This window comes from Archangium violaceum (genome assembly GCF_016887565.1).
Taxonomy (GTDB): Bacteria; Myxococcota; Myxococcia; order Myxococcales; family Myxococcaceae; genus Archangium; species Archangium violaceum_B.
Genome location: NZ_CP069396.1, coordinates 6,091,104 through 6,148,774 on the forward strand (window position 1 = coordinate 6,091,104; position 57,671 = coordinate 6,148,774).

At 69.8% G+C, this 57,671-nt stretch carries 28 protein-coding genes and 3 tRNA genes (2 of these 31 cut by a window edge); 21 read left to right on the forward strand and 10 right to left on the reverse strand.

All coding sequences use genetic code 11. From position 1 onward, the window contains the following. Together JRI60_RS54585 and JRI60_RS24645 are read right to left on the reverse strand one after the other, a co-directional pair. Positions 1 to 191: the 5' end (the start) of a type I polyketide synthase gene (locus JRI60_RS54585; RefSeq protein ID WP_204228332.1), read on the reverse strand. It extends 4,363 nt beyond the left edge of the window; the window shows 191 of its 4,554 coding nt (coding positions 1-191); the start codon lies at positions 189 to 191; the stop codon falls past the left edge of the window. 273 nt (positions 192 to 464) lie between these two features. Further along, positions 465 to 28,493: a non-ribosomal peptide synthase/polyketide synthase gene (locus tag JRI60_RS24645; RefSeq protein WP_204228333.1), complete on the reverse strand. Its 28,029-nt coding sequence runs from the start codon at positions 28,491 to 28,493 to the stop codon at positions 465 to 467. Between the two features lie 240 nt (positions 28,494 to 28,733). On the opposite strand from JRI60_RS24645, the gene JRI60_RS24650 reads away from it, so the two are divergent. Both JRI60_RS24650 and JRI60_RS24655 read left to right on the forward strand, forming a co-directional pair. Continuing rightward, on the forward strand, positions 28,734 to 30,170 hold the full coding sequence (locus JRI60_RS24650; RefSeq protein WP_204228334.1) for a hypothetical protein: 1,437 nt from the start codon (positions 28,734 to 28,736) through the stop codon (positions 30,168 to 30,170). A 4-nt stretch (positions 30,171 to 30,174) separates the two neighbouring features. Continuing rightward, complete coding sequence (locus JRI60_RS24655) at positions 30,175 to 31,536, forward strand: nucleotide disphospho-sugar-binding domain-containing protein (RefSeq protein ID WP_204228335.1); 1,362 nt, start codon at positions 30,175 to 30,177, stop codon at positions 31,534 to 31,536. Here the strand turns inward: JRI60_RS24655 and JRI60_RS24660 are convergent. Further along, the gene (locus JRI60_RS24660; protein ID WP_204228336.1) at positions 31,517 to 32,473 is read right to left on the reverse strand and encodes a fatty acid desaturase family protein; all 957 of its coding nucleotides are present in this window, start codon (positions 32,471 to 32,473) and stop codon (positions 31,517 to 31,519) included. The genes JRI60_RS24655 and JRI60_RS24660 overlap by 20 nt on opposite strands. A gap of 303 nt (positions 32,474 to 32,776) precedes the next feature. Between JRI60_RS24660 and sbnA the strand changes: the two genes are divergently transcribed. The 10 genes from sbnA to rsmI all read left to right on the forward strand — a co-directional run bounded on the left by sbnA (position 32,777) and on the right by rsmI (position 40,785). Continuing rightward, positions 32,777 to 33,742, forward strand: coding sequence for a 2,3-diaminopropionate biosynthesis protein SbnA (sbnA, locus tag JRI60_RS24665; RefSeq protein WP_204228337.1), 966 nt, complete (start codon positions 32,777 to 32,779; stop codon positions 33,740 to 33,742). 97 nt (positions 33,743 to 33,839) lie between these two features. Then, positions 33,840 to 34,994, forward strand: coding sequence for a 23S rRNA (adenine(2503)-C(2))-methyltransferase RlmN (gene rlmN / locus JRI60_RS24670; protein WP_204229084.1), 1,155 nt, complete (start codon positions 33,840 to 33,842; stop codon positions 34,992 to 34,994). Between the two features lie 87 nt (positions 34,995 to 35,081). After that, entirely contained in the window at positions 35,082 to 35,348 is a 267-nt protein-coding gene (gene rpsP / locus JRI60_RS24675) for a 30S ribosomal protein S16 (RefSeq protein WP_204228338.1), read from the forward strand. Positions 35,349 to 35,374: 26 nt separating this feature from the next. Further along, positions 35,375 to 35,653, forward strand: coding sequence for a KH domain-containing protein (locus JRI60_RS24680; protein WP_204228339.1), 279 nt, complete (start codon positions 35,375 to 35,377; stop codon positions 35,651 to 35,653). Further along, a complete protein-coding gene (gene rimM / locus JRI60_RS24685; protein WP_204228340.1) occupies positions 35,650 to 36,198 on the forward strand; it encodes a ribosome maturation factor RimM in 549 nt (182 codons plus the stop codon). The genes JRI60_RS24680 and rimM overlap by 4 nt, the downstream gene beginning before the upstream one ends. Next, complete coding sequence (gene trmD, locus JRI60_RS24690; protein ID WP_204228341.1) at positions 36,198 to 36,932, forward strand: tRNA (guanosine(37)-N1)-methyltransferase TrmD; 735 nt, start codon at positions 36,198 to 36,200, stop codon at positions 36,930 to 36,932. Before rimM ends, trmD begins: the two co-directional genes overlap by 1 nt. A 132-nt stretch (positions 36,933 to 37,064) precedes the next feature. Further along, positions 37,065 to 37,469 (forward strand): 50S ribosomal protein L19, encoded by a 405-nt coding sequence (rplS, locus tag JRI60_RS24695; protein ID WP_204228342.1) that lies wholly within the window; start codon positions 37,065 to 37,067, stop codon positions 37,467 to 37,469. 101 nt (positions 37,470 to 37,570) lie between these two features. Further along, positions 37,571 to 39,526 (forward strand): ATP-binding protein, encoded by a 1,956-nt coding sequence (locus JRI60_RS24700; protein WP_204228343.1) that lies wholly within the window; start codon positions 37,571 to 37,573, stop codon positions 39,524 to 39,526. A 37-nt stretch (positions 39,527 to 39,563) separates the two neighbouring features. Next, positions 39,564 to 39,947 carry a YraN family protein gene (locus JRI60_RS24705; protein WP_204228344.1) on the forward strand — a complete coding sequence of 128 codons (384 nt, stop codon included), beginning with the start codon at positions 39,564 to 39,566 and terminating at the stop codon, positions 39,945 to 39,947. A gap of 7 nt (positions 39,948 to 39,954) precedes the next feature. Further along, complete coding sequence (rsmI, locus tag JRI60_RS24710) at positions 39,955 to 40,785, forward strand: 16S rRNA (cytidine(1402)-2'-O)-methyltransferase (RefSeq protein ID WP_204228345.1); 831 nt, start codon at positions 39,955 to 39,957, stop codon at positions 40,783 to 40,785. A 226-nt stretch (positions 40,786 to 41,011) separates the two neighbouring features. Here rsmI and JRI60_RS24715 read toward each other — a convergent pair whose 3' ends face one another. The 5 genes from JRI60_RS24715 to JRI60_RS24735 all read right to left on the reverse strand — a co-directional run bounded on the left by JRI60_RS24715 (position 41,012) and on the right by JRI60_RS24735 (position 46,391). Next, positions 41,012 to 42,298 carry a hypothetical protein gene (locus JRI60_RS24715; RefSeq protein ID WP_204228346.1) on the reverse strand — a complete coding sequence of 429 codons (1,287 nt, stop codon included), beginning with the start codon at positions 42,296 to 42,298 and terminating at the stop codon, positions 41,012 to 41,014. Positions 42,299 to 42,417: 119 nt separating this feature from the next. Next, positions 42,418 to 43,506 carry a peptidoglycan DD-metalloendopeptidase family protein gene (locus JRI60_RS24720; RefSeq protein ID WP_204228347.1) on the reverse strand — a complete coding sequence of 363 codons (1,089 nt, stop codon included), beginning with the start codon at positions 43,504 to 43,506 and terminating at the stop codon, positions 42,418 to 42,420. Positions 43,507 to 43,583: 77 nt separating this feature from the next. Next, positions 43,584 to 45,002, reverse strand: a complete 1,419-nt coding sequence (locus tag JRI60_RS24725; RefSeq protein WP_204228348.1) for a sigma-54-dependent transcriptional regulator — start codon at positions 45,000 to 45,002, stop codon at positions 43,584 to 43,586. Between the two features lie 24 nt (positions 45,003 to 45,026). After that, on the reverse strand, positions 45,027 to 45,884 hold the full coding sequence (locus tag JRI60_RS24730) for a family 1 encapsulin nanocompartment shell protein (protein WP_204228349.1): 858 nt from the start codon (positions 45,882 to 45,884) through the stop codon (positions 45,027 to 45,029). Between the two features lie 27 nt (positions 45,885 to 45,911). Further along, complete coding sequence (locus JRI60_RS24735; RefSeq protein WP_204228350.1) at positions 45,912 to 46,391, reverse strand: ferritin; 480 nt, start codon at positions 46,389 to 46,391, stop codon at positions 45,912 to 45,914. 232 nt (positions 46,392 to 46,623) lie between these two features. Here JRI60_RS24735 and murJ point away from each other — a divergent pair, with 232 nt between their 5' ends. The 5 genes from murJ to JRI60_RS24760 all read left to right on the forward strand — a co-directional run bounded on the left by murJ (position 46,624) and on the right by JRI60_RS24760 (position 51,138). Continuing rightward, positions 46,624 to 48,198, forward strand: a complete 1,575-nt coding sequence (gene murJ / locus JRI60_RS24740; RefSeq protein ID WP_239470841.1) for a murein biosynthesis integral membrane protein MurJ — start codon at positions 46,624 to 46,626, stop codon at positions 48,196 to 48,198. A 387-nt stretch (positions 48,199 to 48,585) separates the two neighbouring features. Next, entirely contained in the window at positions 48,586 to 50,658 is a 2,073-nt protein-coding gene (locus JRI60_RS24745) for a S1 RNA-binding domain-containing protein (protein WP_204228351.1), read from the forward strand. Between the two features lie 100 nt (positions 50,659 to 50,758). Continuing rightward, positions 50,759 to 50,832, forward strand: a tRNA-Met gene (locus JRI60_RS24750). A gap of 74 nt (positions 50,833 to 50,906) precedes the next feature. Further along, positions 50,907 to 50,980 (forward strand) — tRNA-Met (locus tag JRI60_RS24755). 84 nt (positions 50,981 to 51,064) lie between these two features. Continuing rightward, positions 51,065 to 51,138, forward strand: a tRNA-Met gene (locus JRI60_RS24760). An 80-nt stretch (positions 51,139 to 51,218) separates the two neighbouring features. On the opposite strand, the gene JRI60_RS24765 is transcribed toward JRI60_RS24760, so the two are convergent. Then, positions 51,219 to 51,920, reverse strand: coding sequence for a 2OG-Fe(II) oxygenase (locus JRI60_RS24765; protein ID WP_204228352.1), 702 nt, complete (start codon positions 51,918 to 51,920; stop codon positions 51,219 to 51,221). A 98-nt stretch (positions 51,921 to 52,018) separates the two neighbouring features. Between JRI60_RS24765 and JRI60_RS24770 the strand changes: the two genes are divergently transcribed. Beyond that, entirely contained in the window at positions 52,019 to 52,912 is an 894-nt protein-coding gene (locus tag JRI60_RS24770) for an acyl-CoA desaturase (RefSeq protein ID WP_204228353.1), read from the forward strand. Positions 52,913 to 52,917: 5 nt separating this feature from the next. On the opposite strand, the gene JRI60_RS24775 is transcribed toward JRI60_RS24770, so the two are convergent. Continuing rightward, a complete protein-coding gene (locus JRI60_RS24775; protein WP_204228354.1) occupies positions 52,918 to 53,958 on the reverse strand; it encodes a DNA topoisomerase IB in 1,041 nt (346 codons plus the stop codon). A gap of 192 nt (positions 53,959 to 54,150) precedes the next feature. Here JRI60_RS24775 and JRI60_RS24780 point away from each other — a divergent pair, with 192 nt between their 5' ends. The 3 genes from JRI60_RS24780 to JRI60_RS24790 all read left to right on the forward strand — a co-directional run. Further along, positions 54,151 to 54,945, forward strand: coding sequence for a hypothetical protein (locus JRI60_RS24780; protein ID WP_204228355.1), 795 nt, complete (start codon positions 54,151 to 54,153; stop codon positions 54,943 to 54,945). Positions 54,946 to 55,053: 108 nt separating this feature from the next. Beyond that, positions 55,054 to 57,258: an SPFH domain-containing protein gene (locus JRI60_RS24785; RefSeq protein ID WP_204228356.1), complete on the forward strand. Its 2,205-nt coding sequence runs from the start codon at positions 55,054 to 55,056 to the stop codon at positions 57,256 to 57,258. 158 nt (positions 57,259 to 57,416) lie between these two features. Further along, positions 57,417 to 57,671 carry the 5' portion of a DNA repair ATPase gene (locus JRI60_RS24790; protein WP_204228357.1) on the forward strand. The gene runs 5,271 nt beyond the window's last position, so only the first 255 of its 5,526 coding nucleotides appear in the window; its start codon is at positions 57,417 to 57,419; the stop codon falls past the right edge of the window.

Below are 57,671 nucleotides of genomic sequence, written 5' to 3' on the forward strand. Positions count from 1 at the left end.
GGCCTCGAGTACAGCGAGCGATCCACCCCCGCTGCCTCCAGCTGCTCGTCGGTGAAGGTGGTGCGCGACTCCACGCCCTGGCGCAGGTTGCGCCAGAAGGCCTCCACGTCCGGGGCGCCTGGGAAGCGGCCAGCCATGCCGATGATGGCAATGGCCTCTGCCGGGTTCTCCGCGGGGGCCTGCTCACTCATCTTCACTCTCCTCCTGCGCACTGGGGGGACACGGGCGGTGCGGCGTTGCCTGTGTTGTTTTGCCGCCGAGCCTCACCGCGTTTCTGGCTCTGCTCCACGCGGCCAGGCCCCGACTTTGACGCGTGAGACGCTCGGCGAGCGAACCGACGTCAGGGTACTGGAAGCGGACTGGGAGTGCTACCTGGAACCCAGCTCGGCAAGCAGCCTGTCCTGGCGCTGGACGGACGGTGCGTGAGCTGCCGTCCAGCGCCATTCCCAGACAACGGTTTCGAGTCAATCCTCGGACTCGTCGGAGTCGTCTCTCGTGCCGGCGGAGCGCCGGGCCCGGCCACGACCCTGCGCCCTCTGCTGCCGCCGGCTCTCGCCACGCTGCTGGCTCTGCTCCACCCGATCCGGCCCCGACTGCTGGCTCGTGAGGTGCTCGGCCAACGAGCCGATCGTCGGGTACTGGAAGAGATCCGTCAGGGCCACCTGCAGGCCCAGCTCGGTGCGCAGCCGGCCCTGGAGCTGGACGATGGTGAGGGAGTTGCCGCCGAGCTCGAAGAAGCGCTCATCGCGGCCCACCCGCTCCACACCCAGCAGCTCCCGCCACATCTTCGCCAGCGAGCGTTCCAGCTCCGTGGTCGGCTCGACGAACGCGACCTGGGGCATCTCGGGAGCGGGAAGGGCCTTGCGGTCCACCTTGCCGTTGGGAGACAGGGGGAAGGACTCCATGACGACGATGGCCGAGGGCACCATGTGCTCGGGCAGCCCCTGCCGCAGTGACTGTTGCAGCAGGGCCGCGTCCAGCACCTGGTCGGGCTTGGGCAGGACGTAGCCCACCAGGCGGGACTGGCCGGGCCTGTCCTGGCGCACCACCACCACGGCCTCGCGCACGGACTCGAGCTGCAGCAGCGCCGTCTCGATTTCACCCAGCTCGATGCGGAAGCCGCGCACCTTCACCTGGGAGTCCATGCGGCCCAGGAAGTCCAGGCGGCCGTCGGGCAGACGGCGCACGCGGTCGCCGGTGCGGTACATGCGGGCACCGGGCTCGGAGCTGAAGGGGTCGGGGATGAAGCGCTCGGCGGTGAGCTCGGGGCGGGCCAGGTAGCCGCGGGCCACGCCAGCACCGCCGATGTAGAGCTCGCCCACGGCGCCCACGGGCGTCAGGCGCAGGTCTTCGCCCAACACGTGCAGGGTGGTGTTGGAGATGGGCCGGCCGATGAGGACGTTGCCGACGGAGGGGTCGTCCGGAGCCACCTCGTGGATGCAGCAGCCCACCACCGTCTCGGTGGGGCCGTACTCGTTGATGAGGCGGGTGTTGGGAGCGTACTGGCGCCAGAAGGCGATGCTCTCGGCACTCAGGGCCTCGCCGCCGATGACGAAGGAGCGGGTGCGGCCAGCGGCCTCGTGAGGCTGGAGCTGCTGGGCCAGCATGGAGAGGTGAGTGGGGGTGAGCTTGACGAGGCTGAAGTCAGCCCCGGAGCGCAGCGTGTGCACCAGGCCTTCGAGTTTCTCGTCTTCGGGCACCAGCACTACGGGCCTGCCGGCGGCCAGGGGAGCCAGGAGGCTGGTGACGGTGAGGTCGAAGGAGACGGAGGAGTGGACGGGGGAGCCGGTGCCACCTTCCACGGCGTAGGCCTGGAGGGCCCACGTCAGGTAGTTGAGGACGCCGCGGTGCTCGACGAGCACGCCCTTGGGCCGGCCGGTGGAGCCGGAGGTGTAGATGACGTAGGCCAGGTGGTCGGCCAGGACGCCGGAGTCGACACGCCCCGAAGGCAAACGGGAGAGGGCATCGGCCTGGGTGTCGAGGCAGACGGTGGCGGCGGAGTGAGAGAGACGGCCGGCCAGGGAGGAGTGAGTGACGAGGGCCTTGGCGCGGCTGTCCTCGAGCATGAAGGACAGACGCTGGGCGGGGTAGGCGGGGTCGAGAGGGACGTAGGCGGCGCCGGCCTTGAGGATGCCGAGCAGGCCGACGACCAGGTCGGCGTTGCGCTCGAGGAAGAGGCCGACGAGGGAGTCTGGGCCGACACCCAGCGAGCGCAGGTGGAAGGCGAGCTGGTTGGAACGGCGCTCGAGCTCAGCGAAGGAGAGGCGCACGTCCTGGGAGACGACGGCGAGGGCCTCGGGGTTGCGAGAGGCCTGGGCCTCCAGCAGGTGGTGGACGCACAGCTCGCGGGGGAAGTCGGCGCGAGTGTCGTTCCACTGCACCAGGAGCTGGTGGCGCTCGGAGTCGGTGAGCAGGGGCAGCTCGCCCAGGCGCTGGGCGGTGCCAGCGGCCAGGCCTTCGAGCGCGGTGCGCCAGTGCGCCAGTAGCCGAGCGATGCCGTCGGCGTCGAAGCGCTCGGCATCCCACGTCAGCCGCAGCTCGAAGGCGTCGCCAGGAGTGGCGCAGGCGGTGAGCGGATAGCTCGTCTGCTCCAGCGTGCGGGCCTCACGTACCTCGAGGCGACCGGCGCTCTGCTGGATGGAGGAGTCGATGGGGTAGTTCTCGAAGACGAGCAGGCTCTCGAAGAGAGGAATGCCGCGAGGCACCTCGCTCCAGGACTGCACCTGGACGAGGGGGCTGTGCTCGTGCTGGCGCAGCTCGAGCTGCCAGGACTGGAGTTGGCGCAGCCAGGGGAGCAGCTCGGCCTGGGGCGACAGGTGCGCGCGCACCGGCAGGGTGTTGATGAAGAGGCCCACCATGGACTCGATGCCGGAGAGGGCCGGCGGACGGCCGGAGACGGTGGTGCCGAAGACCACATCCTGCTCGCCGCTGTAGCGCCACAGGACGAGTGCCCATGCTGCCTGTGCCAGGGTGTTGAGGGTGAGCTGGTGCTGGCGAGCGAAGGCCTGCAGCGCCGCGGTGGCGGAGGTGGAGAGATGGATCGTCCTCTCCCCCACGCGAGTGACGGTGGAGCCGACATGGGCGCCCGCCACTTGAGCCGGCAGGGTGGTGGGCGTGGAGAAGCCCGTCAGGGTGCGGCGCCAGAAGGGCTCGATGGCGGCCACGTCCTGACGCTGCAACCAGGCGATGTAATCACGCCACGAGGGCGCGGGCTCCAGTTGGGCCGGACGGCCCTGGAGCGTGGCCTCGTAGAGGGCGAAGAGTTCCTTGAGGAGCACCGCGACGCTCCAGCCATCCAGCAGCAGGTGGTGGTGGCTCCAGAGGATGCGCAGGGAGGAGTCGGAGGTGCGGATGAGCACCAGCCGCATGAGCGGTGCGCGAGTGAGATCGAAGCCGCGGGCACGGTCCTCGCTCAGCAGGGTCTGGAAGCCGGACTGCTGCTGCTCGGCGGACAGGTGGCGCCAGTCGAGCTCCTGCCAGGGAGCGGTCGCCTGGGTGCGGACCACCTGGAGGGGCTGGGGCAGGCCTTCCCAGAGGAAGGAGGTGCGCAGCACGGCGTGGCGCTGGATGAGCTGCTCCCAGGCGCGATGCAGGGCCGCGAGGTCCAGCGGAGAGTGGATGGACCAGGTGAGCTGCTCGACGTAGACGCCGGAGGCCGGAGCGAGCAGGGCATGGAAGAGCATGCCTTGCTGCACGTGGGAGAGCGGGTAGAGGTCCTCGAGGTCCGAGCCCGTCTGGAGCAGGCGCTCGAGAGCGGAGTCCTCGATACGGGCCAGGGGGAAGTCGGCGGCGATGGGGCGCGAGGCCTCGGAGGCATGACGAGCGGCGATGAGGGCTCGCAGGGCCTCGAGTGACGAGAGGGCGAGCCGCTCGATGGTGGAGCGCTCGTGGAGGTTGTCACTGTAGGTCCACTGGAACTCGAGGCGGCCACCGAGCACCATGCCGCTGACCTCCAGCAGGTGGTTGCGGGGGGACTCGGCGCTCTGGGAGGCGCCCGTGGGCTCGGAGGCCGGGGCGAACGCGGTGCGCTGGGCCGCCACGGCGTCGAACTGGCCGAGGTAGTTGAAGACCACCGGAGCCTGGGGCTGCTCGCGCAACCGCCGCGAGGCCTCGTCCTCGCGCAGGTAGCGCAGCAGGCCGTAGCCGATGCCGCGCTGGGGCACCTGACGCAGGGTGCGGCGCACCGAGCGCACGGCCTCGGCGGGAGACGCGGAGGCGGGCACCTCCAGCATCACCGGATAGAGAGTGGTGAACCAGCCCACCGTGCGCGACAGGTCCACGTTCTCGAAGAGGTCCTCGCGGCCATGGCCCTCGAGGTCCACCAGCAGGCGGGACTGACCGCTCCACGGAGCCAGGGTCTGCTGGAGGGCGGTGAGCAGCACGTCGTTGATGTGGGCCCGGTAGGCGACGGGCACATCCTGGAGCAGCAGCCGGGTCTCCTCGGGGTCGAGCGACACGGTGACAGTGCGAGCCGAGGCCACGGTGTTGGAGCCCGAGGCCTTGTCGGTGGGCAGCGGCGCCACGCCCTGGCGTGTCTCGGCGAGCCAGTAGGGCAGCTCGGTGGAGAGGGACTCGGAGCGGGCGTACTCCACCACGCGCTCGGCCCAGGCCTTGAACGAGGTGGACTTGGACGGGAGGCTCACGGACTGGCCGAGGCGCAGCTGCTGCCAGGCGGTCTCGAGGTCCTCCAGGAGCACGCGCCAGGAGACGCCGTCGACCACCAGGTGGTGGGCCACGAGCAGCAGGCGCGCCGGGCGCTGGGGCCCGAGGTGGATGAGAGCGGCGCGCAGCAGCGGAGGCGTGCCCAGGTCCAGGCTGGCCTGGATGCGGGTGGCCTCAGCGTCGATGGCCGCGGACAGCTCGGAGTCAGGCGTGGCGGACAGGTCCACCTGGATGAGCGAGGGGGTGGGCCCCGGAGGCAGGTTCTCCTGCGTCCAAGCGCCGGACTCGCCGCGCACGAAGCGCATGCGCAGCGCGTCGTGGTGCTCCACGACGTGGCGCAGCGCCTGCTCCAGCAGCGAGGGCTCCATCGCCACCCGCACCTCCAGCAGCACGGCCTGGTTGTAGTGGTGCGGCGCGAGGGGCTGCTGCTCCAGCATGCGGCGCTGGATGGCGGTGAGGGGCACGGTGCCGGAGACGGGGCCCTGCTCGGCGAGCACGCCCTGGCCCTCGGTGACGGCCGTGGCCAGCTCGGCCAGGGTGGGGTGCTCGAAGAGCTGCTTGGGCGTGAGGTGCAGCCCTACCTGCCGCGCCCGCGCGACGATCTGCAGGCTGAGGATGGAGTCGCCGCCGAGGGCGAAGAAGTCGTCATGCAGGCCGACGCGCTCCACGCGCAGCACCTGCTGCCAGAGGGAGGCCAGACGCTGCTCCACGGGAGTGCGAGGAGCGACGTAGACGCCCTCGTCGGCGGAGCGCTCCGGGGCGGGCAGGGCCCGCTTGTCCACCTTGCCGTTGACGGTGAGGGGCAGTGCCTCCAGCGGCATGAGGACGGCGGGGACCATGTACGCCGGCAGCCGCTCGGAGAGGAAGCCGCGCAGCTCGGCCACCTCCACCGTGTGGCCCTCGTGGGCCACGACGTAGGCCACCAGACGCTCGGGGCCACTGTCGGCCTCGCGGCGCACCACGGCCACGGCCTGACGCACCGAGGGGTGCTGGCCCAGTACGGACTCCAGCTCGCCCAGCTCGATGCGGAAGCCGCGCAACTTCACCTGGCCGTCGGCGCGGCCCAGGTACTCCAGCTGCCCGTCGGGCATCCAGCGCACCACGTCGCCGGTGCGGTAGAGGCGGGCACCCGGTACGCCGCTGAAGGAGTCGGGGATGAAGCGCTCGGCGGTGAGGGCCGGACGCTCCAGGTAGCCGCGGGAGACACCGGAGCCACCGACGAACAGCTCACCGGGGGCACCCAGGGGCACCGGTTGCAGGCGCGTGTCCAACACGTAGGCCTGCATGTTGGCCAGAGGTCCGCCGAGCGTGGGACGCCCGTGAGCCGCACGGATGGCCTTGGCCGTGACGTCCACCGTGCACTCGGTGGGGCCGTACACGTTGAAGACATTCAGGCGGGGATGCGTGGAGAGCGTGTCCCAGAGGGCGGAGTCCACGGCCTCGCCGCCCACCAGCACGCGCACCGGGCTCGTGTCACCCAGGCCCTCGTCCACCAGCAGCCGCAGGAGGGAAGGCGTGCAGTCGAGCACGTCCACCTGCTGCTGGCGCACGTAGCGCACCATCTCCGTCACGTCTTCGCGAGCCGACTCGGGCACCACGCACAGGGCGTGGCCGTCGGCCAGCTGGATGAGTTGCTTGACGGAGGCGTCGAAGGACACCGGGGCGTTGACGCTCACCCGCAGGGGCGTGTGCACACCGGCGTAGACGGTGCGACGCAGGGCGCCCAGCAGGTTCATCACCGAGGCGTGCTGCACCATGACGCCCTTGGGCAGACCGGTGGAGCCCGAGGTGTAGATGACGTAGGCGAGGTTGCCCGGGACGGTGAGGTGAGGCGGGTTGGACTCCTCGGCCGGCGAGGAGGGCGCGGCGAGGAGCTCGTCGACGAAGAGTGCGGGGACGGAGGAGCCGAGCCGGTCCGCGAACGACTGACGCGTGAGGACCCAGCGGGAGCGGCTGTCCTCGAGCATGTAGGCCAGTCGCTGGGTGGGGTAGGCGGGATCGAGCGGGACGTAGGCGCCGCCAGCCTTGAGGATGGCGAGCACGCCGACGACCATGTCCAGGGAGCGGCCGAGGCACAGGCCGACGCGCACCTCCGGGCCGACGCCGCGCGAGCGCAGCGCATGGGCCAGGCGGTTGGCGCGGCGGTTGAGCTCGGAGAAGGAGAGCTGGCCGTCGCTGGCGAGTACCGCGAGGGCGTCGGGCGTGAGGGCGGCCTGGGCCTCGATGCGCTCGTGCAGGCAGTGCTCGCGCGGGAGGTCGACCTGGGTGGCGTTCCACTCCACCAGCAGCCGGTGGCGCTCCTCGCCCGAGAGCAGGGCGAGGCTGCCCAGGTTGCGGGTGGTGCTGGCGGCGAGTCCCTCGAAGGCCGCGCGGAAGTGGCCGAGCACCTGTGCGGCCAGAGCCTCGTCGTAGCGCTCGACGTCATACGCCAGGCGCAGCACCAGCCCCGCCGAGGCGGCCGGCATCACCGCCATGGAGAGCGCGTAGTTGGTCTGCTCGAACATGTGCGCCTCGCGCACGTCGAGCTGGCTGGCTCCCTGTTGGACGGAGGTGTCCACCGGGTAGTTGTCGAAGACGAGCAGGCTCTCGAAGAGAGGAATGCCACGAGGCACTTCGCTCCAGGACTGCACCTGGGCCAGGGGGCTGTGCTCGTGCTGACGCAGCTCGAGCTGCCATTGCTGGAGCCGCTGCAGCCAGGGCACCACGGCGGCCTCGGGCTTCACCTCCACGCGCACGGGCAGGGTGTTGATGAAGAGGCCCACCATGGTCTCGATACCGGAGAGCGCCGGCGGACGGCCGGAGACGGTGGTGCCGAAGACGACATCCTGCTCGCCGCTGTAGCGCGAGAGGACGAGTGCCCAGGCGGCCTGTGCCAGGGTGTTGAGGGTGAGCTGGTGCTGGCGAGCGAAGGCCTGCAGCGCCGTGGTGGCGGACGCGGAGAGCTGAATCGTCTTCTCTCCCACGCGCGAGACGGTGGCGCCCACGCGCGTCCCGGCCACCTGCGCGGGCAGGGGCGTGGGAGCGGAGAAGCCCGTCAGGGTGCGGCGCCAGAAGGGCTCGATGGCGGCCACGTCCTGACGCTGCAACCAGGCGATGTAGTCGCGCCAGGCGGGAGCCGGCTCCAGGCGGGCCGGGTGGCCCTGGAGCGTGGCCTCGTAGAAGCCGAAGAGCTCCTTGAGGAGCACCGCGACGCTCCAGCCATCCAGCAGCAGGTGGTGGTGGGTCCAGACGATGCGGAAGGAGGCGTCGGAGGTACGGATGAGCACCAGCCGCGTGAGCGGAGCCTGGGTGAAGTCGAAGCCGCGGGAGCGGTCCTCACTCAGCAGGGACTCGAAGCGGGTCTGCTGCTGCTCGGCGGGCAGGTGACGCCAGTCCAGCTCCTGCCAGGGGGTGGCCACGCGCGAGCGGACCACCTGGAGCGGCCGGGCTAGGCCTTCCCAGAGGAAGGAGGTGCGCAGCACGGCGTGGCGCTGGATGAGCTGCTCCCACGCGCGGCGCAGGGCACCCAGGTCCAGCGGAGAGTGGATGGACCAGGTGAGCTGCTCGACGTAGACGCCCGAGGACGGAGCGAGCAGGGCATGGAAGAGCATGCCTTGCTGCACGTGGGAGAGCGGATAGAGATCCTCGAGGTCCGAGTCCGTCTGAAGCAGGCGCTCGAGAGCGGAGTCCTCGAGGCGGGCCAGGGGGAAGTCGGCGGCGATGGGGCGCGAGGCCTCGGGGACGTTACGAGCGGCGATGAGGGCGCGCAGGGCCTCCAGGTGACGGCGGGCGAGCGTCTCCACGGTGGAGCGCTCGTGGAGGTTGTCGCTGTAGAGCCACTGGAACTCGAGGCGGCCCCCGAGCACCATGCTCTCCACTTCCAACTGGTGGGGCCGGTGGCTGCGCGGGTCGCGTGCGGGGCCGGTGGACTCCGAGGCGGGAGCGAAGGCGGAGTCCGCCGGAGCCACCGCGTCGAACTGGCCGAGGTAGTTGAAGGCCACCGGGGCCTGGGGCCGCGTGCGCAGCTTTCGCGAGGTCTCATCCCCGCGCAGGTAGCGCAGCAGGCCGTAGCCGATGCCGCGCTGGGGCACCTGACGCAGGGTGCGGCGCACCGAGCGCACGGCCTCGGCGGGCGAGGCGGAAGCGGGCACCTCCAACATCACCGGGTAGAGCGAGGTGAACCAGCCCACCGTGCGCGACAGGTCCACGCCGTCGAAGAGATCCTCGCGGCCGTGGCCTTCCAGGTCCACCAGCAGGCGCGGCTGGCCCGTCCACGGCGCGAGCGCCTGGACGAGCGTGGCCAGCAGCACGTCATTGATGTGCGCGCGGTAGCTCGCGGGGACCTGCTGCAGGAGCAGCCGGGTCTCCTCGGCGTCGAGCGACACGGTGACGGTGCGCGCCGAGCCGGAGGTGTTCTCCCCCGTGGCCTTGTCCTGAGGCAGGACGGTGGCCCGCATGGGCTGGTCCAGCCACCAGGAGGACTCCTGGGCGAAGGACTCGGAGCGGGCGTACTCGACCAGACGCTCGGCCCAGGCCTTGAACGAGGTGGACTTGGGAGGCAGGCCCACCGGCTGGCCACGGCGCAACTGGGCGTAGGTGGTCGCGAGGTCTTCCAGCAGCACGCGCCAGGAGACGCCGTCCACCACCAGGTGGTGCACCACGACCAGCAGGCGTGCCGGACGCTGGGCGCCGAGGTCGAAGAGGGCGGCGCGCAGCAGGGGCGGCGTGCTCAGGTCGAGGCGGGTCTGGACTCGGGTGGCCTCGGCCTCCAGGGCCGCGGGCAGCTCGGCGTCGGAGGTGGAGGAGAGATCCACGCGCACGAGCGAGGCCGTGGGGCCGAGTGGCAGATTCTCTTGTAGCCACGCGCCGGACTCGCCACGCACGAGGCTCATGCGCAGCGCGTCGTGGTGGTCCACGACCAGTTGGAGCGCCTTCTCGAGCAGGGCGGCATCCACGGCCTCGCGGGCCTGGAGCATCACGGCCTGATTGAAGTGACCGGGACGCGGCAGCTCCAGCTCCGTCATCCAGTGCTGGATGGGAGTGAGGGGCACGGGACCGGAGACGGGGCCCTGCTCGGCGATCACGCCCTGACCCTCGGAGATGGCGGAAGCCAGCTCGGCCAGGGTGGGGTGCTCGAAGAGCTGCTTGGGCGTGATGTGCAGGCCGGCCTGTCGAGCGCGCGCGACGATCTGCAGGCTGAGGATGGAGTCTCCGCCCAGGGCGAAGAAGTCATCGTGCAGGCCCACGCGCTCCACGCGCAGCACCTGCTGCCAGAGGGCGGCGAGCCGCTGCTCCACGGGCGAGCGAGGCGCGACGTAGGTGTCCTCGTTGACCGTGTGCTCCGGAGCGGGGAGGGCCTTGCGGTCCACCTTGCCGTTGGGAGACAGGGGGAAGGACTCCATGACGACGATGGCCGAGGGCACCATGTGCTCGGGCAGCCCCTGCCGCAGCGCCGAGCGCAGCGAGGTGGCCTCCAGCGTCTGGCCCGGCTTGGGCAGGACGTAGCCCACCAGGCGGGACTGGCCGGGCCTGTCCTGGCGCACCACCACCACGGCCTCGCGCACGGACTCGAGCTGCAGCAGCGCCGTCTCGATTTCACCCAGCTCGATGCGGAAGCCGCGCACCTTCACCTGGGAGTCCATGCGGCCCAGGAAGTCCAGGCGGCCGTCGGGCAGACGGCGCACGCGGTCGCCGGTGCGGTACATGCGGGCACCGGGCTCGGAGCTGAAGGGGTCGGGGATGAAGCGCTCGGCGGTGAGCTCGGGGCGGGCCAGGTAGCCGCGGGCCACGCCAGCACCGCCGATGTAGAGCTCGCCCACGGCGCCCACGGGCGTCAGGCGCAGGTCTTCGCCCAACACGTGCAGGGTGGTGTTGGAGATGGGCCGGCCGATGAGGACGTTGCCGACGGAGGGGTCGTCCGGAGCCACCTCGTGGATGCAGCAGCCCACCACCGTCTCGGTGGGGCCGTACTCGTTGATGAGGCGGGTGTTGGGAGCGTACTGGCGCCAGAAGGCGATGCTCTCGGCACTCAGGGCCTCGCCGCCGATGACGAAGGAGCGGGTGCGGCCAGCGGCCTCGTGAGGCTGGAGCTGCTGGGCCAGCATGGAGAGGTGAGTGGGGGTGAGCTTGACGAGGCTGAAGTCAGCCCCGGAGCGCAGCGTGTGCACCAGGCCTTCGAGTTTCTCGTCTTCGGGCACCAGCACTACGGGCCTGCCGGCGGCCAGGGGAGCCAGGAGGCTGGTGACGGTGAGGTCGAAGGAGACGGAGGAGTGGACGGGGGAGCCGGTGCCACCTTCCACGGCGTAGGCCTGGAGGGCCCACGTCAGGTAGTTGAGGACGCCGCGGTGCTCGACGAGCACGCCCTTGGGCCGGCCGGTGGAGCCGGAGGTGTAGATGACGTAGGCCAGGTGGTCGGCCAGGACGCCGGAGTCGACACGCCCCGAAGGCAAACGGGAGAGGGCATCGGCCTGGGTGTCGAGGCAGACGGTGGCGGCGGAGTGAGAGAGACGGCCGGCCAGGGAGGAGTGAGTGACGAGGGCCTTGGCGCGGCTGTCCTCGAGCATGAAGGACAGACGCTGGGCGGGGTAGGCGGGGTCGAGAGGGACGTAGGCGGCGCCGGCCTTGAGGATGCCGAGCAGGCCGACGACCAGGTCGGCGTTGCGCTCGAGGAAGAGGCCGACGAGGGAGTCTGGGCCGACACCCAGCGAGCGCAGGTGGAAGGCGAGCTGGTTGGAGCGGCGCTCCAACTCGCCAAACGACAGACGCACGTCCTGGGAGACGACGGCGAGGGCCTCGGGGTTGCGAGAGGCCTGGGCCTCCAGCAGGTGGTGGACGCACAGCTCGCGGGGGAAGTCGGCGCGAGTGTCATTCCACTGCACCAGGAGCTGGTGACGCTCGGAGTCGGTGAGCAGGGGCAGCTCGCCCAGGCGCTGAGCGGTGCCAGAAGCCAGACCCTCCAGGGCGGTACGCCAGTGCCCCAGCAGCCGCGCGATGCCATCCGTGTCGAAGCGCTCGGTGTCGAAGGTGAGCCGCAGGCGCAGCCCGTCACCGGGTAGCAGGGTGGCGGTGAGCGGGTAGTTCGTCTGCTCGAGCATGCGCACGTCGCGCACTTCGAGCCGGTTGGATCCCTGCTGGACGGAGGAGTCGATCGGGTAGTTCTCGAAGACGATCAGACTCTCGAAGAGGGGCGAGCCGCGGGACACCTCGCTCCAGGACTGCACCTGGACGAGGGGGCTGTGCTCGTGCTGGCGCAGCTCGAGCTGCCAGGCCTGGAGTCGCTGCAACCAGGGCACCACGGCGGCGTCGGGACGCACCTGCACGCGCACCGGCAGCGAGTTGATGAAGAGGCCCACCATGGACTCGATGCCGGGGAGGGCCGGCGGACGGCCGGAGACGGTGGTGCCGAAGACGACGTCCTGCTCGCCGCTGTAGCGCCACAGGACGAGCGCCCAGGCGGCCTGGGACAGCGTGCTGAGGGTGAGCTGATGCTGGCGGGCGAAGGCCTGCAGCGCCGCGGTGGTGGAGGCGGACAGCGACAGCTCGCTCTCGCGCACCTGGTGCACGGCCGCGCCGATGCGCTTGGGCGCGAGGTCGGCCGGGAGCGGCGTGGGCGTGGAGAATCCCGCCAGGGTGCTACGCCAGAAGGACTCCGAGCTCGACGCGTCCTGGCGCCGCAGCCAGGCGATGTACTCGCTGTAGGCGGGGCTGGGCTCCAGGTGCGGCGGCTGGCCGACGCGGGTGGCCTCGTAGAGCGAGAACAGCTCCTTGAGGAGGATGGCCACGGCCCAGCCATCCAGCAGCAGGTGGTGGAAGGTCCAGAGGAACCGGCAGGCGTTCTCCCCGAGCTGGATGCAGGTGAGCCGCATGAGCGGCGCGCGGGTGAGCTCGAAGCCGCGGGTGCGATCCTCGCGCAGCAGCGCCTCGAGCTGGGCTTCCTGCTGCTCGGCCGTCAGGTGGCGCCAGTCCAGCTCCTGCCAGGGCAGCTCCACGCGCGGGCGGACCAGTTGCAGGGGCTGCGGCAGGCCCTCCCAGAAGAAGGCGGTGCGGAGGATGGGGTGGCGCTGCACGGCCTGCTCCCAGGCGCGGCGCATGGCGCCCAGGTCCAGCGGCGAGTGGATGGACCAGGTGAGCTGTTCCACGTAGACGCCCGAGCTGGGGGCGAGCACCGCGTGGAAGAGCAGACCCTGCTGCAGCGGGGACAGCGGGTAGAGGTCCTCGATGGCCGGCTCGAGCCGCATCAAGGATTCGAGGGTGTCCTCATCGATGCGCGCCAGGGGGAAGTCGGCGGCGATGGGGCGCGAGGCCTCGGGCGCGGAGCGGCCGGCGATGAGGGCGCGCAGCACGTCGCGCGTGGTGGTGGCGAGCCGCTCGATGGTGGCGTGCTCGTGGAGGTTGTCGCTGTAGGTCCACTTCAGCTCCAGGCGGCCCTCGAGCACGAGCCCGTCGATCTCCAGGACATAGGAGCGCGGACCCTGCTCGCTCTGGGTGGCGCCAGGGGACTCGCGGGCCGGGCCGAAGGGAGCGCTCTCGGAGGCCACGGCGTCGAACTGGCCGAAGTAGTTGAAGCGGACGGGAGCCTGGGGCAGGGCGCGCAGGCTCCGCGAGGTCTCATCCCCGCGCAGGTAGCGCAGCAGGCCGTAGCCCACGCCGCGCTGGGGCACCTGGCGCAGCGTGCGGCGCACCGCGCGCACGGCCTCGGCGGCCGAGGCCTTCACAGGCGCCTCCAGCAGCACCGGGTAGAGCGCGGTGAACCAGCCCACCGTGCGCGACAGGTCCACGCCGTCGACGAGCTCCTCCTCGCGGCCATGGCCCTCGAGGTCCACCAGCACGCGGGACTGACCGCTCCACGGCGCCAGGGTCTGTTGCAGGGCCGCCAGCAGCACGTCGTTGATGTGAGCGCGGTAGGCCGCGGGCACCTGCTGCAGGAGCAGCCGGGTCTCCTCGGCGTCGAGCGACACGGAGACGGTCCGCGCCGAGGCCACGGTGTTGGGACCCGAGGCCTTGTCGGTGGGCAGCGGAGCCAGGCCCTGGCGGCTCTCCGCGAGCCAGTAGGGCCGCTCGGCGGAGAGGGCCTCGGAGCGGGAGTACTCGACCAGGCGCTCGGCCCAGGCCTTGAACGAGGTGGACTTGGGAGGCAGGCCCACCGGCTGGCCACGGCGCAACTGGGTGTAGGCGGTGTCCAGGTCCTCCAGGAGCACGCGCCAGGAGACGCCATCCATCACCAGGTGGTGGACGGCGAGCAGCAGCCGTGCCGGGCGCTGGGCGCCGAGGTCGAAGAGAGCAGCGCGCAGAAGGGGCGGCGTGCCCAGGTCGATGCTGGCCTGGACGCGGGTGGCCTCGGCCTCCAGGGCCGCGGGCAGCTCAGCGTCGGAGGTGGAGGAGAGGTCCACGCGCACGAGCGACACGGTGGGGCCGAGTGCCAGGTTCTCCTGCAGCCACGCGCCGGACTCGCCGCGCACGAAGCTCATGCGCAGCGCGTCGTGATGGTCCACCACGTGCTGGAGGGCCTTCTCGAGCATGGAGGCATCCACGGCCTCGCGGGCCTGGAGCAGCACGGCCTGGTTGAAGTGACCGGGACGCGGCAGCTCCAGCTCCATCAGCCAGTGCTGGATGGGCGTGAGGGGCACGGGGCCAGAGACGGGGCCCTGCTCGGCGAGTACACCCTGGCTCTCTGAGACGGCGGAGGCCAGCTCGGCCAGCGTCTGGTGCTGGAAGAGGTGCTTGGGCGTGAGGTGCAGCCCCGCGCGGCGCGCCCTCGCGACGATCTGCAGGCTGAGGATGGAGTCGCCACCCAGGTCGAAGAACCCGTCGTGCAGGCCGACGCGCTCCACGCGCAGCACCTGCTGCCAGATGGCGGCGAGCCGCTGCTCCACGGACGTACGAGGCGCGACGTAGGTGTCCTGCTCGGCCGTGCGCTCCGGGGCGGGGAGGGCCTTGCGGTCCACCTTGCCGACGGGAGTGAGGGGCATGGCCTCGAGCACCAGGAGGGCCGAGGGCACCATGTACTCGGGGAGACGCTCGCGGACGAAGCGACGCACGTCCTCGGTATCGACGGTCTGGCCCGGCTTGGGGACGCCGTAGGCCACCAGGCGCTTGTGGCCCGGGGAGTCCTCGCGAGCCAGCACCACGGCCTGCTTGAGGGCGGGGTGCTGCACGAGCACGGATTCGATCTCACCCAGCTCGATGCGGAAGCCGCGCACCTTGACCTGATGGTCGATGCGGCCGAGGTACTCGATGTTGCCGTCGGCCAGCCAGCGCACCAGGTCGCCGGTGCGGTAGAGGCGAGCGCCGGGCTGGGAGGAGAAGGGGTCTGGGAGGAAGACCTCGGCGGTACGAGAGGGGTCGCGCAGGTAGCCGCGGCCGACGCCGAGACCGCCGATGCACAGCTCACCAGCAACGCCGACGGGGACGGGCTGCAACGAGGCGTCGAGGACGTAGACGCGCAGGTTGTCCAGGGGCTTGCCGATGGGAACGTTGACGGAAGAGGGAGGCTGACGAAGCACGCAGAGGGTGACGTCGTCGGAGCACTCGGTGGGGCCGTAGGCGTTGATCAGCGGGACGGAGGGGTAGGACTCCAGCCAGTGGCGGCACACCTCGGGCGGCAGGGCCTCTCCGGTGGGCACCATCCAGCGCAGGGAGGAGAGCGCCGGCCTCTGGGCACCGAGCGAGTCACCCTCTTCCAGCAGCACGCGGATGAGCGAGGGCACGAGCTGGACGATGGAGAGCTTCTCGTCCTGGATGGCGCGTAGCAGGCGGGCACCACTCTGCACCAGCTCGGTGGAGAGCACGTGCACGCGGCCGCCGACGAGGGCGGCGGTCACCATCTGCCAGATGGAGATGTCGAAGGACTGGGAGGCGGTCTGGGCCACCGTGTCGCGCTCGGTGATGCCCATGGCGCGGATGAAGGCCCAGGAGTGGTTGAGCATGCCCTTGTGCTCGAGCATGGCGCCCTTGGGCAGGCCGGTGGAGCCGGAGGTGAAGAGCACATAGGCCATGTGCTCGGGGCCGGTGCGGCGGGGCGGATTGGCGTCGGGGCCGGTGGAGGCGAGCACCTGCTCGAGCACGAGCACGCGGGGGCGCTGCTCGGCGGGGAGCTTGTCCAGTGCCGCGGCCAGGGCGGGCCGCATGGCCTCTGCGACCAGGACGTGGCCAGCGCGGCTCTGCTGGAGCACCTGGGCCATGCGCTGGGGAGGATGGTGCACGTCCAGGGGCATGTAGGCGCCACCGGACTTGAAGGTGCCGAAGAGGGCGGAGAGGAAGTCCAGGCCACGCTCGGCGAGCAGGGCCACCACACCCTCCAAGGCAACGCCCTCGGAGATGAGCCGATGGGCGACGCGGTTGGAGCGCTGGTTCAGCTCACGGTAGGTGAGGGACTGGCCCTCGCACGAGGCGGCGATGGCGTCTGGGCGGCGCTCGGCCTGGGCCTCGAAGAGCTCGTGGACGCAGGCGTGAAGGGGAGAGTCGGGCGTGAGGGTGGAGTTCCAATCCACCAGCAACTGCTGGCGCTCCTGGGCCGTGAGCAGCGGCAACGTGCCGAGCGTGTGCTCGGGGTGGGCGACGACGGCCTCCAGGAGGAGGCGGTAGTGCTCGGCCAGACGGGAGGCGGTGGAGGAGTCGAAGAGGTCGGTGTTGTACTCGAGCCAGCCGTTGAGCCCGTGCGCCTCTTCCATGAGGGAGAGGGTGAGGTCGAACTGGGAGGTGCGGCTGTCGACCTGCATCTGTTGCAGAACCAGCCCGGGCAGCGACACGGTGGGCAGGGGGTCCTGCTGCAGGACGAACATGACCTGGAAGAGGGGCGAGTGGCTGAGGCTGCGAGCCGGCTTGAGCTCCTCGACGAGCTTCTCGAAGGGGACGTCCTGGTGGGCGTAGGCGCCAAGGGCCACCTCGCGCACGCGGGCCAGCAGCTCGCGGAAGGAGAGCTGGGGCGAGAGCTGGGTGCGCATGACCAGGGTGTTGACGAAGAAGCCGATGAGGCCTTCGAGCTCCGGGCGATTGCGGCCGGCGATGGGGGTGCCGACGGTGAGGTCGAGCTGGCCGGAGTAGCGGCTGAGCAGCAGCTGGAAGGTGGCCAGCAGCACCATGAAGGGCGTGACGCCCTCGCGGCGGCAGAGCTCGTGGACCGCGCGGGTCAGCTCGGGAGACAGCGGCACGGCCTGCAGGGCGCCGCGGTAGGTCTGCTCGGGGGGACGGGGCCTGTCGGTGGGAAGCTCGAGCAGCTCCGGGGCGCCGGTGAGCTGCTGGCGCCAGTAGTCGAGCTGCGACTGGAGCACCTGGCCCTGGAGCCACTGGCGCTGCCAGGCGGCGAAGTCCGCGTACTGCACCGCCAGCTCCGGCAGGGGCGAGGGCTTGCCCTGGCGGAAGGACTCGTAGAGCGCGGCGATGTCACGCAGCAGCACGCCCAACGACCAGCCGTCGGAGACGGTGTGATGCATGGTGGGCAGCAGCACGTGCTCGGTGTCGCTCAGCCGGACCACCAGGCAGCGGAAGAGGGAGTCCCGCTCCAGGTCGAAGATGCGGCGGGATTCCTCGGTGGCCAGCCGCAGCACCTGCTGCTCGCGTTGCTCGGCGGGCAGGTGGCTCAGGTCCACGTGGCTCAGGGTGGCCAGGGGGCGGTCCGCGGCCAGCACCGGCTGGGGAGCGCCCTGCTCATCGGTGCGGAAGGTGATGCGCAGCACCTCGTGCCGGCGCTGGAGCGCCTCCATGGCACTCTCGAGGGACCGCATGTCCAGCTGTCCCGACAGCCGCAGGGCGGCGGGGACGTTGTAGAAGGGGTTGTCGGGCTCGAGCTGGTGGAGGAACCACAGGCGCTCCTGTCCGAAGGAGAGCGGGAGCACCTCGCCCTTGCGCGGCAGCGGGATGAGCGGAGAGGACTTCGGGCTGGACTCACCGCGGACGGCCTCCACGCGGGCGGCCAGCTTGGCCACGGTGGCGGCCTCGAACATGGTGCGCAGGGGCAGTTCCACCTGCAGGGCCCCGCGCAGGCGCGCGAGCACCTGGGTGGCCATGAGGGAGTGTCCGCCCAGCTCGAAGAAGTCGTCGTGGATGCCCACGCGCTCGACACCCAGCAGGCCGCTCCACAGTTGCGCGAGCAGCTCCTCCACGGGCGTGCGAGGCGCGACGTAGGCCACCTCCAGCTTGGGGCGGGCCGCGTCGGGCTCGGGCAGGGCCTTCCTGTCCACCTTGCCGTTGGGGGTGAGGGGCAGGGCGGGCAGCACCATGAAGGCCGAGGGCACCATGTACTCGGGCAGCCGCTGCTGCACGAGGGCGCGCAGCTCGGCCACCTCCACCTGCTGCTCGGGCCTGGCGACGACGTAGGCCACCAGCCGCTTGTCGCCGGAGCCGTCCTCGCGAGCCACCACCACACCGGCCTGCACCGAGGGGTGCTGGCCGAGCGCCGCTTCGATTTCCCCCAGCTCGATGCGGAAGCCGCGCACCTTCACCTGGTGATCCATGCGGCCGAGGAACTCGACGGTGCCATCGGCGCGCCAGCGGGCCAGGTCGCCGGTGCGGTACATGCGGGCGCCAGGCTCGGGCCAGAAGGGGTCGGGGATGAAGCGCTCGGCGCTCAGCTCGGGGCGCTCGAGGTAGCCGCGCACCACGCCGGTGCCGCCGATGAAGAGCTCGCCGGCGACGCCCACGGGCTGGGGCTGCAGCCAGGAGTCGAGGACGTAGAGGGCGGTGTTGGCGATGGGCGTGCCGATGGGCACCGGACCGGGCTGGGGGCCCACCTTATGGGTGGAGGACCAGATGGTGGTCTCGGTGGGGCCGTACATGTTCATCAGCCCGTCGGGCACGGCCTGACGCAGCTGCGAGGCGAGGGCCTCGGGCAGGGCCTCACCGCCCACCATGAGCCGCTGGAGGGTGGAGAGGGCCTCCAGGCCCTGGGGGTCGAGCGCGAGGGCGCGAGCGAAGGACGGCGTGCACTGCAGGTGGGTGATGGACTGCTGGCGCAGCTGAGCGGGGACGCTCAGGGAGGTGCCGGAGGAGTGGCGGGAGCGGGCGTAATCGTGCTCGCTGCGCTGGCGGACGGCGTCGAGGAAAGGGAGGCTGTCCAGGACGGTGTCGGTGGCGATGCCGAAGTCGATGAGGCAGCCCACCTCGTCGACGCCCACCTGGCGCAGGTGCTCCACCTTCTCGCGCACGGCGCGAGGAGAGCCGAACAGGCCGCTGGTCTCGAAGTAGCGCTCGAAGGCGCGGGCCGAGAGCATGTCGAGGTCGGCGGCGCTCAGGGCGGAGACATCGAGGCCGAGGCTCTGGCCCAGGCCGCGCATGAGGTCGGCGGAGCTGCGCAGGTAGTTGCGGAAGGGGACCTCGACGATGCCGCGCACACGGCTCTCATCCTCGTGGATGAAGGTGTGGAGCATGAGGGTGACATGACCCTCGCCGGGGTGGCCGGCCTGGCGCCACGCCTCTCGATAGAGGGCGATCTTGCGCTCGAGCTCGGGCATGGTCTGGCCGAGCAGGTGGGTGAGGAGGAAGGCGCCTGCGCGGCCGGCGGCCTTGAAGGTCTCGGGGTTGCCGGCGGCGGTGAGCCAGACGGGTAGCTCGGGCTGGATGGGAGGAGGGCGCAGGCGAACCTGGACGGGCTGGCCCTGGCCACCGGGGAAGGTGAGGGTCTCTCCGCGCCAGAGGCGGCGGACGGAGTCCATGCCCTCCATGAGCAGCTCGCGGCGGCGCTCGAAGCGCTCGGGGGCGAAGACGAAGTCGTCGGCGTGCCAGCCGGAGGCGAAGGAGAGGCCGACGCGGCCGCGGGAGATGTTGTCGACGAGGGCCCACTCCTCGGCGACGCGGACGGGGTGGTGGAGGGGAAGGACGACGCTGCCGGCGCGCAGCTGGACGCGCTGGGTGATGGCGGCGATGGCGGCGCTGACGACGGAGGGGTTGGGGTAGAGGCCGCCGAAGGCGTGGAAGTGGCGCTCGGGAGTCCAGACGGCCTGGAAGCCGTGGGTGTCGGCGAAGCGGGCACCCTCCATGAGCAGGCGGTAGCGGTCGCCCTGCTGCTCGGAGTCGTCGGCGAAGTAGAAGAGGCTGAAGGCCAGGGGCCGCGAGCGCCCGCTGCCGCTGGAGGCCGTGGAAGCGCTGGCGGTGGTGGACCCGGTGGAAGCGGAGAGGGCGGCGGAGACGGACTCACGCTCGCCGCGCAGCACCACGCGGAAGCCACGGCAGAGCGTCCACATCAACTCCAGGACGGAGATGTCGAAGGAGATGCTGGTGACGGCGAGCCAGGAGCCGGGCGCGGTGCCCAGGCGCTCGTCCATGCCGGTGAAGAAGTTGGCGACGGTGCGGTGAGGCACCATGACGCCCTTGGGCCGGCCCGTGGAGCCGGAGGTGTAGATGGTGTAGGCGACGTTGTCCGGGTGGGCGCCGCTGGGAGGAGGAGCCTCGGCGTGGGCGGCGGAGGGCGTGAGCTCCTCGATGAAGACGGAGCGGACACCCTGGGAGGGCACACTGCCGGTCAGGTGGCGCTGGGTGAGGAGCACGCGGGCGCGCGAGTCCTCGAGCATGTAGGCCAGACGGTCGTGGGGATAGGACGGGTCGAGGGGGACGTAGGCGCCGCCAGCCTGGAGCACGCCGAGCAGGGCCACGACCATGTCGACGGAGCGCTCGGCGCAGACGCCTACGCGCGAATCAGGGCCAACGCCCAGCGAGCGCAAGTGCCAGGCGAGCTGGCGCGAGCGAGCGGCGAGCTCGCGGTAGGTGAGGGACTCATTCTCGAAGGAGAGGGCGACGGCGTCCGGGGTGCGCTGGACCTGGGCCTCGAAGAGCTCGTGGACGCAAGCCTGCGCGTAGTCGCGGCGGGTGTCGTTCCACTCGACGAGGAGCTGGCGGCGCTCCTCGGGGGTGAGCAGGGGGAGGGCGAAGGCGTGCTGCTCGGGGTGGACGGTGGCGGCCTGGAGCAGGGTGCGGTAGTGGCCCGCGAGGCGCGCGATGGTGGAGGCGTCGAAGAGGTCGGTGTTGTACTCGAGCCAACCGGACAGGCCGCGCTCGTCCTCGACCAGGGACAGGGTGAGGTCGAACTGGGAGCCCTGGGTATCGGCCTCCAGGGAGCGCAGGGAGAGCCCCGGCAGGGACACGCTGGGGAGCGGATCCTGCCGGAGGATGAACATGACCTGGAAGAGGGGCGAGTAGCTGAGGCTGCGGGTGGGCTGCAGCTCCTCGACGAGCTTCTCGAAGGGGACGTCCTGGTGGGCGTAGGCGCCGAGGGAGACCTGGCGCACCTGGGCCAGCAGCTCGCGGAAGGAGATCTGGGGCGAGAGCTGGGTGCGGATGACGAGGTTGTTGAGGAAGAAGCCGATGAGGCCATCGACCTCGGGGCGGGTGCGGCCGGCGATGGGAGTGCCGATGCACAGGTCGAGCTGCCCGGAGTGGCGGGCGAGCAGGAGCTGGAAGGAAGCCAGCAGCACCATGAAGGGCGTGACGCCCTCGGCGCGAGCCAGCGAGTGGACGGCGCGGGCGAGCTCCGGCCCGAGCACGAGGGAGTGCTGGGCGCCGCGGTAGGTCTGCTCGGGGGGACGAGGCCTGTCGGTGGGCAGCTCGAGCAGGGCGGGGGCGCCGGAGAGCTGCTGGCGCCAGTAGTCGAGCTGGGACTGGAGGGCCTCACCCTGGAGCCACTGGCGCTGCCAGGCGGCGAAGTCCGCGTACTGGACCGGCAGCTCGGGAAGGGGCGAGGGCTTGCCCTGGGCGTAGGCCGCGTAGAGGGAGGCCACCTCGCGCACGAGCACGCCCAGCGACCAACCGTCGGAGACGGTGTGGTGCATGGTGAAGAGGAGCACGTGCTCGGAGTCGGACAGGCGCAGCAGGCTGGAGCGGACCAGCGGGCCCTTCTCCAGGGCGAAGGGGCTGCGGGCCGCCTCGGAAGCGAGCTGGAGGGCCCGCTGCTCACGCTCGGCGGGGGGCAGGGCGCTCAGGTCGACGTGGGAGAGAGGCACCACGTCGGAGGAGACGAGGGGACGGGGAGTGCCCTGGGCGTCGGTGCGGAAGATGGTCCGCAGGACGGAGTGACGGTGCTGGACCTCCAGGAGGCTGCGCTCCAGGGCCTGGACATGGAGCTGGCCGCTCAACCGCAGGGCGGCGGGGATGTTGTGGAAGGCGGTGTCGGGCTCGAGCTGGTGGAGGAACCACAGCCGCTCCTGGCCGAAGGAGAGCACCGTCTGGGCCTCTGGCGGCAGGGGCACCAGCGGCGGCTGCGAGGAAGGCGGCGCGAGCGGAGTGGCCTGCTCGGGCTGGGGCTCGGGAAGGAGCGACAGCACCTGGGCCAGGAGCTGAGAGACGCTGGGTCCCTGCACCAGGGCGGTGAGGGGGATGCTGAGCCCCAGGTGCGACTGCACCCGGTTGCGCAGCTCGATGGACATGATGGAGTCGAAGCCCAGGCTGCTCAGGGGCTGCTCCGGAGGGAGGGCCTGGGGGGTCATGCCCAACACGGTGGCGGCCTGTGCGTGCAGCCAGTCCTCCAGGTGGGCGCGGCGGGCGGTGGGCTCCAGCGGCAGCTCGACCCGGGACGGGGAGGCTGGCGAAGCGGCGGCACCAGGGGAGAGGGGACGGGAGAGTCTGGAGAGGAAGGGCTGCTCGCCGCGAGTCTCGAGCAGGGCGCGCAGCAGGGGCCAGTCCACGTCCATGACGGCGGCCTGGGGAAGGCCGGAGGAGAGGAGGGGGACGAGGGCGGAGAAGGCGCGCTCGGGGGACATGCCGCGCATACCGCGCTGAGCGAGACGGGCACCCTGGTTGCCCCGGGCGGCCATGCCGGCCTCGGCGAAGGCGCCGTAGTCGAGGCTCAGAGCGGGCAGGCCGCGGGAGCGGCGAGCATGGGCCAGGGCATCCAGGAAGGAGTTGGCGGCCGAGTAGTGGCCCTGGCCGGGAGTGCCGAGGAGGGAAGAGGAGGAGGAGAAGAAGACGAAGAGCTCGAGGCTCTCACCCAACAGGCGGTGCAGAAGCCAGGCGCCGAGGGCCTTGGGGCGCAGGACGGACTGAAGCGAGGAGCCCTGCAGGTGCAGAAGGGGCTCGTCCTCGGAGCCGAGGACACCGGCGGCGTGCACGACGCCGACGAGGGAGGGGTGCTCCTCGTCGCGGTACTGCTGGAGCCAGGAGGAGAGGGAGGCCTCATCGGCCACGTCGACGGAGGCCAGCTGCACAGTGGCGCCGAGGGACTCCAGCTCCCGCACGGCACGCACCTGGAGGGCCTGGGAGGAGTCAGCGGGAAGCTGCTTCCACTGGGAGCGAGGAGGAAGGGCCGAGCGGCCCATGAGGACGAGACGGCGGGCGCCATGGGAGACGAGCCAGCGCGCCACGCGCAGGCCCAGGCCGCCGAGGCCGCCGGTGACGAGGTAGGCGCCGCCAGCGCGCAGCTCGAGCGTGGACGAAGCGGCGGCCAGCTCGGGACGGGGCAGGAGGCGGGCCACCAGGAGCTGACCGCGGCGCGAGGCGACCTGGTCCTCGCGACCGCCGAGGGCGAGAGCGGAGACGAGCTGAGAGGCGGACTCGCGAGCGGGCACACCGGGCTCGAGGTCGACCATGCCGCCCCAGCGCTCGGGAAGCTCGGAGGCGAGGGTACGGCTGAGGCCCCAGAGGGTGGACTGGGCCAGGGCGGCCTCGTGCACGGAAGCGCCAGCGGCCTGGGCGCCGCGAGTCACCAGCCAGAGGCGGCCAATGCCCTCGACGCGAGAGAGGGACTGGAGCAGGTGAACCACGGACTCGCCGCACAGGGAGAGGGCGGCGCGCAGCTCGTCCGGGGAGGACTGGGGAGTCACCAGTGCATCCAGACTCCCGAGCCAGGCGACGTGGAGGGGCGCATCCCCGAGAGGAGCACGGGCCTGGTGCACCAGACGCGCCACGGCCTCGGAGTCACCCGGGGTGAGGGAGGAGCGGGAGGCGAGGGTGACGTGAGCGCCCCGGGAGCGCAGCTGCTCGGCGAGCGCCTCGCCCACGCCCTGGGCGTCGGCCAGCACCAGCCATCCTCCGGGAGGGAGCCCGGAGGGTGTTCGCGCAGCGGGTTCCCACCCCATTTCGAACAACCATTCGGCCGGAGGCCCCTCCAGAGATGCGGGTCGAAGTGAGGTGGCCGGGCGGGCCACGTCCACCCAACAGCGCTCGCGCTGCCAGGGATAGGTAGGCAGGGACTCGATGGGAGCGCCTTCCGGATGGAGTGCGCTCCACTGCACCTCCAGGCCCTGGCAGTAGAGCGCTCCCAGCGAGGCGAGCAGCACGCCGTGGTCGTCTTCCTTGCGCCGGAGCGAGGGCAGCACGAGGCCCTCGCGGCCGCGGGCGCGCAGCACCTGCTGGATGTCCACCGCGAGCACCGGATGCGGGCCCACCTCGAGGAAGAGCGTGTGGCCGTTGTCGGCCAGGTGCTCGATCGCGGGGGCGAAGAGCACCGGCATGCGCATCTGTCCGGCCCAGTAGTGGCCGCCCAGCTCCAGGCCCGTCAGAGGCCGGCCGAGCGCCGTGGACACCATCGTCACCGAGGTGCGCTCGGGCTGGAGCTCCTCCAGCTCATAGGCCAGCTCGGGCTGGAGCTCCTCCAGCTGAGGGCTGTGGAAGGCGTAGTCCACGGGCAGCAGCCGCGTGGGCACCTGGCGCCGGGCGAGCTCCTCCAGCACCTCCTGAAGGGCGGCGGTCTCACCGGAGATCACCGAGGACGAGGGGCCGTTGTGAGCGGCGAGCGACAGCCGGTCCTCGTAGCCCCTGAGCAGCGGGGAGACCTGCTGTGGAGGCAGCTCCACCAGCGCCATCTTCCCCAGGCCGGTGGCGCTCTGCATGAGGAGGCCGCGGTGGTACACGAGGTGGATGGCCTGGGGGAGCGTGAGGGCTCCAGCCACGTGGGCCGCGGCGACCTCGCCGATGCTGTGACCGACGACGGCATCCGGCTCCACACCCAGCGAGCGCCACAGCGCGACCAGTCCCACCTGCAGGGCGAAGAGGGCCGGTTGGGCGTACTCGGTCTGCGTCAGGAGCGAGGCGTCCTCGTCCGCGTTCAGCACGTCCAGCAGGGACCAGCCGGCGAGGGGCAGCAGCAGCTCGTCACACTGCTCCACCACCTGGCGGAAGACGGGCTCATGGGCGAGCAGTCCGCGGCCCATGGCCCACCACTGAGGGCCCTGGCCACTGAAGACGAAGGCCACCTTGGGCCGCGAGCCGGCGTGGCCGGAGTGCACGCCGGGCCGGGCCTGGCCCTCGAGGAAGGTGCGCAGGCCATCCGCCAGCTCCTCGGCGGTGCTCGCCCGCACGGTCAGACGGTGCGCGTGGTGGCTGCGGTGCAGGGCGGCCCCGGCGAAGATCTCCTCCAGCCGCTCGGGCTCCGCGCCCTCGCGCTCCACGGCCTCCAGGTAGCGCGCGGCCAGCGCCTTCAACGCGTCGGGGTTGCGTGCCGACACGGGCAGCAGCTTCGCCCGGCCCGTGCCACGACCGCCTCCGCCACCACCCGGACCGCCACGCCGCGAGCCGCTGAACTTGGGAGCGCTTGCAAGCACCACGTGCGCGTTGGTGCCGCCGAAGCCGAAGGAGCTCACCCCGGCCACGGCGATGCCCATCTGCGCCTCGGGCCACGGCTCGAGCGAGCCGTGCACCACGCGCAGCGGCAGCTCGGAGAAGGGGATGTGCGGGTTGGGCGAGCGGTAGTGCAGCGTGGGCGGGAGGGCGCCGCGTTGCAGGCTCAGCGCCGTCTTGATGATGCCGCCGATGCCCGCCGCCGCCTCCATGTGGCCGACGTTGCTCTTCAGCGAGCCGATCGCGCACTTGCTGCCCGGCGCGCGCCCCTCGGTGAGCACCGTGCCCAGCGCCATGGCTTCAATCGGGTCACCCAGCGACGTACCGGTGCCGTGGGCCTCGGTGTAGCTCACCTGGGCGGGGAGCACGCCCGCGTCGCGGTAGGCCTCGCGCAGCACGGCCTCCTGCGCCTGACGGTTGGGAGCGGTGAGCCCGTTGGAGCGTCCGTCCTGGTTGACGGCGCTGCCGCGGATGACGGCGTAGATGCGGTTGCCATCCGCCTTCGCCTGGGAGAGCGGCTTGAGGACGATCAGGCCCACGCCCTCGCTGCGCACGTAGCCGTTGGCGCTCGCGTCGAAGGGCTTGCAGCGCCCATCCGGGGCCATGAAGCCGGCCTTGCTGAAGTTGACGGTGAGCTCCGGCGACAGCAGCACGTTGGCGCCCGCCACCAGCGCGAGGGTGGACTCACCCGAGCGCAGGCTGCGGCAGGCCAGGTGCAGGGCCACCAGCGAGGAGGAGCACGCGGTGTCCACCGCGAGGCTCGGGCCCTTCAGATCCAACAGGTACGAGAGCCGGTTGGCGGCGATGCTCAGGGCGTTGCCGGTGCCCGCGTACGCATCCGCCAGCTCCGTCTGGGCCAGCTGCTTGACGCCGTAATCGCTGTGCGAGATGCCCACGAAGACGCCGGTGGGCGTGCGCGCCAGCTTCTCGGGCACGAGCCCCGCGTCCTCCAGGGCCTCCCAGGCGACCTCCAGCAGCAGCCGCTGCTGCGGGTCCATGCGCGCCGCCTCGCGGGGGGAGATGCCGAAGAAGGTCCGGTCGAAGCGATCCAGCCCGTCGAGGAAGCCGCCCCAGCGCGTGTTCATCTTCCCGGGCGCGGTGGGATCCGGATCGTAGTACGCGTTCACGTCCCAGCGGTCGCCAGGCACCTCGCGGATGGCATCCACGCCCTCGGACAGCAGCTTCCAGAAGGCATCGAGTCCCTCGGCGCCGGGGAAGCGGCAGCCCATGCCCACGATGGCGATGGGCTCGGCCTGGGAGGGCTGCTCCCGGGGTGCCGTCGCCGTTGCCTGGGACTGTGGCTGTCCCTCGGCCAGGTGGCGCGCGAGGGCCTCGATGTTGGGGTGTTCCCAGACGAGGGTGGCGGACAGCTTGCGGCCCAGCTTCGACTCCAGATCGCCGACCAGCCGCACGCTGGCCACCGAGTCCAACCCGTAGTGGACGAAGGGCTGGCGCGCGTCGATGTTCGCGGCCGGCTGGCCCACGGCCTCGGCCATCAACTCCACCAGCAGGGCCTGGATCTGGCGCTCGGTGGCGGAGGCGGGGGCGGTGCGCGCCGCGGGGGCCTCGGGGGCACGCGGCGCGGGAGTCGCGACGGGAGCCGGGGCGGGCTTGGGGGCGGGGGCCTCGGCGGGAGCGCGCCAGGCGTGCACCACCTCCAGGCTGTTGTCGAGCCAGGCCATCTTGCTCGCCCGGCGCTGGATCTTCCCGCTGGTCGTCTTTTGGATGCTACCGGTGGCGATCAGGGCGATCGCGTACACCTGCACGTCGTGCCGCAGGGCGACCTCGCGGCGGATGGCGGCCACCGTCTCCTCGGGCTCGAAGGACTGGCGCGCATCCACCTCCTGCACGACGACCAGACGCTCCTCGCCCTCGGCCTCCACGGAGAAGCACGCGGTGCATCCGGGCCGCAGCGCCGGGTGGCTGCGCTCCACCGTCAGCTCCAGGTCCTGCGGGTAGTGGTTGCGTCCGCGCAGGATGATCAGGTCCTTGATGCGGCTGGCGAGGAACAGCTCCCCATCGACCATGAAGCCCAGGTCTCCGGTGCGCAGGAAGGGGCCCTCGCCGGTGTCGGCCAGTCGGGCGTGGAGGGTGCGCTCGGACTCCTCGGGCCGGTTCCAGTAGCCGCGGGCCACGTTGGGGCCCTTCACCCAGACCTCGCCAATGCGGTTGGGAGGGCAGGGCACGCACGTGTCCGGATCGACGATGAGCACCTTCTGTCCGGTGGGCACCAGGCCCGAGCTCACCAGCTCCACGGCGCCCGGCTTGCCCAGGTCGGCCGGCAGCACCTCCAGCCGCTCCAGGCGGGTGGCATCCACCGTGCGGCGGACGGGCAGCTTGCCCTTGCGGTCACCGGTGACCAGCAGCGTGGCCTCCGCGAGGCCGTAGCAGCCGTAGAGTCCCTCCGGCTTGAAGCCCGAGACGGCGAAGGCCTGGGTGAAGCGGTCCAGCGTCTCCGCGCGGATGTGCTCGGCACCGCTGAAGGCCACCGACCAGCAGCTCAGGTCGAGCGCCTCGCGCTGTTCGGGCGTCGTCTTCCTCACGCACAGGTCGAAGGCGAAGTTGGGCGCTCCGCTCAGCGTGGCGCGGTAGCGGCTGATCGCCTCCAGCCACTGCACGGGCTGCTTGAGGAAGGTCATGGGCGCCATCAGCACCGTGGCCTCCTCGCAGGCGGCGTTCAGCGGCGAGAGGATGCCGCCGATGAGCCCCATGTCATGGTAGGGCGGCAGCCAGAAGGCGCAGCGCGTCTTCGGGGTCTGCTCCATGCGCTCCTTGATGTGCTGCAGGTTGCTCATCAAGTTGCCGTGGCTGAGCATCACCCCCTTGGGCGTCCCGGTGGAGCCCGAGGTGTACTGGAGGAATGCCAGCGCGTCGCCCGTCAGGCCCGGATCCTTCCAGGTCCGCTCCACACCGGCCTCGAGCTCGTCGGTGGCCACCCACTTCAGGGCCTTCAGCTCCGGGGCCTGTTCGCACAGTCCCTCGGCCATGCCGGCGATGAACGAGGTGGTGAGCACCACCGAGGCCCGCGAGTCGCGGATGATGGCCATCAGCCGCGGCAGGGTGCGCTCCATGCGCGAGGGATCCGGCGGGTAGGCGGGCACCGCCACCGCGCCTCCGTAGAGGCACCCGAAGAAGCCGGCGATGTACTCCAACCCCGGCGGGTAGAGCAGCACCACGCGCTCCCCGGCCGCGCCCACTCCCTGCAGCATCGCGCCGATCGCCCGTGAGCGACGATCCAGCTCACCGTACGTCCACTGCGTCTCCTCTCCCGCTTCCAGGAAGATGTAGGCGCCCCGATTCTCCGCCTCTCTCGTCCGGTGTTGGAGCAGTTCGATCAACGTACCCGGCTGCTTCGCGTCCATACCGGTCGACATGCGCTCTCCTCGGGTGTGGCGGCGGGGCGCGGCTTCCCCTCGCGCCTTTTTCGTAGGTGTTGTATTTGTACTGGATTACAGTTCTCTAATTGAAGGAATCAGTCAATAAGTGAACTGCAACCATGTTGCGAAGGTCCGATGCTACAGGTCGGGACCGACCTGAAACCATCGGTGCCGTCCCCGCGGCCGGTGCCCGGTTGCCCGTCTGCCCGTAGCCATCTCCCCGAGGAGGCCAGAGACGTGACGAAACGTGCGACACTGCTGATGGAGGCGGAGCCCTACAGCAGCGCCTCGGGGTTCCTCAACGCGCAGCTCGCCGAGGAGCTGTCACAATCCGGTTACACCTGTGACGGCTTCTACCGGCAGCATCCCGTGCCGGGAAATGGGCTCATCCCCCTGGCCACCGCGGATCGCATCCGCCGCCTGCGCGCGCGGCCCCCGGCGGATCTCGCCGTCTACTGTGACCGGGGTCTGGCCATGCATCCGCCCGGAAGGGAGCTGGCGAGCAGGACGCTCGTCCTGTTCCACGGTCTCATGGGCTCACCCGCCAGCTGGCTCGGCACTCCGGCCATCGACCGGTACTGTGTCCTCTCAGGCTACATGGAGGAGGTGCTCACCTCGCTGCTGGCGATGCCGGACTGGAGCCGGCGCCGCTGTCTGGAGCCCAGGGCCTTCCACGCCGTGTCGCGGCTCACACCGGCGCTGCCGTGTGTCGAGCATCCCGATGGAGACCCTCGGATGAAGGGCGGGGAGCTGCCCGAGCACCTGCGGCGCCTGCTCGAGGGGGAGGACGTGATCGGTCATGCGCTCCAGCCGTTCAAGGCGGACTGGCAGGCCGTCACCGCCATCCTGCTCAACCTCAACGGGATGGCGCTGGAGCATGGCCTGGGGCGGCGCTTCCGGCTGGCCATCGTGGAGGAGGACTTCGCGCAGGTGGCGCAGGCCTTCGCCAGCAAGTCGCCCGAGTCCGAGGCGGCCCAGGCGGGCCTGGACGCGATGGGCCTCACGCTGGAGGACGTGCTGGTGCCCGTGGGGCACCTGAGCCAGGCGGCGCTCTTCCAGCTCTTCCGGGCGGCGCGCTTCGGCCTGGCCTACAACGTCTTTCCCGAGCCCTTCGGGTTCTACGTGCTCGAGTCGGTGTTCAACGGGTGTCCTGTCTACACCAACGGCATCGGCAACAACCGGCATGCCCTGCCGCCCGGGCACGGTCTGCATGTGCGGGAGGGAGTCGGCATGGCCTTCGGGGATGTCGGCGCCTACGCGGAGGTGGCCGCGCACATCTTCGAGGACGTGCGGGCCCCCCAGGCCAATGCCGCCGCGTGTCTGCGCGGACGGGAGCACATCCTCCGCACCTTCACCCGTGAGGCTTTCTCCCGCGACGTGGAGGCCTGCCTGCGGCGGCTCGAGGGTCCCGAGCCCGAGCCTCTCGCCTTCGAGACGCTGGAGGTGCAACCGAGCCCCCTGGTGCGCGGCATGGACGAGGAGGGTCACGTCGTCTCGGATTTCGCGCATGTGACGCTGGAGCCCGAGGAGATGCGGCTGCTGGGGGAGGTGCGCGGTCATCGGGCGGGTGAGGTCCTCGCCCGGTCCATTCCACAGAGCGAGCTGGAGCTGCTCCAGGGACTCTTCTCCAAGGGCGTGGTGGCGCTGCGCCCCGCCGCGAAGCCACTGCGCTAGAACCATGGCCACCATCGTCGTCTCGCCGATCGACCAACAGGGGCACGTCAACCCGTCGCTGAGGATCGCCAAGGGCCTGCGTGAGCGGGGTCATCGGGTGGTCTACTGCGGGCTGGCGGACCTGGAAGACTTCATCAAGGCCGAGGGCTTCGAGTTCGTGCCAGTGCTCGCGGACCTGTGCCCCAAGGGCTTCCAGGCGCGAGTGCTCGAGCAGGTGAAGGAGCTGAGCGGGCTGCGGCTCTACCAGTTCTCCCGGGAGATGGATCGCCAGGAGGAGCGGATGCTGGCGGCGATGCAGGCGGGGGCGCTCGATGAGCCCTTCACGCGGCTGAAGCCGGACCTGCTCCTGTGCGACGTGATGCACCCGGAGCCGCCGCTGGTGGCGTATGGGCACAAGGTTCCGTGCGTGTTGCTGAACACGACGCTGCCCATGCGGCGCGAGGAGGGACTGCCTCCGCTGAGCTCGCCGCTGGTGCCGGATGGGCAGCTGAAGACGAAGCTGCTCATCGAGGCGGCCTGGGTGCGCAACACCTATCGCATGCGGCTGCGCCGGCTGTTCCGTACCCGGCAGGTGCGCCACCTGCTGCGGCTCGCGCGGCGCTACGGCTTTCCCCCCGAGCAGCTCGACTTCTCGGGCAGCACCGTGAGTGCCTGGGCTCCGGAGCTGGTGCTCTGCCCGCGCGAGTTCGCCGAGCTGGGGACGTCGGCGGGTGTCCCGCGCGGGCAATACCTCTATACCGGCCCCTCGGTGGATCTGGAGCGGCAGGAGGTGGACTTCCCCTGGGAGCGCCTGCGCGAGGATCGCCCCCTGGTGCTGGTCTACCTGGGGACGCTGGCCTTCCAGACGGACCTGGATGCGCGGCTCTTCCGCCATGTGCTTGAGGTGGCGGCGCGCAAGCCGGACTGGCAGTTCGTGCTCTCGTTGGGCCGCAAGCTCGAGGTGGGGGCCTTCGACGGGGTCGTCCCCAACGTCATCGCCGTGCGGCACGCGCCGCAGATGGCGATGCTGCGCCGGGCCACGGCGATGATCACCCATGGCGGCTTCAACAGCGTCAAGGAGTGCATCTCCATGGGCGTGCCCATGGTCGTCATCCCCATGGTGTACGACCAGCCGGGCATCTCCGCGCGCGTGGTGCACCATGGCGTGGGTGTCCGCGCCATGCCGTTCCAGACGACCACCGAGTCGCTGCTGGCCCAGCTGGACGAGGTCACCACGAATCCCCGTTACCGGAGCAACGTCCAGGCGTTCCGTGATCGCTTCCGGCAGGCGGAGGAGCTGACGCCTGCCGCGGACGTCATCGAGCGCTTCCTGGAGCGGGGGGCTCCGGCCGCTGCCCGTCCCGTTCCTACGGGGCGCTCGGCCTGACCGGCTCTCCGGTCTTCTCCCGGAGGAGCTTCAGGAGGCCGCGCGCCTGCGGCACGTTCTCCTGGTACACAGGGTGCTGGCTCAGCAGCCGCTGTAGCTGGGGTAGCTGGAACGCCGGTACGCTCGGGTAGAGATGATGCGCGGCGTGGTAGGCATTGCTCTGGGGCAGGACGAAGAGCCGCTCGAACAGGTTGAGCCGGATGTCCCAGCTCCGGGTGAGCAGCGCGGGGTGGCCTGGAATCTCGATGGAGTGCTCGGCCAGCATGCGCAGGAAGCTGATGAAGAAGAGCCAGGTGAAGGCCGGCACCAGCCAGTACAGCAGCAGCAGCCGGACCGGATAGAAGCCCGCCACCGTCAGCCCCACCAATCCGGCGAACAGACCCACCAGCCCCACGCGCAGCAACGGCTTGCCGTCGCTCATCTGCTTGAAGAACTTGAAGGCGTCGTAGCCGCAGAGCGAGGCGAGCATGTCCAGCACCAGGCTGCGGCGGCTCACCGGGAAGTGCCGGTAGAACCAGTGGTCGTTGTCCGCCTCGCTCAGCAGCTGCTGGTGATGCACGTTGTGGATGGCCCGGTAGCTGTACATCGACTGGAAGATGGGCTTGGCCAGCACGTTGTCGCCCACCCAGTCGTTGAGCTTCCGGTTGCGGTAGAGCCGGAAGTGGGACGCGTCGTGCATCAGCAGCCCGAGCGCCTGCTGCCGGGCGCCGATGAACATCACGGCCACCACGTACAGCAGCGGGTTCCACCACCGCTCGCTCACCCAGATCGCGGCGGCGGCGCCTCCGTACTGCAGGGCGATCAGCCAGGTGCTGACCACCGGCTTCACCTCGGACAGCCTGCGCAGCGTCTCGATGCCGATCAGCTGGGGGACGCGGCCCACTTCTCGCCCCGTGCCCGTGGGCCACACTTCCGGTGCGACCTCCAGCTCGGACATCTCGGGCGCGCTCTCTTTTGCTTGCTCTTGAGCAGCCATCTTCTCGGCTCGGGTGGGCTGGGTCAGTCCAGGAGTGTAGGGTATCAACCAGTGTAGAATTCAAGCAAGCATCGAAAAAACGGACCGCTGTGTGACTCCCGGTGTGTCTCCTTTTGGACCCACAGTCTCCCACAATCACCTCGATTGTCACTAAGTCAGGAATGGCAGTTTTTCACGCGATGTGTGGACTTTCGATGAAAACAAAACTACTGTTGATCAGTACAGGAAAAGTGCAGTGAAGCCATCTTGGCGAGGTCGCTAGTCATGCCTTCTCAGAATCCCTCCCTGCCCGAACGCCTCCACCAGCTCCAGCGAAGCCTGCGGGAAACGCCCGTGGTGGAGTTGAACGAGGAGGGGATCCGGCTGTTCGCCAAGCTTGAGTACAACAACCCTTTTGGTAGCCTGAAGGATCGCCCCGCGTTCTGGCTGCTGAAGACGGCGGTGGAGCGCGGCGAGGTGACGCAGGACACGACGCTCGTCGAGTCGTCCTCGGGGAACTTCGCCAACGCCATGGCGAGCTACTGCCGGTTGCTGGGGCTGAAGTTCATCCCGGTGATCGATCCGAACATCGCCGGGGCGAACGAGGCGTACCTGCGGCGGATGTGCGAGACGGTCGTGAAGGTGGAGCAGCGGGACGAGACGGGCGGCTTCCTGAAGACGCGGTTGAGGAAGGTGCAGGAGCTGCTCTGCTCGTCGCCGGTCTCGTACTGGCCGAACCAGTATGGCAACCCGCTGGTGGCCGAGGCGCACTACCGCTTCACGGGCGAGGAGATCTGCCGGGCCTTCAAGCAGGTGGACTACGTCTTCGTGGGAGTGAGCACGGGCGGGACGATCGCCGGTGTGTCGACGCGGGTGAAGGAGCAGTTCCCCAACGCGAAGGTGATCGCCGTGGACGCGGAGGGCTCGGTCATCTTCGGAGGGGCGCCGAAGAAGCGCTACATCCCCGGGATTGGCGCGAGCGTGAGGGCGGAGCTGGTGGATCGCGCCCTCATCGACGACGTGGTGATGGTGCCGGAGATCGACACGGTGCGGGCGTGCCGCGAGCTGCTGTTCCGGCACGGTCTGCTGGTGGGCGGTTCCTCGGGCTCGTGCTACGCGGCGGTGAAGCGCTACCTGCCGACGATGCGGGCGGTGTCTCCGCCCAACGTCGTCTTCCTGTGCGCGGACAAGGGCGGGGCCTACCTGGACACGGTCTTCAATGACCAGTGGTGCTCGCGGCTCGAGCAGTAGACTGTCTCCCAGCGGGGGAGGGGACGAGTGCTCCTTTGACTCCACGTCCCAGGTTGTGGGAAGGGACGCCCACACATCCCCCGTTGGAACCATGACGATGCTGCCCGAGTCCACCCCCCTCCCCGCCGATACCGCCCCCGTGCCCGCGCCGGCCCCCGCGCCCGCGAAGCTCGTGGAGGTCTCCAGCCTCACGCTGGAGGGCCTCACCCGCTTCCTCACCGAGGAGCTGGGCGAGCGCTCCTTCCGCGCCGGGCAGGTGTACCGGTGGCTCCACCAGCGCGGCGCCACCTCCTTCGACGAGATGACGGACCTCTCCAAGGGCCTGCGCGAGAAGCTCAAGGCCCGGGCGGAGATCGTCCCCCTGGTGAAGGACGCCGAGCAGCGCTCGGTGGATGGCACCATCAAGTACCGTTGGAAGACCCGGGACGACCGCTACATCGAGTCCGTCTACATGCCCTCGGAGGATCGCAAGACGCTCTGCGTGTCCACGCAGGTGGGCTGCGCCATGGCGTGCAGCTTCTGCATGACGGGCACGCTGGGCCTCAAGCGCAACCTCACCCCGGGTGAAATCGTCGCCCAGGTGCACGCGGTCAACCGCGAGGTGCGCAAGCTGGAGAAGCTGGAGACGCTGCGCCCGCTCTCCAACCTGGTCTTCATGGGCATGGGCGAGCCCCTGCACAACTTCGAGAACCTGAAGACGGCGCTCTCCATCCTCCAGTCCGAGGACGGGCCCAACTTCAGCCACCGCCACATCACCGTCTCCACGGTGGGCCTGGTGCCGATGATCGAGCGCTTCGGCCAGGAGACGGACGTGAAGCTGGCCATCTCGCTCAACGCGAGCACCGACGAGCAGCGCTCCAAGACGATGCCCGTCAACCGCAAGTGGAACATCGCGGCGCTGCTGGACGCCTGCCGCAAGTTCCCCCTGCGTCAGGGCCGGCGCATCACCTTCGAGTACGTCCTGTTGCAGGGCTTCAACGACAGCGACGAGGATGCCTACCGGCTCATCGAGCTGCTCAAGGACATCCCCGCCAAGGTGAACCTCATTCCGTATAACGAGAACCCGGGGCTCGGGTTCAAGACCACCATGGACGAGCGGGCCGAGCGCTTCCGGGAGATCCTCTGTGAAGGCCATGTGGCGGCCTTCATCCGGCAGAACCGGGGCCGGGACATCGCCGGTGCGTGTGGCCAGCTGGCCAACCGGGGTGGTGAAAACGCGTCGGAAACGACGCAAAACCCCGAGCTTCCTTGACAATCCGCTCGGGGGGGCGTTAAGAGCGCCCCCCTCCAAGCTGATCACCTTCGTCTTCACCTTCAGTTTTCACCTGGAGCATCAGAAATGGCCGTTGTTCTCCGTCTTGCCCGCGCGGGCGCCAAGAAGAAGCCGTACTACCACGTGGTGGCCACCGACTCCCGGAACCCCCGGGATGGCAAGTTCATCGAGGCCGTGGGCGCCTACGACCCCAACCACAACCCGGCCAAGGTGGAGTTCGACGCTGACCGCCTGGATTACTGGCTGAAGTCCGGCGCGACGCCCTCCGAGACGGTGTTCGAGCTCATCAAGCGCCACAAGCGCGCCGCCGCCGCCGCCACGCCCAAGGCCTAGTTCCCTCGCAGGGCTGAGCGGACAGCGTGGAGCAGCTCATCATCTATCTCGCGCGGGCCCTGGTCGATCGACCCGACCAGGTCAGCCTGCGTGCATCCGAGGCGGAAGGGGCCCGGCTCTTCGAGCTGAAGGTCGCCCCCGAGGATGTGGGCAAGGTCATCGGCCGTGATGGGCGCACCGTTGGCGCCCTCCGGACGTTGCTCGGTGCCGCGGCCCAGAAGCAGGGCCAGAAGGTCCGCCTGGAGATCCAGGATGACCGGCGCCAGCAGACTCCCGCGTCCGCCGCCTCTCCTGAAGGCCAGTGACGCTCAAACCCCATCTCGAGCTGGGCTATGTGGCCCGCGCCCATGGTCTTCGGGGAGAGGTGGCCGTGCGCACCTTCGACCCGGAGTCCGAGACGCTCGATTTCGTCGAGCGGGTGCTCGTGCGTCCGCGCACCGGCCCCGAGCGCGTGCTGCGCATCGAGTCCGTCCGTCCCACCCCCAAGGAGATGCTCGTCGTCTTCGAGGAGGTGGAGGGGCGCAAGGACGCCGAGGCGCTGGTGGGCGCCACCGTGCTCGCGTTCCGGGAGGATCTCGAGCCCCCCGCCGAGGACGAGTACTTCCAGGGTGACCTGGTGGGACTGACCGCCGTGGACGAGGCGGGCAACGTGCTCGGCCGGGTGGAGGAGCTGTGGAGCACCGGCGAGGTGCCCAACCTCGTCATCCGCGCGGAGGGCAAGGAAGAGCTGGTGGTGCCCTTCGCCGACGACTTCGTCTCCACGGTGGACGTCCCGGGTGGGCGGCTCGTGGTGAAGCCCCCGGAGTACCTGGAGGTCGGCGGGGGCGAGGATGAAGGGGGAGCGGACTGATGTACCCCGTGGAGGTGCTGACCCTCTTCCCGGACAGCGTGTCCGGCTACCTGGGCGCGAGCATCCTCGGCAAGGCCCAGGAGAAGGGGTTGCTCGGCGTCACGGTCACCTACGTGCGTGACTTCGCCGAGGGCAAGCACCGCGTCACCGACGACACGCCCTACGGGGGCGGGGCCGGCATGGTGATGAAGCCCGAGCCGCTGGTGGCCGCCATCGAGGCCGCCCGGGCCCGTGCTCCGGCTGGGTCCAAGGTGCTGCTGATGAGCCCGCGGGGCCCCGTGTTCACCCAGGCCAGGGCGCGCGAGCTGGCGAAGGAGCCCGGACTGATCCTCGTGTGCGGCCGGTACGAGGGCGTGGACGAGCGCGTCATGCCCTACCTGGACGGGGAGGTGTCCCTGGGGGACTTCATCCTCACCGGGGGCGAGGTGGCGGCCCTGGCGGTGGTGGACGCGGTGGCGCGGCTGCTGCCGGGGGTGCTGGGCAACGAGACGTCCAGTGTCACCGAGAGCTTCGAGGAGGGGCTGCTGGAGCACCCCCACTACACCCGGCCGCCCGTCTTCCGTGGCGTCGAGGTGCCCGCCGTGCTTCAGTCGGGAGACCATGCGCGCATCGCCCGATGGCGGCGCTGGAAGGCCCTGCAGCTGACCCGGGAGCGGCGTCCGGACCTGTACGCCCGGCTGGAGCTCGGCAAGGCGGACATGAAGCTGCTGGCGAAGAAAGAGGAGGAGCTGTAGCCCCTCCGATGGTTTCTGGGCCTATGGTCGGTGTTCTGCGGGCTTGTCCGACCCCCGGCTCTCTGGTAGTACGGCCCGCTCTCAAGTTACGTACCCCGAGTCCGAGCATCAGGGGATTACTGGAGTCAAGTCATGCGTCGCAGCGCTATCGAGTACGTGGAGGCCAAGAATCTCCGCCAGGACGTTACCCCGTTCCGCACGGGTGACTCCGTTCGCGTCCACTGGAAGATCAAGGAAGGCGACAAGGAGCGCGTGCAGGCCTTCGAGGGTGTCGTCATCCGCAAGACGAAGGGCAACAACCGCGCCACCTTCACCGTGCGCAAGGTGTCCTTCGGCGTCGGCGTGGAGCGCATCTTCCCGGTGCACAGCCCGCGCTACGAGAAGATCGAGGTCCTGAGCCGCGGCAACGTGAACCGCAACCGCCTCTTCTACCTCCGTGCCCTCAAGGGCAAGGCCTCCCGCGTGGAGACCCAGGAGGACGCGGAGATGCGTCGCGCCACCTCGTCGGGCAAGGCCGCCGAGCAGGCGAGGGCCTGAGCCGGTTCCCGCGCCTCGCGGCCCGGTTTCTCGAAAAGGGAGTGTCCTCTTACGAGGGCACTCCCTTTTTTCATGCCCGTGCGCGCTAGAATGGGGGGCGCATGAACTTCGTCGAGGTCGCCGTCCAGAACGTCCGGGGTTTCTCTCCCACGGGCCGTTTCGCCTTCAAGTCCGGGTATCTGGTGCTCAAGCCGCCCACGGAATCGAGCCCGCTGGCCGGACTCGCGCTCGCGCTGCTGTACGCGGACGGGAGGGGTGGAGACGCCGCTCTCGCCGCCTCGCCGCAGAAGCCGGGCAAGGCCGCGCTCACCTTCGTGGGGCAGGACAACGTCACCTACCGCGTGCTGCGCGAGCTGGGGGGTGGTGGCTCTCTGCACCGGCTCAATCCCACGACGAAGCAGCCGGAGCTGGTGACGCAGGACACCACCGACGCGAACCAGTTCCTCCGCGGCCAGGCGGGGCTCCCGCCGCGCACTTCGTTCGAGCAGCTCTACTGCCTCCAGGCGGCGCAGCTGCCCTCGCGTCGGCCTCGGGGCGCGGGCCGCGCGGCCTCCACGTCGGGTCTGCGCGCGATGTCGACCCCGGGCATGCCCGCCCTGCGCACGCAGTCGTCCCCGAGCCTGCCGGGCCTCCACGCGCCTTCTTCTCCGGGCATGCCCGCGGTGATGCCCGCCTCGGACCTCCCCGCCGCCGAGGCGAAGCTGAAGGAGCTCGAGAGGGAGTACGTCTTCTGCAAGGAGGTGGACAACCTCCAGTTCGAGGTGGACGGGCTCAACTCGCAGGTGTTCGATCTCGAGTCGAAGCTGCGGAGCACGGACGGGCTGAAGGAGAAGCTGCGCCAGGTGGAGGCGGCCTGGGCCGCCGAGCCCACGCCCGAATCACTGGGGCTGCCCCAGGACATCGTGGCCCGCGCGGAGCGCTACCCGAAGCTCATCGCGCGGAAGGACGATGCGATCGCGCGCCTCGAGTCCGAGCGTGAGGCGGCCGAGGAGGAGTCGCGGCGTCTGCCGGACGTGGAGCCGCTCACCCGCAACCGCAACTTCTGGATCGCCGTGGCGGCGGGCGTGGCGTGCTTCATCGCGGGCCTCGTGCTGCCGGCCCAGGCCCGGTACGTGGGGCTGCTGGACATCCCCGCCTTCGGCTTCGCCGCGGTGCTGGCCCTGCGCTACGTGGACGAGCTGCAGTACACCGACAAGGTGCGCCGCAAGGGCGAGATGTTCGTCGTGCGCGAGAAGAAGATCCTCGAGGAGTTCGAGGCCGAGGCGGCGGCGGTGCGCAAGGCGATGGAGGTGTTCGACGTGGACACGCCGGCGGACATTCCGCCCCGGCTCCAGCGGCGCGAGGAGCTCGGCGCCGAGGTGGCCCAGCTGCGCGCGCAGCTCGTGTCCATGGAGAAGCACCCGGAGTTCGTCGAGGCCGCCCACCAGCTGCCGGTGCTGCGCCAGCAGATCGAGCTGCTCAACGCGCAGGTCTCGGAGAAGGGCTCGTTCGTCCGGGACGTGCGCGAGGTGGAGCGCGAGATGGCGCGGCTCAAGGAGTCCATCGCGCTCGCGCGCAATCCGCAGATGCTGATGGGCGGGCTGATGCCGGGCATGGAGATGACGGGCCTGGAGCCGCTGGAGGATCCGGCGCCCATGCTGATCAGCCTGACGGCGGACGTGCTGGCCACGGACATGCACGCGGTGATGGGGATGCTCCGGGAGCGGTGCGTGCAGTACTTTGGCGCGCTCACGGATCGCCGCTACGTGGGCGTGGAGTGGGACAAGGACGGGAGGACGGTGGTGGTAGGCGCCTCGGGCCGGCGGATGCCGCTGGGCGAGCTGCCTCCGCGCGAGGTGGATCTGTTCTTCCTGAGCCTGCGGCTGACGGTGGTGGAGAAGGTGAGCGCCCGGGTGAAGCTGCCGTTGCTGGTGGAGGACGCGCTGATTGGAGTGGACGAGGCGAAGCTGCCGCTGCTGGGGCGGATGCTCAAGCACCTGGGGACGATGACGCAGGTGCTGCACGTGACGGCGCACCCGGGCTTCACGCAGTTGGCGGACGGGACGATCAATCTGTAGCGCGAGGGCCCCGAGAGAAGGGGCCCGGGAGGGGTGGATGGGAAGGGGAGGGGCGGAGGTGGATCGGAAGGGGTACGGGGACGAGGGCGAGGAGGTGGCGGTGCGCTTCCTGGAGGGGCAGGGCTACCGCGTGAGGGCGCGCAACTACGCGTGCCGGCACGGGGAGCTGGATGTGGTGGCCGAGCGAGGAGAGACCGTGTGCTTCGTGGAAGTGCGGATGCGCTCCACGGCGGTGTGGGGAGATCCGTCGCACACGGTGTCGTTCGCGAAGCAGCGCAGGGTGGTGAAGGCGGCGCTGCACTACCTGCAGACGCAGAGGCTGCGGGAGAAGATGATCCGCTTCGACGTCATCTCGGTGGTGGGACGCGGCGAGCGCGCGACGGTGGAGCACCTGCCGGGCGCCTTCGACGCGGGCATGTGAGGCACGGATGGCAGGGACGCTCTATCTGGTGGCCACGCCCATCGGGAACCTGGGGGACATCTCCGCGCGCGCGCTGGAGACGTTGCGGCAGGTGTCCTTCGTGGCGTGCGAGGACACGCGGCACTCGCGCGTGCTGTTGGATCACTTCGGAATCTCCGTGGACACGGTGAGCCTGCCGGCCTTCGCCGAGGGCCAGCGGGCCGGACGCATCCTGGATCGGCTCGAGGCGGGGGAGGACTGCGCGCTGGTGACGGACGCGGGCAGCCCGGCGATCAGCGATCCCGGGGAGAAGCTGGTGGCGGAGGCGCTGGAGCGAGGGGTGAAGGTGGTGCCGGTGCCTGGGCCGGCGGCGCTGATCGCGGCGCTGAGCGCCTCGGGGCTGCCGACGGGGCGCTTCCACTTCCTGGGCTTCCTGCCGCGCAAGGGGCCCGAGCGCCAGAGCATGCTGGAAGAGGTGGCGCCGCTCTCGGCGACGCTGGCCCTGTACGAGTCCCCGAGGAGGCTGGCGGAGACGCTGGTGGACCTGAAGGACGCGCTGGGGGAGCGGCGGGTGGTGGTGGCGCGGGAGCTGACGAAGGTGCACGAGGAGTTCGTGCGAGGGACGCTCTCGGAGCTGGCGGAGCGCTACGCGACGGAGGAGCCGCGGGGCGAGGTGGTGGTGCTGGTGGAGGGGCGCACGGGAGAGCACCGCTGGTCCGAGGAGGAGTTGCGGCGTGCGCTGGAGGAGGGGTTGGGACGAGGGGAGAAGCTCAAGGGACTGAGCACCGAGCTGGCGAAGCGAGCCGGATGGTCGGGACAGGACGTGTACCGGCTGGGGCTCGGGTTGAAGAAGCGCTGAAAACCCTCACCCTAGCCCTCTCCCAGAGGGAGAGGGGACATGCACGGTGAGGAACCAGGTTGGACCCTCTCCCTCTGGGAGAGGGACGGGGTGAGGGTATATCGGTTCCCGGGTTGCCAATCTCCCCGCGCCATCTACCCCGAGTCTCCGTGCTCACGGAGAGGAACCCGGGGGACGGCTACCCTCACCCTGACCCTCTCCCGAAGGGAGAGGGAAAGGAGGGCCCCTAGAAACTGAAGGTAGCGCTCAGCTCCAGCCGGAAGTCCTTGCTCTCGGTGGCGTAGAAGCGCCGCGAGACGAAGTCCGTGCGGAAGTCGAAGTTGGGATTGATCTCCGCCGGGTTGCCCGTGAGGTCCACGGACCCGTTACCATCCACATCCTTGCCGATCTTCTCGTCGGTCAGCACGTGGTCGGTGTTGTACAGGAGCATGCCGGAGCCGCGGAGGGTCAGCACGTCGTTGACCTGGGCCTTCAGTGCGAGCTGTCCGCCCATCTGCATGTAATCACCGGTGTAGAGCAGCTTGCGCAGCGCACCACTCAGCTCGTTGTAGTAGCGGCCCTCGGACACGTAGTTGGTGATGGCGCGCAGGTCCAGCCACACCTTGCGGTTGGGCTGGTTGTAGACGTGGAACTCGGAGCCGAAGGTCACGCCGCCGGTGTGGGGGGCCTGGATGCCGGTCGCCTTGCGATCCCACCCGTTGATGCCGCAGTTCTGCGGGCGGCCGAGGTTCTGCGGGCTCAACTCCTTCTGGTCGCAGTTGGAGTAGAAGCCGGGGCCGCGCACGGGCACGGTGTAGTGCATCTTGAAGTACGGGTCGGCGATGCCGATCCGCCGGGAGAGCGCGGTGTACATCGTGTACTTGTGCACGCGGTCGCCGATGTTGCGCGCGTTGTCCACCTCGGTATCCGTCGGAATGCTGGGATCCAGCTTCGCGGCGGTGGGGGCTTCGTAGTCGAGCCCCACGACCCACGTGGGCTTGGTGTCGTCGTTGCGCTGGTTGAAGATGGCCCAGGCCAGACCGAAGCGCATGTTGCCCACGCCGCCGCGCAACGTCTCCAGGGGGACGTTGAAGAGCGGCTGAGCGCTCGGGAGCGTGCAGGGCCCACCATCCGGCGCGCAGTTGTTGCCGATGGTGTTGTTGAGGATGGTGGAGTTGGACTCGTCGGTGCCGACGATGAAGTCCCACTTCTCCGTGCGCTGGAAGACGATGGGCACGCCGAACGACAGCTCGACATCCCGGGAGATGCCGATGGCCAGGTCGAAGTTCAGGCGCGGGTCGACGCCCCTGTACCAGAGCTCGTTGGCGTACTCACGCGTCCCACCGGCCTCGGTGGGGAGCGACTCGCGGACGATCTTCGTACGCCGTTGGGTGAGCTCGACGCCCACGTCGATGAACATCCCGAACGGATCATCGTCCTCGAAGGAGGAAGCGACGCGGGTGATATCCGCTGCGGTGGCGACGAACGGCGCACCCAGCGTCAGCGCGGCGACAACGGCGCGAAGCCTGGACATCCGACCTCCGGAACCACTCCCCGGGCGCCCAGCCCATGCCGCCTAACCCCCGGGAAATGTTGAGAAATTGTCCGGGGACGCTAGCCGTCGCACGCAGGGGTGTCAAGAAACGGATGGCTTCAGCCGCCGGCTACCGTGGTGCCGAGCAGCCCATCCAGCCGGCGAATCTCGACCTCGAGGGTGGGACGCTGGGCGGCCGGCAGCGAGCGCCGGTAGGTGCGATGGGTCTCGTAGGGATCCAACACGCGATCCTCGCCGACCTCGAGCTGGTAGTGCAGGTGGGGCGCGAAGGAGCGGCCGCTGTTGCCGCTGCGGCCCAGCATGGCGCCCGTGGCGAAGCGGTCGCCCACCTTCACCGAGCGGGGCAGCTCGTCCATGTGCAGGAAGATGGCGCGGCGGCGCTTGCCGCCCGTCTCCTCGAGCTCGAGGCAGTTGCCGTTGAAGCGGAAGCTCCAGTTCTTGCGGCGGATGACGCCGGCGAAGGGGGCCTTCACGGGAGTGCCCACGGGCGTCTTGAAGTCCACGCCCTTGTGGCGGCGGCCATCGCGCAGCAGCGACGTCACCTGCTCGTAGTCGTCCAGGGGCGAGTTCTCCAGGCGCAGCTCCAGCTCCTCGCCGCTGGGCAGGTAGTAGCGGGGGTTCTTGTCGCTCTCGGCCTGGAAGCGGTAGGTGCGGTGCGTCTGGCCCGTCTTGTTGCTGGTGAAGCGCACCGCGTGCACGAGGGGCTCCTCGTTGGGGCGCGTCTCATAGAGGATGTCGAGGGTGTCACCGCGGCGCAGGTCGCCCGGCACATCCACCCACCACACCAGCGTGCGCGTCACCACCTGGGCGAGCGCGGGACCGATCTCGGGGCCGGCGGCGACGACCATGGCCGTCTCCAGCGGGCCGTCGATGCGGACGGAGGCATGGGCGAGCCCGGTGGCCTTGGCCGAATCCGGGACCATGGGGGCCGGAGCCGTCGCGGCGGCGGCCGCCGGAGCGGGGTTGGGCGAGGCGGGATGGGGCGCGGCGCCGGTGTCCCCGGAGCCCATGGCCACGGGCGGGGTGACGGGCTGCTCGTTCGCGGCGGGCGGCTTCTCCGAGGTGAGTCGCTGCTTCCACCACCAGACGCCTCCGGCGCTCAGGCCGAGCAGCAAGGAGACGACCATCACCGGCCCCACGGGGCTCTTTTTCGGCTGGGGTCCGAGGGTGGGAAGAGGCGGCCGCATTCAGGCTCCCAAGAGAGGAAAGGGGTTTGCGCCGGGACCGAACCGACGGTTTCGCGGCGATATTTCGCCTACGTGCTTCAGTCGTCGATGCCTTCGTCCCGCCCGTCCTGGGCGGTGGTGTCTCGCAGGCCGAATTCCTTCATCTTCGTCTGGAGGGACTTGCGGCTGATCTGCAGCAGCTTGGCGGCTCGCGTGACGTTGCCGCCCGTTTCCTCCAGGGCCTTGGTGATGAGGTCCTTCTCCAGCTCGGCCGCCTTCATGCGGACGATGTCCTTGAGCCCACCCTCGCCGGGCGGGGACTCGAGTGGAGCGGCCGAGGGAGCGGGCGCTGGGGTGCTGGAGCCCTGGCGGATGGGATCCGGAAGATCCTTCGCGGTGATGTGCGGCCCGTCGGCGAAGAGGAGTACGCGCTCGATGAGGTTCTCCAGCTCGCGGATGTTGCCGGGCCAGTTGTAGGCCCGCAGCAGCGCCATCGCGTCGTCGTCGATGGCCTCGATCTTCTTGTTGAGCTTGCGGTTGTACTTCTCCACGAAGTGCCCCGCGAGCATGGGGATGTCGCCGCGGCGCTCGCGCAGGGGCGGGAGCATGATGGGCACCACCGCCAGGCGGTAGTACAGATCCTTGCGGAAGCGCCCGGCCTCGATCTCCGCCTGCAGATCGCGATTGGTGGCCGCGATGAGCCGCACGTCCACGCGCGTCGTCTTGATGCCGCCCACGCGCTCGAACTCACCCTCCTGGAGGGCACGCAGCAGCTTCACCTGCATCTCGACGGGAATCTCTCCAATCTCGTCGAGGAAGAGGGTGCCACCGTCGGCCAGCTCGAAGCGGCCGGGCTTGGAGGTGACGGCGCCGGTGAAGGCGCCGCGCTCGTAGCCGAAGAGCTCGGACTCGAGGAGGTTGTGGGGGATGGCGGCGCAGTTGATCTTGATGAACGGCTTGTCGCGGCGGCTGGAGGCGCCGTGGAGGGCGGAGGCGATGAGCTCCTTGCCGGTGCCGCTCTCGCCGGTGATGAGGACGGTGGAGGGGGTGTCCGCCACCTTGTCGATGATCTTGAAGACGTCCTGGAGCTGGGTGGACTCGCCGATGATGGCGGCGCGGGCCTTGGCGTCGGCGCGAACGGAGCGCTGGGCGATGTCGTGCGCCTTGGAGGCTTTGGCGATGGCGGCGGAGAGCTCGGCCTGGTCGAAGGGCTTGGTGACGTAGTCGAAGGCGCCGGCCTTGATGGCCTCGACGGCGGAGTCGACGGTGCCGTGAGCGGTGATGATGATGACGGGGACGTCGGGGTTGGCGGCGTTGACGGCGCGCAGCACCTCCATGCCGCCGGCCTTGGGCATGACGAGGTCGGTGACGACGATGTCCGCGCCGTTCTTGTGGAACTCGGCGAGACCCTGCTCGCCATCGGCGGCGACCGTGACGTCGAAGCCGTCACGGCGCAGCATGGCGGCGAGCACCTTGCGCAGGTTCGCCTCGTCGTCGATGACCAGAACTTTCGCCATGGGGGCTGGCGGGAGAGCGCCGGACTAACCGCGGACCGGTGAGGACTCGAGGGTGCAGATGGAGTCGGGGTGCTTGATGCGCAGGATGAGCGACTCGAGGACGCGGAAGGGGTGGTTCATGCGGGAGGCGCCCAGGTAGGCGGCGACCATGTCCATGGCGACGGCGAGGTCCATGTTCTCGCGGCCGGTGGAGACGACGACGCCCGAGTCACCGCGCAGGCGGTTGGACTGGAAGACGCCGTCGGCGGCGAGCTGACGGATGGTCTCGATCTCCAGCACGCCCGTCTTCTCGAAGATGCGGTGCAGCAGGGAGAAGAGGCGGGGCGAGAGGACGACGGCATAGGGGCCGTAGTGACCGGACTCGTTGAGCTTGCGGGTGGCCTCGACGATGGCGAGGTAGCCGGCGCCGGGGGTGGTCCAGTCCCCGAGCGGCACGGTGAGGCGGCCGGCGGCGTTCATCAGCCCCTCGTGGCCGAGCTTGGGGTCACCGTAGAAGATGAGCTCGTCTTCCTGCTGGGCGCACAGGGCGGCGGCGCCGGCGGCGGCGGACACGTCCAGGGGCATGTTGTGGAGGCGGGCGGCCTCGATGTCGCGCCAGTGCAGCAGGAAGTCCTTGTAGATGATGGGGATCGTCTTGAACTTGCGCGCGTCGGTGAAGACGGAGGCCGTCTCCTGCTCGCCGACGATGTCCACGGCACCGGGGCTGACGCCGGTGTACTCGTCATGGGGGACGGTCTGCACACCGGCGCCCAGCGGACCGTAGATGTCCAGGATGCGACGACCGACGAGGGAGCGCCGGGCGACCTGGATGACGGTCTCGTTGAGGCGAGCCCACTCGTCCTCGCGCAGCGGGTTCTCGGCATGTCCAAGGAAGTCAGGCATGGGGAAGCTCCAGGGGGAGGTACGTGCTCAGCGGCTGCGCCGCAGCGAGCCGACGGTCAGGGGTTGGGTGCCCGGGCTGGGCGGCGGGGCCGGCACGCCGTAGACGACGCGCTGGGGAGGAAGCAGGGAAGGAGGCGGCTCGGGTGCGGCGCCGCGCCCGTTGCGGGGCGGGGGAGCCGCGGGAGCCGGTGCGGTGGGAGCCGCCGGAGCGGGAGCCTGGGAGGGCTGGGAAGGCTGGCCCTGGATGGCGCCCTGGAAGTGGCCCTCGACGACGGGCTTGGTGAAGTGGGCCTCCTGACCGGCGTCGAGGAGGCGAAGCATGTGGACGGCCTCGGCGACGTGCTCCTTCTCCTCGGCGGCGAGGTGCATGAAGAAGTCGCGGATCTCCGGACTGGAGGAAGCACGAGCGAAAGCCTCGTACTCGTTGATGGTCTCCAGTTCGCGCGCCAACACACGGCGGACGAGCGCGACATCGGTCGAGAGGTCGTTGTCTGGGGGACCGGCCATGGGAGCGCTGACCATTGCGGCCAGCAGGGGGGACCGTCAAGGGAAACCAGTGGGGGAGGAGTTCACGCTTCAAGCAGGTGAACGCTCCGCATAGAGTGCGAGCCCCTTGACCGTTTCGTCCGCACGTTCCGAGTCTCCCCCCGCCTCCGAGAAGCCTCCCGCGCCTCCGCGCGCTCCCGCGAAGAGTGGAGGTGCGCTGTTCGTGGCGGCGGGCATCCTGGCCTCGCGGTTGATGGGGCTGGTGCGCGAGCGTGTCCTGGCGCACTACCTGGGCAATTCGGGGATGGCCGCCGTGTTCAAGGCGGCGCTGCGCATCCCCAACTTCCTGCAGAACCTCTTTGGAGAGGGGGTGCTGTCGGGCTCGTTCATCCCGGTGTACGCGGGGCTGCTGGGGAAGGGGGACTCGAAGGAAGCGGATCGGGTGGCGGGGGCGGTGTTCGGGCTGCTCGCGCTGGCCACGGGTGTGCTGGTGGCGGTGGGAATGTTGGCCACGCCGCTGTTCGTGGACACGGTGGCCCCGGGCTTCGAGGGCGAGGCGCGCGCGATGGCCATCCGGCTGGTGCGCATCCTCTTCCCGGGCACGGGGATGCTGGTGCTGTCCGCGTGGTGCCTGGGGGTGCTCAACAGTCACCGGAAGTTCTTCCTGTCGTACCTGGCGCCGGTGGTGTGGAACCTGGCGATCATCGCGGCGCTGCTGGTGGCGGGAGGACGGGGGCTGGGCGAGGAGCGGCTGGTGGTGGTGCTCTCCTACGCGGTGGTGGTGGGCAGCGTCCTGCAGTTCCTGGTGCAGGTGCCCTCGGTGCTGAAGCTGCTGGGACACTTCCGGCCCAGCCTGTCGATGGCCAACGAGTCCGTACGCCAGGTGCTGCGCAGCTTCGGGACGGTGGTGCTCGGGCGCGGGGTGGTGCAGATCAGCGCCTACATCGATACGTCCTACGCGTCGCTCATCGCGGCGCGGGCGCTGTCGACCCTGACGTACGCGCAGACGATCTACCTCATCCCGGTGAGCCTCTTCGGCATGTCGATCTCCGCGGCGGAGCTGCCGGAGATGTCGCGCGCGGCGGGGACGGGGGAGGAGGTGGCGGCCAAGCTGCGAGCGCGCATCGAGGCGGGCTCGCGCCGCATCGCCTTCTTCGTGGTGCCGTCGTCGGCGGCGTTGCTGTTCATCGGGGACGTGGTGGCGGGGGCGCTGCTGCAGACGGGCAAGTTCACCGGCGGGGACACGCGCTACGTCTGGTACGTGCTGATGGGGGCGTCGGTGGGCCTGGTGGCGGCGGCGCTGGGACGCCTGTACGCCTCGACCTTCTACGCGCTGAAGGACACACGCACGCCACTCCGCTTCGCGGCACTGCGGGTATGCCTGGACGCGGCGCTGGCCTGGTTCCTGGCGTTCAAGGTACCAGGGCTGCTCGGCCTGCCGGCGCACATGGGAACGGCCTTCTTCCCGCTCTCGGGTGGGCTGATGGCCTGGTTCGAGTCGACGATGCTGAGGCGGATGCTCGCCCGGCAGCTGGGGCCGGTGAAGCTGCCGCGAGGGATGGGGAAGCTATGGGGGGCGGCGGTCGCGGCGGGGCTGACGGGGCTGGGCATCAAGGTGGGGCTGGCGAGGGTGCTGGGGCCGATGCCGGGGGTGGCGCAGGAGTGGGGAGGACACTTCCTCTCCGCGCCGGCGCTGCACCCGATCCTCCTCTTCGGGGCGGTGGTCCTGCCCTTCGGGGCGATCTACTTCGGGCTGACATGGGCGCTGGGGGTGCCCGAGTCGAAATCGGTCCTCCAGAGGGTCCTGGGCCGGAGGCTCATCCGTTAAGAACCTCAAGGGTAACGTCGGCCGCTCCCTCCCTCTCCCGCCGGGAGAGGGTCGGGGTGAGGGTATCCCGCCCCCCGGGGTCTGCTCCGTGGCAAGCCCCCTCTCCCTCTGGGAGAGGGCGGGGGTGAGGGTCTTCCTTCCGCGAAGAACGTTGCCACTGTGAACGAGGGGCCGAACCCAGGGGAGCAGGCGGGCAGACCCGCCTTCGCCCAGGGGGGATGGCCTGTCCGACGGGTCGCGTTATGGAGGGTTCCGGGCGCATTGGGCGGAAAGATGACGACATGCGTCTTCCGTACAAGCACGGCGCATGTGTAGAGTGCGCCGCCTTTTTCCCCAGCCGGGGGCATGGTGTCCCAGCGCTGGATTTCGTTCAGGAAGGTCCTGGCAGTGAGCGACGAGAAGAACGGTTCCGTGGGTTCTGGCGGCGGCGGCGGGGCGGGAGGCTTCGGTCCCAAGAAGCCGAAGGCCACTTTTGGCGACGTGATGCTGGGCATCCCGGCGGGCCGTGGCGGCGAGCGCGAGGAGCGCGGTGGCCGTGATCGGGACCGCCGCTCGGATCGCCCGCGAGGAGAAGGAGAGCGAGAGGCCCGTCCGGCGAAGCCGGAGGGTGAGGCGGGAGGACAGCCCCGTGCGGCTTCCGGCGAGGGAGCACCGCGCGGCGAGCGCCGTGAGCGCGGTGGAGACCGCGGCGGCCGGGGTGGCGAGCGCGGGGGTGGAGGCAGAGGCGGCGAGCGCCGGCCGCAGGGCCCGATGGTGGTGGTGAAGCGTGCCTCGGGCGCGGTGGAGACGCGGGGTCCGGTGACGCCGGCTCCGGCGGCGACCGCTCCGGCCGAGCCGGCGGCGACGACCGAGGCCCCGGTGGCCGCGGCGGAGTCCGCTCCGGTCGCGTCGGCGGCTCCGGCGCCGAAGGCTCCGGTGGCTCCGACGCCGAGCAGCGCGCTCTACGAGGAGGTCCCCGAGTCGGAGTCCTTCGCGGAGATGTTCGCGGCGCAGCAGAAGGACGGCGGCATGCCGGCCCGGCGCTCGGTGCGAATCGGCGAGAAGGTGACGGGCACGATCTTCCAGCTCGGCGCGGACACGGCCTTCGTGACGCTGTCCAACGCCAAGAGCGAGGCGATGATCGAGCTGCGCGAGCTCAAGGACGACGAGGGTGTGCTGCGCTACGGCGTGGGAGACACCATCGAGGCGCACGTCATCGAGGCGGGCGCTCGGGGCATCCTGCTGAGCCGCGCGCTGGCCAAGGGCAGCGCCAACATGGCGATGCTGGCCGAGGCCCGCGCCTCCGGCATGCCGGTGGAGGGCATGGTCCTCTCGGTGAACAAGGGTGGCGTCGAGGTGGCGATCGGCGACGTGCGCGCCTTCTGCCCGATCAGCCAGCTGGACATCCGCTTCGTGGAGAAGCCGGACCAGTTCATCGGCGAGAAGCTCACGTTCCGCGTGACCGAGGTGAGGGATCGCAACGTGGTGCTCTCGCGCCGCTCGCTGCTCGAGGACGAGCAGAAGAAGCTGGCGGCCAAGACGCGCGAGTCGCTGGCCGAGGGCAAGGTGGTCAAGGGCAAGGTCACGGGTGTGCGTGACTTCGGCGCCTTCGTGGACCTGGGCGGAGTGGAGGGGATGATCCCCGTCTCCGAGATGTCCTACATGCGCGTGGCCCACCCGAGCGACGTGGTGAAGCAGGGCGACGAGGTGGAGGTGGAGATCCTCCGCATGGAGCCCGCGCAGCCGAACTCGCCGGACAAGGCGAAGCAGAAGGAGCGCATCACGCTCTCGATGCGCGCGCGCCAGGAGGACCCCTTCAAGACGGCGCTCGCGGAGATCAAGGAGGGCGACCGGCTGCAGGGCAAGGTGGTGCGGCTGCAGCCCTTCGGCGCCTTCGTGGAGCTGCGTCCGGGCGTGGACGGCCTGGTGCACATCTCCGCGCTGTCCGAGCGCCGCATCGCGCACCCGCGCGACGTGGTGCAGGTGGGCGAGACCGTCTGGGTGCAGGTGGAGAAGATCGACGCGAACGACAAGCGCATCGGTCTGCGGCGGATCACCGAGGAGGAGGCGCAGCGCCCCGCCGAGGAGCGTCCGGTCGCCGCCGCCGAGGAGAAGAAGCCGGCCGAGCCCGCGGCGCCTCGCCCGAAGGTGGGCCAGGTGGTGGTGGGCAAGGTGGACCGCATCGAGCCCTACGGCGTGTTCCTCGTGTTCCCGGGCGGCAAGGGTCTCATCCCCGCGGCCGAGACGGGCACGGAGCGCGGCACGGATCTGCGCAAGAAGTTCTCGCTGGGCCAGGAGCTGAAGGTGGCTCTGGTGGACATCGACGCGTCCGGGAAGATCCGCCTCTCCATCACCGCCGCCGAGCGGGCCGAGGAGCGCGCGGAGGTCGAGGCGTGGACGAAGAGCCAGCAGCCAGTCGGTGGTGGCAAGAAGGGACTGGGCACCCTGGCGGATCTGTTCAAGCAGAAGCTGGGCAAGTAGTGCGCGCACGGGAGGCGCGGGAATGAAGAACGCGCCTCCCGGCGTTCGATGAAAACAGTTGACGCTCTGGGGGGAGGGCGGTACTAACCCCCCACATCGCCGCGGGGTGGAGCAGCCTGGTAGCTCGTCGGGCTCATAACCCGAAGGTCGCAGGTTCAAATCCTGCCCCCGCAACTCGACAGGCCAGAGACCCTGCCGGAAATGATAGACAGGGTCTCTGGTGTTTGACATAGAGCAGCAAACGGTATCGCGGGGTGGAGCAGCCTGGTAGCTCGTCGGGCTCATAACCCGAAGGTCGCAGGTTCAAATCCTGCCCCCGCAACTCGTGGATGAGGCCCCGCTGGTGGAGAGCCAGCGGGGCTTTATCGTTGCAAGGCTGATTGTGTGTGGGTTGTAGGAACGGTATCGCGGGGTGGAGCAGCCTGGTAGCTCGTCGGGCTCATAACCCGAAGGTCGCAGGTTCAAATCCTGCCCCCGCAACTCTGTGGATGAAGCCCCGCTGACGCTGAGTCAGCGGGGCTTCGTCGTTTCCGGGCTCGCGGAGTTCAACACCGTGCCCGCTATGTGCCGCGCTCGCGGTGCTCCTCCAGGTATGCCGCGAAGCCCGCCTTGGACTGGATGCGGAACTCGGGCAATCGCGCGAGCGCCTCGGGCTCGAACGCGTACTGTTCGCATACGAGGCTCGCTCGTAAGGCGCCTTCTCCGCCTCCCGTGAAGGGCTGTACCTCGTGCGTCAGGTCCCCCCGGAAGTGCACCAGCAATCCTGGCTTCGGACGTACCTCACCCAGCGGCTCGTTACCGCGCGAGAGCACCAGTGCTCCTCCCTTCGCGCCCTCGGGCACGTTCAGGTAGAGCACGCTCACGTGTTCGGGCGTCGCTCCCGGCACTCCGCTCGGCCCCTGCAGCGTCGCGTCGATGTGCCGGCCCACCCCCTGCCCGGGCTCCACCAGCAGCAGGTTCAGGTAGAAGGCGTTCGGCCTCCGCCGCTCCTTCCTCGGACCGAAGAGCCGCTCCCGCCAGGGCAGCAGTCCCCGCCAGCTCGCTGGGTCCACCACCAGCTCCAGGTAGTCCCGGATGAACGGGAAGCGCTCCTCCAGCTTCACCCGCCCGGTCTCCGTGAAGATGAACGCGAAGCCCCGGCTGCCCTGGAACGTCCCCATCAGCGGGCTCCTCGCCACGAAACGTGACGAGAGCAGGGCCTCCCGCAGGGACTCCAGGCTCGTTCCCGGCAGGGCATTGCGATGGGTGACGTACTCGCGCACGTGCCGGAGCTTAGCGGGTTCTGGCCGCGGCTCCCGTGCTCGCGTCACCCCCGCAACCGCCGCCTCCTCTTTCGGTATTCGAGGAGGGAGGTGGCCATATGTCTGGTGGAGCGTTGGATTCGCAGGGGAGGCGCCCGGGAGACGGGCAGGTGCGGTGGGATGTGGGCAAGTCGCTCTGGTTCACCCTCATGAGCCTGGGGGCGCTGGTGGGGGCGGTGCCGACCTTCACGCCGTCGGCGTTCGTGCTCTTCGCGGTGACCACGGCGCTGACGCTGTGCGCGGGGCACTCGGTGGGAATCCACCGGTTGCTCATCCACAAGGCCTTCCGGGTACCGAAGTGGCTGGAGTACGTGCTCGTCTACCTGGGCGTGCTGGTGGGCCTGGGCGGGCCGCGCGGACTGGTGCGCCTGCACCAGACCCGGGACTTTCATCAGAACGAGCCCTGGTGCCACGACTACTTCGCGCACCGGCAACCCGCCTGGCGCGACTACTTCTGGAACCTGCACTGCCGTTTCGAATTCTCCCAACCCTTCGAGCCCAGAGGGGACGAGCGGGTGGATGCGGACGCCTTCCATGGCTTCCTCGAGCGCACGTGGAGACTGCAACAGCTTCCCTGGGCCCTGCTCCTGTTTGCGCTTGGGGGAGTGCCCTGGCTGGTGTGGGGCGTCTTCGTGCGCGTGACGGTGAGCACCGTCGGTCACTGGTTCGTGGGCTACGTCGCACATCGGAGCGGCTATCGCGGCTGGCACAACGCGGGCGCGGCGGTGCAGGGCTTCAATAGCTTGCTGCTCGGCGCACTGAGCATGGGGGAGGGCTGGCACAACAACCACCATGCCTTCCCGAGCTCGGCGCGGCTGGGCATCCAATGGTGGGAGCTCGATCTGGGGTGGGGGTTCATCGCGCTGCTGCGCGCGGTGGGGCTGGCCACGGACGTCCATCTGCCGGACGAGCGCTCGCAAGCCCACCACGCCCAACCGCTGACGCACCGGTGAGTCCCCTACACCACGGGCCTCTTTCCCTCCGCCAGCATCTCCAGCAGCGCCTTCTCCGAGCAGTGCAGGGCGGGCTTCTCGTGCCGGGCCAGCTCCGTCACCGACTCGAAGTAGCGCTCCACCACGCGCCCCTTCTCGAACATGGCCAGCACCGACGGGTAGATGTACGAGTCCCTCGCCACCGTCGGCGTGTTCCCCAGGTGCTCGGCCACCTCCTTCACCGCCGCCACCATCGTCTTCTTCGCCACCTTCGGCCCGTCCTTGGCGACCTCACGGCGCACTCGCTCCTTGGCTCGCGCCAGCGCGCAGGCGCAGATGAGCGTCCCTCCCCACGTGCGGAAGTCCTTCGCGCTGTAGCGCGCCCCCATCACCTCCTGGATGTACTCGTTGATGTGGCGCCGCCGCACGTCCACCACGAACCCGTCATCCAGCACGAACTTGAAGACGTCCCTCCCCGGGAGCTTCAGGCACTCGCGCACCACGCGCGCCACCTGCCGATCCTTCAGCTCGTGGTGCTGCTGCTTCCCGCTCTTGCCCGGGAAGTCGAAGATGACCGTGTCCCCCTTCACCTTCACGTGCCTGGCTCGCAGCGTGGCCAGCCCGAAGCTCTTGTTCTCGTCCGCGTACTGCTGGCTCCCGGGCCGGATGAAGCACGTGCCCAGGATCCGCAGCAGGCACGCCATCACCCTGTCGCGTCCCAACCCCGGCTTGCGCAGATCCGCCGCCACCCGCCGCCGCAGTTTCGGCAGGGCCCTCGCGAAGTCCACGACGCGCTTGAACTTCTCCGTCTCCCGCTGCTTCGTGAAGGACTCGTGGTAGCGGTACTGCCACCGTCCCGCGCCATCCTTCCCCAGGGCCTGCAGTTTCGAGGTCGCCGACGGGCTGATCAGTACGTCCGTCCACGCGGGGGGGATCTTCAGCGCCTCGATGCGCTCGCGCTCCTGCGCGGGCAATGGCTTCCCGTTCGGCTGCTGGTAGCGGAAGCCACGCTTGGGACTGCCGACCCGACGGATTCCCCGCTGCCGCAGTGTCTCGATGTGCGTCATGCCCGTGCTCGGCTCCCGGTCGTGCGCGTCGCGCGCCCGTCCCTGGAATGCCTGTGCAGCCCCACACACCCCGTCAACTGGGCCCCACCTCGGACCCCTGGAGGACAGGCGGGCGGGAAATCGGTCGGAGGGACTGTCACGGGCCCGCAACCCTGGAATAAGCTCTGAGCGCTCGATCCACTTGCAGGGCCGATGACCGAATTCCTCGACGCCATCCTCGCCTTTCCGACAGTCCTCTTCACCATCCCCCTGGGCGTGGTGGTGGGCTATTGGCTGACCGTCATGGTGGGGGCCGTGGGCATCGATCTCCTGGATGGGGACCTCGGTGACATGGCGCTGGGCGCCCATGACGGCGCGATCGAAGGAGGCGTCAAGGCGGCGGTGGAGGGCGGCGCGAAGGCGGCCCTCGAGGGCGGCGCGAAGGCCGCGGTGGAGGGGGGCGTCAAGGGTGGGGCCAGCTTCCTGGAGGTGCTCGGCTTCGGCGGCGTCCCGGTGACGGTCTCCGTCAGCTTCGTGGTGTTCCTCTCCTGGTTGATGTCGCTGGCCTTCGCCCGGCCGCTGAAGGAGGCCCTGGGGGCGCTCCCCGGTGCGCTCGTCAGCGGAGGACTCGCCGCCCTGTGCCTCGCCGTGGGCCTGATGCTCGCGGGCCTGGTGGTGAGGCCCCTGCGGCCGCTGTTCGCCGTCCAGCAGGCGCCGCGCCGTTCCGAGCTCATGGGCCGGGTGTGCGTCATCGCCAGCGGCCGGGTGGATGGCAGGTTCGGTCATGCGACCTTCGAGGATGGTGGCGCCGGCCTCCTGCTCAACGTGGTGTGCGACAAGGCCAACGAGCTCAAGCGGGGCGAGAAGGCGCTGATCCTCGGCTACGACGCCGCGCGTGATGCCTACGAGGTGGAGCCCGTCGACTGGCTGCTCCCCGAGGAGGTGCAGCACCTGAAGGATCCGCTCTCCGCCGCGGCGCTCGCGCGAGACAAGGCGCGCACGCGGTAGACGGCTTCATTTGACTCTCAGTGCCGCGCCGGGGGCTGTTCGTGGGGGGTTCCGGGCGCGTGATAGAAACAGGCCCTCCGATTCACTCGCTCGGGAAACGACACCGACATGGAATTGCCAATCGTCGCCTCCGGAATCGTCGGCGGACTCTTCTTCCTCTTCTGTTCCGCGTTCATCGTCTCCAGGTTCTACCGGCAGGTGGATCAGGGACGCGCGCTGATCATCAACCCGTTCAAGGGTGAGCCGATCGTCACCTTCACCGGCGCCATCGTGTGGCCCATCATCAACCGGGCCGAGGTGATGGACATCGCGCTGAAGACGATCGAGATCGATCGCCGCGGCAAGGAAGGGCTGATCTGCCAGGACAACATCCGCGCGGACATCAAGGTCACCTTCTTCGTCCGGGTGAACAAGACGCGCGAGGATGTGCTCAAGGTGGCCCAGTCCATCGGCTGCGCCCGCGCGAGCGACCAGGAGACGCTGGAGCACCTCTTCGAGGCCAAGTTCTCCGAGGCCCTCAAGACGGTGGGCAAGAGCTTCGACTTCGAGGAACTCTACACCAAGCGTGACGCCATCAAGGACCAGGTCATCCAGGTGATCGGCAAGGACCTCAACGGCTACATGCTCGAGGACTGCGCCATCGACTTCCTGGAGCAGACCCCCGTCGAGATGCTGGACAAGGACAACATCCTCGACGCGCAGGGCATCCGGAAGATCACCGAGCTGACGTCCGTCCAGAACATCCACACCAACGAGTTCCGCCAGAGCGAGCGCATGGCGATCACCAAGCGCAACGTCGAGGCGGACGAGGCCATCTTCGCCCTCGAGCGCCAGCGCGCCGAGGCGGCCGCCAAGCAGAAGCGCGAGATCGAGTCCATCCAGGCCCGTGAGACCGCCGAGGCCGAGCGCGTGAAGGCCGAGGAGAACGCCAAGCAGCAGCTGGCGCGCATCAAGGCCGAGGAAGAGATCCTCATCAACGATCAGAACAAGCACCGCCAGGTGGAGGTCGCGCAGAAGAACCGCGAGCGCGTGGTGGGCGTCGAGGCCGAGCGCGTGGAGAAGGACCGCTCGCTGGAGGCCATCAACCGCGAGCGCGAGGTGGAACTGTCGCGCATCGGCAAGGAGAAGCAGCTGGAGGCGGAGAAGAAGGCCATCGCCGACGTGGTGCGCGCCCGCATCGCGGTGGAGAAGACGGTGGCCGAGGAGGAGGAGCGCATCAAGGATCTGCGCGTGAAGGCCGAGGCCACGCGCCGCAAGGACGCGCTGCTCATCACCGCCGAGGCCCAGGCGCAGGAGAGGCTGGTCAAGGACATCAAGGCCGCCGAGGCGAGCAACGAGGTGTCCAAGTACGCGGCGAAGGAGAAGCTCACGCTGGCGGAGGCCGAGCTGCAGGCGTCGGACATGACGGCCAAGGCGAAGATGCGGCTGTCCGAGGGCATCCAGGCCGAGGAGGCCGCGCACGGCCTGGCCGAGGTGCGCGTGAAGGAAGCGGACGCGCTGGCCATCGAGAAGCAGGGCATGGCCACGGTGCGCGTGAAGGAGGCCGAGGCCGCCGTCATCGAGAAGCAGGGCATGGCGCAGGCCACGGTGCTCAAGGAGCGGGGCCTGGCCGAGGCCGCCGCCGCCCGCGAGAAGCTGCTGGCCGAGGCCGCTGGTGAGAAGGAGAAGGGACTGGCCCGCGCGAGCATCGGCGAGGCCGAGGCCCAGGCCATCCAGAAGCGCGGCGAGGCCGAGGCCGTCGCCATCCGCGAGAAGCTGCTGGCCGAGGCCAAGGCCATCGAGGAGAAGCTGCTGGCTGAGGCGCGCGGTCTGGCCGAGAAGGCCGAGTCCATGAAGCTGCTCCAGGGCGCCACCCGCGAGCACGAGGAGTTCCGCCTGCGCCTGCAGAAGGAGCGCGACGTGGAGCTGGCCTCCATCCAGGTGCGCAAGGACATCGCCGAGGCCCAGTCCAAGGTGCTCGCCGAGACGATGGGGCACGCGAAGATCAACATCGTTGGCGGCGACGGCCAGTTCTTCGAGCGCTTCATCAAGGCCATCTCCGTGGGCCAGTCGGTGGACGGCGCGCTGGATCAGAGCGAGACGCTGCGCAAGGCCTTCAGCGGCTACCTGAACGGTGAGAAGGACTTGCCGGCGGACCTCAAGGAGATCCTCTCCAAGCCGGGCCTCACCAGCGACGCGCAGAACCTGGCGATGGCGGCGCTGCTGCACCGCATGGCACCGAGCCCGGCGGCTGCCGCGGCCTCCAACCTCAAGTCACTCGTGGAGGCTGAGCCCGCGGTCCGGGCGTCGGCACCCGAGAAGACCCAGGGCTGATCAGAGCGGCGACAGGAACTCCATACCCTCACCCTAGCCCTCTCCCAGAGGGAGAGGGGACCCGGGTCAGTCCCTCTCCCTCTGGGAGAGGGTCGGGGTGAGGGTATGCGCATCCCGGGTTCCCCCCTTGGCACCTCTCCATTACCGGTGAACTGACGATGGCAACTGAAAGCACCCCTCCCGCGTCGGGCGAGGCCACGCTGGAGGGCGGTAGCTACGAGGTCATCCGTACGCGCCTGCTGTCCCAGGCGGAGGCGCTCGGCACCAGGGCCGAGAACCTCAACGAGCGGCGCAAGAAGCTCTTCGGCGGCACGGAGCTCACCGTCATCGGGAACGAGCGAGTCCGCACGGAGAACAACTGCGTTCCGCGCGACATCGTCGGAGTCGGGAAGTACCTGCTCTTCGGCTACAAC

Excerpts from the sequence above, each read along its gene's own strand:
- JRI60_RS24785 (WP_204228356.1), top strand. The coding sequence starts at position 55,054 with ATGGAATTGCCAATCGTCGCCTCCGGAATCGTCGGCGGACTCTTCTTC.
- rplS (WP_204228342.1), top strand. The coding sequence starts at position 37,065 with ATGCGTCGCAGCGCTATCGAGTACGTGGAGGCCAAGAATCTCCGCCAG.
- JRI60_RS24645 (WP_204228333.1), bottom strand. The coding sequence starts at position 28,493 with ATGTCGACCGGTATGGACGCGAAGCAGCCGGGTACGTTGATCGAACTG.
- JRI60_RS24780 (WP_204228355.1), top strand. The coding sequence starts at position 54,151 with ATGACCGAATTCCTCGACGCCATCCTCGCCTTTCCGACAGTCCTCTTC.
- JRI60_RS24720 (WP_204228347.1), bottom strand. The coding sequence starts at position 43,506 with ATGCGGCCGCCTCTTCCCACCCTCGGACCCCAGCCGAAAAAGAGCCCC.
- JRI60_RS24700 (WP_204228343.1), top strand. The coding sequence starts at position 37,571 with ATGAACTTCGTCGAGGTCGCCGTCCAGAACGTCCGGGGTTTCTCTCCC.
- murJ (WP_239470841.1), top strand. The coding sequence starts at position 46,624 with ATGGGGCTGGTGCGCGAGCGTGTCCTGGCGCACTACCTGGGCAATTCG.
- JRI60_RS24775 (WP_204228354.1), bottom strand. The coding sequence starts at position 53,958 with ATGACGCACATCGAGACACTGCGGCAGCGGGGAATCCGTCGGGTCGGC.
- rsmI (WP_204228345.1), top strand. The coding sequence starts at position 39,955 with ATGGCAGGGACGCTCTATCTGGTGGCCACGCCCATCGGGAACCTGGGG.
- rpsP (WP_204228338.1), top strand. The coding sequence starts at position 35,082 with ATGGCCGTTGTTCTCCGTCTTGCCCGCGCGGGCGCCAAGAAGAAGCCG.
- JRI60_RS24735 (WP_204228350.1), bottom strand. The coding sequence starts at position 46,391 with ATGGCCGGTCCCCCAGACAACGACCTCTCGACCGATGTCGCGCTCGTC.
- trmD (WP_204228341.1), top strand. The coding sequence starts at position 36,198 with ATGTACCCCGTGGAGGTGCTGACCCTCTTCCCGGACAGCGTGTCCGGC.
- JRI60_RS24725 (WP_204228348.1), bottom strand. The coding sequence starts at position 45,002 with ATGGCGAAAGTTCTGGTCATCGACGACGAGGCGAACCTGCGCAAGGTG.
- sbnA (WP_204228337.1), top strand. The coding sequence starts at position 32,777 with ATGCCTTCTCAGAATCCCTCCCTGCCCGAACGCCTCCACCAGCTCCAG.
- JRI60_RS24770 (WP_204228353.1), top strand. The coding sequence starts at position 52,019 with ATGTCTGGTGGAGCGTTGGATTCGCAGGGGAGGCGCCCGGGAGACGGG.
- JRI60_RS24705 (WP_204228344.1), top strand. The coding sequence starts at position 39,564 with ATGGGAAGGGGAGGGGCGGAGGTGGATCGGAAGGGGTACGGGGACGAG.
- rlmN (WP_204229084.1), top strand. The coding sequence starts at position 33,840 with ATGCTGCCCGAGTCCACCCCCCTCCCCGCCGATACCGCCCCCGTGCCC.
- JRI60_RS24660 (WP_204228336.1), bottom strand. The coding sequence starts at position 32,473 with ATGTCCGAGCTGGAGGTCGCACCGGAAGTGTGGCCCACGGGCACGGGG.
- JRI60_RS24655 (WP_204228335.1), top strand. The coding sequence starts at position 30,175 with ATGGCCACCATCGTCGTCTCGCCGATCGACCAACAGGGGCACGTCAAC.
- JRI60_RS24730 (WP_204228349.1), bottom strand. The coding sequence starts at position 45,884 with ATGCCTGACTTCCTTGGACATGCCGAGAACCCGCTGCGCGAGGACGAG.
- JRI60_RS24715 (WP_204228346.1), bottom strand. The coding sequence starts at position 42,298 with ATGTCCAGGCTTCGCGCCGTTGTCGCCGCGCTGACGCTGGGTGCGCCG.